Annotated in this window: 50 protein-coding genes and 2 tRNA genes (1 of these 52 running past the window's edge); 19 read left to right on the forward strand and 33 right to left on the reverse strand. The window is 59.0% G+C overall.

Going from position 1 to position 57,671, the window contains the following annotated elements:
• Positions 1–153: 153 nt before the first annotated feature.
• From msrQ to mrcB, 9 genes are all read right to left on the reverse strand, one after another.
• Positions 154–774: a protein-methionine-sulfoxide reductase heme-binding subunit MsrQ gene (gene msrQ, locus AC07OT_RS13410; protein ID WP_115487595.1), complete on the reverse strand. Its 621-nt coding sequence runs from the start codon at positions 772–774 to the stop codon at positions 154–156.
• Positions 774–1,787, reverse strand: a complete 1,014-nt coding sequence (gene msrP, locus AC07OT_RS13415) for a protein-methionine-sulfoxide reductase catalytic subunit MsrP (protein ID WP_141156013.1) — start codon at positions 1,785–1,787, stop codon at positions 774–776. The genes msrQ and msrP overlap by 1 nt, the downstream gene beginning before the upstream one ends.
• 63 nt (positions 1,788–1,850) lie before the next feature.
• Positions 1,851–2,708: a CDP-diacylglycerol--serine O-phosphatidyltransferase gene (gene pssA, locus AC07OT_RS13420; protein WP_053137711.1), complete on the reverse strand. Its 858-nt coding sequence runs from the start codon at positions 2,706–2,708 to the stop codon at positions 1,851–1,853.
• Positions 2,709–2,853: 145 nt separating this feature from the next.
• A complete protein-coding gene (gene ilvC / locus AC07OT_RS13425) occupies positions 2,854–3,870 on the reverse strand; it encodes a ketol-acid reductoisomerase (RefSeq protein ID WP_003176099.1) in 1,017 nt (338 codons plus the stop codon).
• A 47-nt stretch (positions 3,871–3,917) separates the two neighbouring features.
• Positions 3,918–4,409, reverse strand: a complete 492-nt coding sequence (gene ilvN / locus AC07OT_RS13430; protein WP_003176102.1) for an acetolactate synthase small subunit — start codon at positions 4,407–4,409, stop codon at positions 3,918–3,920.
• Positions 4,410–4,411: 2 nt separating this feature from the next.
• On the reverse strand, positions 4,412–6,136 hold the full coding sequence (locus AC07OT_RS13435; RefSeq protein WP_027605397.1) for an acetolactate synthase 3 large subunit: 1,725 nt from the start codon (positions 6,134–6,136) through the stop codon (positions 4,412–4,414).
• A gap of 431 nt (positions 6,137–6,567) precedes the next feature.
• A complete protein-coding gene (locus AC07OT_RS13440) occupies positions 6,568–6,897 on the reverse strand; it encodes a YqcC family protein (RefSeq protein ID WP_495108278.1) in 330 nt (109 codons plus the stop codon).
• Positions 6,897–7,631, reverse strand: coding sequence for a tetratricopeptide repeat protein (locus AC07OT_RS13445; protein WP_495102466.1), 735 nt, complete (start codon positions 7,629–7,631; stop codon positions 6,897–6,899). The genes AC07OT_RS13440 and AC07OT_RS13445 overlap by 1 nt, the downstream gene beginning before the upstream one ends.
• Positions 7,632–7,647: 16 nt before the next feature.
• Positions 7,648–9,972: a penicillin-binding protein 1B gene (gene mrcB / locus AC07OT_RS13450; RefSeq protein ID WP_495108279.1), complete on the reverse strand. Its 2,325-nt coding sequence runs from the start codon at positions 9,970–9,972 to the stop codon at positions 7,648–7,650.
• Positions 9,973–10,090: 118 nt separating this feature from the next.
• On the opposite strand from mrcB, the gene AC07OT_RS13455 reads away from it, so the two are divergent.
• The 3 genes from AC07OT_RS13455 to AC07OT_RS13465 all read left to right on the forward strand — a co-directional run bounded on the left by AC07OT_RS13455 (position 10,091) and on the right by AC07OT_RS13465 (position 12,558).
• Positions 10,091–11,647 carry a bifunctional aminoglycoside phosphotransferase/ATP-binding protein gene (locus tag AC07OT_RS13455; RefSeq protein ID WP_495108280.1) on the forward strand — a complete coding sequence of 519 codons (1,557 nt, stop codon included), beginning with the start codon at positions 10,091–10,093 and terminating at the stop codon, positions 11,645–11,647.
• 91 nt (positions 11,648–11,738) lie between these two features.
• Entirely contained in the window at positions 11,739–12,083 is a 345-nt protein-coding gene (locus AC07OT_RS13460; RefSeq protein WP_027605392.1) for a pentapeptide repeat-containing protein, read from the forward strand.
• A gap of 202 nt (positions 12,084–12,285) precedes the next feature.
• The gene (locus AC07OT_RS13465) at positions 12,286–12,558 is read left to right on the forward strand and encodes a TfoX/Sxy family protein (protein ID WP_027605391.1); all 273 of its coding nucleotides are present in this window, start codon (positions 12,286–12,288) and stop codon (positions 12,556–12,558) included.
• A gap of 244 nt (positions 12,559–12,802) precedes the next feature.
• Here AC07OT_RS13465 and AC07OT_RS13470 read toward each other — a convergent pair whose 3' ends face one another.
• The 3 genes from AC07OT_RS13470 to AC07OT_RS13480 are packed head-to-tail and all read right to left on the reverse strand — an operon-like array spanning position 12,803 to position 15,482.
• Positions 12,803–13,570, reverse strand: coding sequence for a heme ABC transporter ATP-binding protein (locus AC07OT_RS13470; RefSeq protein ID WP_495108281.1), 768 nt, complete (start codon positions 13,568–13,570; stop codon positions 12,803–12,805).
• Positions 13,570–14,553: a FecCD family ABC transporter permease gene (locus tag AC07OT_RS13475; protein ID WP_495108377.1), complete on the reverse strand. Its 984-nt coding sequence runs from the start codon at positions 14,551–14,553 to the stop codon at positions 13,570–13,572. The genes AC07OT_RS13470 and AC07OT_RS13475 overlap by 1 nt, the downstream gene beginning before the upstream one ends.
• Before the next feature lie 50 nt (positions 14,554–14,603).
• Positions 14,604–15,482 (reverse strand): heme/hemin ABC transporter substrate-binding protein, encoded by an 879-nt coding sequence (locus AC07OT_RS13480; protein WP_495108282.1) that lies wholly within the window; start codon positions 15,480–15,482, stop codon positions 14,604–14,606.
• 157 nt (positions 15,483–15,639) lie between these two features.
• Between AC07OT_RS13480 and AC07OT_RS13485 the strand changes: the two genes are divergently transcribed.
• Positions 15,640–15,957 (forward strand): Rieske (2Fe-2S) protein, encoded by a 318-nt coding sequence (locus tag AC07OT_RS13485; protein WP_065925298.1) that lies wholly within the window; start codon positions 15,640–15,642, stop codon positions 15,955–15,957.
• On the opposite strand, the gene sfsA is transcribed toward AC07OT_RS13485, so the two are convergent.
• Positions 15,954–16,664: a DNA/RNA nuclease SfsA gene (gene sfsA / locus AC07OT_RS13490; protein WP_495108283.1), complete on the reverse strand. Its 711-nt coding sequence runs from the start codon at positions 16,662–16,664 to the stop codon at positions 15,954–15,956. The two genes, AC07OT_RS13485 and sfsA, sit on opposite strands and share 4 nt — an antisense overlap.
• Positions 16,664–17,836: a pyridoxal phosphate-dependent aminotransferase gene (locus tag AC07OT_RS13495; RefSeq protein ID WP_495108284.1), complete on the reverse strand. Its 1,173-nt coding sequence runs from the start codon at positions 17,834–17,836 to the stop codon at positions 16,664–16,666. The genes sfsA and AC07OT_RS13495 overlap by 1 nt, the downstream gene beginning before the upstream one ends.
• Before the next feature lie 320 nt (positions 17,837–18,156).
• Here AC07OT_RS13495 and dksA point away from each other — a divergent pair, with 320 nt between their 5' ends.
• The 14 genes from dksA (at position 18,157) to AC07OT_RS13565 (ending at position 37,586) form a co-directional block, all read left to right on the forward strand.
• Positions 18,157–18,591, forward strand: coding sequence for an RNA polymerase-binding protein DksA (gene dksA / locus AC07OT_RS13500; protein ID WP_005791430.1), 435 nt, complete (start codon positions 18,157–18,159; stop codon positions 18,589–18,591).
• Between the two features lie 83 nt (positions 18,592–18,674).
• On the forward strand, positions 18,675–19,562 hold the full coding sequence (gene gluQRS, locus AC07OT_RS13505) for a tRNA glutamyl-Q(34) synthetase GluQRS (RefSeq protein WP_495108285.1): 888 nt from the start codon (positions 18,675–18,677) through the stop codon (positions 19,560–19,562).
• A gap of 62 nt (positions 19,563–19,624) precedes the next feature.
• Positions 19,625–19,801: a hypothetical protein gene (locus AC07OT_RS13510; protein WP_003176118.1), complete on the forward strand. Its 177-nt coding sequence runs from the start codon at positions 19,625–19,627 to the stop codon at positions 19,799–19,801.
• Complete coding sequence (locus AC07OT_RS13515; protein WP_027605383.1) at positions 19,785–22,739, forward strand: sensor histidine kinase; 2,955 nt, start codon at positions 19,785–19,787, stop codon at positions 22,737–22,739. The genes AC07OT_RS13510 and AC07OT_RS13515 overlap by 17 nt, the downstream gene beginning before the upstream one ends.
• Before the next feature lie 22 nt (positions 22,740–22,761).
• The gene (locus AC07OT_RS13520; RefSeq protein WP_495102460.1) at positions 22,762–24,201 is read left to right on the forward strand and encodes a sigma-54-dependent transcriptional regulator; all 1,440 of its coding nucleotides are present in this window, start codon (positions 22,762–22,764) and stop codon (positions 24,199–24,201) included.
• Between the two features lie 696 nt (positions 24,202–24,897).
• Positions 24,898–26,301: a polynucleotide adenylyltransferase PcnB gene (locus tag AC07OT_RS13525; RefSeq protein ID WP_027605381.1), complete on the forward strand. Its 1,404-nt coding sequence runs from the start codon at positions 24,898–24,900 to the stop codon at positions 26,299–26,301.
• Positions 26,302–26,303: 2 nt separating this feature from the next.
• The gene (folK, locus tag AC07OT_RS13530; protein WP_495108286.1) at positions 26,304–26,801 is read left to right on the forward strand and encodes a 2-amino-4-hydroxy-6-hydroxymethyldihydropteridine diphosphokinase; all 498 of its coding nucleotides are present in this window, start codon (positions 26,304–26,306) and stop codon (positions 26,799–26,801) included.
• A 214-nt stretch (positions 26,802–27,015) separates the two neighbouring features.
• The gene (gene panB, locus AC07OT_RS13535) at positions 27,016–27,816 is read left to right on the forward strand and encodes a 3-methyl-2-oxobutanoate hydroxymethyltransferase (protein WP_065925304.1); all 801 of its coding nucleotides are present in this window, start codon (positions 27,016–27,018) and stop codon (positions 27,814–27,816) included.
• Positions 27,813–28,664 carry a pantoate--beta-alanine ligase gene (gene panC / locus AC07OT_RS13540; protein WP_027605378.1) on the forward strand — a complete coding sequence of 284 codons (852 nt, stop codon included), beginning with the start codon at positions 27,813–27,815 and terminating at the stop codon, positions 28,662–28,664. The genes panB and panC overlap by 4 nt, the downstream gene beginning before the upstream one ends.
• A gap of 223 nt (positions 28,665–28,887) precedes the next feature.
• The gene (gene pgi / locus AC07OT_RS13545; protein ID WP_027605377.1) at positions 28,888–30,552 is read left to right on the forward strand and encodes a glucose-6-phosphate isomerase; all 1,665 of its coding nucleotides are present in this window, start codon (positions 28,888–28,890) and stop codon (positions 30,550–30,552) included.
• Between the two features lie 105 nt (positions 30,553–30,657).
• Complete coding sequence (gene acs, locus AC07OT_RS13550) at positions 30,658–32,595, forward strand: acetate--CoA ligase (protein ID WP_495108287.1); 1,938 nt, start codon at positions 30,658–30,660, stop codon at positions 32,593–32,595.
• Positions 32,596–32,610: 15 nt separating this feature from the next.
• Entirely contained in the window at positions 32,611–33,480 is an 870-nt protein-coding gene (locus tag AC07OT_RS13555) for an oxygenase MpaB family protein (protein ID WP_495102457.1), read from the forward strand.
• 67 nt (positions 33,481–33,547) lie between these two features.
• Positions 33,548–34,564, forward strand: coding sequence for a class I SAM-dependent rRNA methyltransferase (locus AC07OT_RS13560; RefSeq protein WP_141156028.1), 1,017 nt, complete (start codon positions 33,548–33,550; stop codon positions 34,562–34,564).
• An 88-nt stretch (positions 34,565–34,652) separates the two neighbouring features.
• Positions 34,653–37,586, forward strand: a complete 2,934-nt coding sequence (locus AC07OT_RS13565; protein WP_495108288.1) for a DUF748 domain-containing protein — start codon at positions 34,653–34,655, stop codon at positions 37,584–37,586.
• A 180-nt stretch (positions 37,587–37,766) separates the two neighbouring features.
• On the opposite strand, the gene AC07OT_RS13570 is transcribed toward AC07OT_RS13565, so the two are convergent.
• From AC07OT_RS13570 to rlmE, 16 genes are all read right to left on the reverse strand, one after another.
• Positions 37,767–38,387: a BON domain-containing protein gene (locus AC07OT_RS13570; RefSeq protein ID WP_027605372.1), complete on the reverse strand. Its 621-nt coding sequence runs from the start codon at positions 38,385–38,387 to the stop codon at positions 37,767–37,769.
• A 294-nt stretch (positions 38,388–38,681) separates the two neighbouring features.
• Complete coding sequence (pnp, locus tag AC07OT_RS13575; RefSeq protein ID WP_027605371.1) at positions 38,682–40,787, reverse strand: polyribonucleotide nucleotidyltransferase; 2,106 nt, start codon at positions 40,785–40,787, stop codon at positions 38,682–38,684.
• Positions 40,788–40,982: 195 nt separating this feature from the next.
• Positions 40,983–41,252, reverse strand: a complete 270-nt coding sequence (gene rpsO, locus AC07OT_RS13580) for a 30S ribosomal protein S15 (protein ID WP_003177875.1) — start codon at positions 41,250–41,252, stop codon at positions 40,983–40,985.
• A 115-nt stretch (positions 41,253–41,367) separates the two neighbouring features.
• A complete protein-coding gene (gene truB, locus AC07OT_RS13585) occupies positions 41,368–42,285 on the reverse strand; it encodes a tRNA pseudouridine(55) synthase TruB (protein WP_027605370.1) in 918 nt (305 codons plus the stop codon).
• Between the two features lie 3 nt (positions 42,286–42,288).
• Entirely contained in the window at positions 42,289–42,684 is a 396-nt protein-coding gene (gene rbfA, locus AC07OT_RS13590) for a 30S ribosome-binding factor RbfA (RefSeq protein ID WP_003176137.1), read from the reverse strand.
• Positions 42,685–42,843: 159 nt separating this feature from the next.
• The gene (gene infB / locus AC07OT_RS13595) at positions 42,844–45,369 is read right to left on the reverse strand and encodes a translation initiation factor IF-2 (RefSeq protein WP_027605369.1); all 2,526 of its coding nucleotides are present in this window, start codon (positions 45,367–45,369) and stop codon (positions 42,844–42,846) included.
• A 27-nt stretch (positions 45,370–45,396) separates the two neighbouring features.
• A complete protein-coding gene (nusA, locus tag AC07OT_RS13600) occupies positions 45,397–46,878 on the reverse strand; it encodes a transcription termination factor NusA (protein WP_003212187.1) in 1,482 nt (493 codons plus the stop codon).
• A gap of 47 nt (positions 46,879–46,925) precedes the next feature.
• Complete coding sequence (gene rimP, locus AC07OT_RS13605; RefSeq protein ID WP_003235029.1) at positions 46,926–47,384, reverse strand: ribosome maturation factor RimP; 459 nt, start codon at positions 47,382–47,384, stop codon at positions 46,926–46,928.
• A gap of 140 nt (positions 47,385–47,524) precedes the next feature.
• Positions 47,525–47,601, reverse strand: a tRNA-Met gene (locus AC07OT_RS13610).
• A gap of 96 nt (positions 47,602–47,697) precedes the next feature.
• A tRNA-Leu gene (locus AC07OT_RS13615) sits at positions 47,698–47,783 on the reverse strand.
• A 22-nt stretch (positions 47,784–47,805) separates the two neighbouring features.
• Positions 47,806–48,189 carry a preprotein translocase subunit SecG gene (gene secG, locus AC07OT_RS13620; protein ID WP_010206600.1) on the reverse strand — a complete coding sequence of 128 codons (384 nt, stop codon included), beginning with the start codon at positions 48,187–48,189 and terminating at the stop codon, positions 47,806–47,808.
• Positions 48,190–48,193: 4 nt separating this feature from the next.
• Positions 48,194–48,949 carry a triose-phosphate isomerase gene (gene tpiA, locus AC07OT_RS13625; protein WP_015885920.1) on the reverse strand — a complete coding sequence of 252 codons (756 nt, stop codon included), beginning with the start codon at positions 48,947–48,949 and terminating at the stop codon, positions 48,194–48,196.
• A gap of 66 nt (positions 48,950–49,015) precedes the next feature.
• Positions 49,016–50,353, reverse strand: coding sequence for a phosphoglucosamine mutase (gene glmM, locus AC07OT_RS13630; protein ID WP_115487578.1), 1,338 nt, complete (start codon positions 50,351–50,353; stop codon positions 49,016–49,018).
• Positions 50,354–50,369: 16 nt separating this feature from the next.
• Complete coding sequence (gene folP, locus AC07OT_RS13635; protein WP_495108289.1) at positions 50,370–51,221, reverse strand: dihydropteroate synthase; 852 nt, start codon at positions 51,219–51,221, stop codon at positions 50,370–50,372.
• A gap of 8 nt (positions 51,222–51,229) precedes the next feature.
• Positions 51,230–53,140, reverse strand: coding sequence for an ATP-dependent zinc metalloprotease FtsH (gene ftsH, locus AC07OT_RS13640; RefSeq protein ID WP_027605365.1), 1,911 nt, complete (start codon positions 53,138–53,140; stop codon positions 51,230–51,232).
• 200 nt (positions 53,141–53,340) lie between these two features.
• Entirely contained in the window at positions 53,341–53,991 is a 651-nt protein-coding gene (gene rlmE / locus AC07OT_RS13645) for a 23S rRNA (uridine(2552)-2'-O)-methyltransferase RlmE (RefSeq protein WP_015885924.1), read from the reverse strand.
• Positions 53,992–54,096: 105 nt separating this feature from the next.
• Here rlmE and AC07OT_RS13650 point away from each other — a divergent pair, with 105 nt between their 5' ends.
• Positions 54,097–54,405, forward strand: a complete 309-nt coding sequence (locus AC07OT_RS13650; RefSeq protein ID WP_017139256.1) for a YhbY family RNA-binding protein — start codon at positions 54,097–54,099, stop codon at positions 54,403–54,405.
• 9 nt (positions 54,406–54,414) lie between these two features.
• On the opposite strand, the gene AC07OT_RS13655 is transcribed toward AC07OT_RS13650, so the two are convergent.
• The 3 genes in view from AC07OT_RS13655 to carB are tightly spaced (at most 28 nt apart) and all read right to left on the reverse strand, a layout consistent with a single transcriptional unit that may run on beyond the window.
• A complete protein-coding gene (locus AC07OT_RS13655) occupies positions 54,415–54,819 on the reverse strand; it encodes an MFS transporter (RefSeq protein ID WP_065938281.1) in 405 nt (134 codons plus the stop codon).
• 28 nt (positions 54,820–54,847) lie between these two features.
• Complete coding sequence (gene greA / locus AC07OT_RS13660; protein ID WP_115487576.1) at positions 54,848–55,324, reverse strand: transcription elongation factor GreA; 477 nt, start codon at positions 55,322–55,324, stop codon at positions 54,848–54,850.
• Positions 55,321–57,671, reverse strand: partial view of a carbamoyl-phosphate synthase large subunit gene (gene carB, locus AC07OT_RS13665; protein WP_065938282.1) — the 3' portion only. Its footprint extends 871 nt past the window's final position; 2,351 of the gene's 3,222 nt are visible here — the last part of the coding sequence; the start codon falls outside the window, past its right edge; it ends in the stop codon at positions 55,321–55,323. The genes greA and carB overlap by 4 nt, the downstream gene beginning before the upstream one ends.

Raw genomic sequence — 57,671 nt, forward strand, 5'->3', positions numbered from 1 at the left:
CACGACTCTATCAACTCCTTCTGGGCTTCGATGAACTGAAGCAATCCGCTGCCTTATTCTGCATAACTCGTTGTTTAACAAGGAGTTTTACGTTTCGACTGCGCCGGAAGTGGGGCGAATTATATACAGATACAATCTGCGGTCAAGCGTTAATTACGCTTTTGTTGCAGTGGGTGCTTTTTTAGTAATAAGTCGGGGGATTCGGCGCGCCACGGGCGGTACACGCAGCACCAGAAGCAACGCACCTATAGAAGCATAGATAACCCATTCCTTCAGATCAGCCCGCACGATCCACAGCATGTGCAACAGGCCAAGCCCAAGAATCACATACACCAGCCGATGCAGCTTCTTCCAGCGACTACCGAGTCGGCGTTGGCTATAGCGATTAGACGTCACCGCCAACACCAACAAAGACAAGAACCCCAGCGCCCCCACAACAATGTAAGGTCGTTTGCGCAATTCCACACCCAATTGCGACCAATCCAGCCCCAGGACAAACACGCAGTACGCCGCCAAATGCAGCACTACATAGGCAAAGCACCACAATCCAAGCTGCCGGCGCACGGCAATCCACCCCGCCCAACCGCTCAGCTTCTGCAGCGGCGTCATTCCAAGGGTAATCAACAAGAGGATCAAGGTACCCAGGCCAAGCCGATCAACCAGCACCTTGCCCGGATCCGGCCCCAAGGCAAAACTCCATGCCTCATACAGCCACAATAACGGCCACACTGCCGCAGCTATAAAAACGCCAATGCGCCAGATGGGGTAACGCATCAGTAGTTCTTCCGCAGATCGAGGCCTGTATATAAAGAGGCGACCTCATCCGAGTAGCCATTGAACATCTGCGTCTCACGCACATTGGGACTGAACAGCCCACTTGGCAGACGACGCTCCCGCGCCTGGGTCCAGCGGGGATGATCCACCGTAGGGTTCACATTCGCATAGAAGCCATACTCATCCGCCGCAATACTCTGCCAGGTGGTTTTGGGCTGCTCGCTTACAAGACTGATACGCACGATGGATTTCACGCTCTTGAAACCGTACTTCCAAGGTACGACCAGACGTAACGGTGCACCGTTCTGATTGGGCAACTCGCGCCCATACATGCCAACGGCCAGAATCGCCAAAGGGTTCATCGCTTCATCCAGACGCAGCCCTTCTACATATGGCCAGTCAATCAAGCCAAAACTCGAGCGCTGCCCAGGCATGCTCTTGGCATCCTGGAGGGTTTCAAAGCGGATGTATTTGGCCTTGGAGGTCGGCTCAACCTGCTTGAGTAAGGCAGAGATCGGAAAACCCATCCACGGGATGACCATCGACCACGCCTCGACACAGCGTAAACGGTAGATCCGCTCTTCTAATTGATAGGGCTTCATGAAGTCTTCAAGGGCGTAACGCCCCGGTTTTGCAACCTCGCCATCGATCACCACACTCCAGGGCTCGGTCTTGAGTGAGCCTGCATTTTTCGCAGGATCACCCTTGTCTGTACCGAACTCATAGAAATTGTTGTAGTGGGTTGCGTCCTTGAACGGGGTGATGGACTCATCCTTGACCGTCACTGCCTGCCATTTCGTTGCCGGCAATTTTTCGGCAAACCAATTGGGCGCCTTGCCAGGCTCAACATCGGGATAACGCGCGGCCTCGTCAGCACTGGCCCAACGCGGCAGGCTGCTGGCAGCAATGCCGGCAAGCGCACCGCCGAGCAAGCTACGGCGAGAAAGGTAGAAGGATTCAGGCGTGACATCCGACTCTTGGCAATCGGACGCTTTGGGCAATTTGATTAACATGGCAACTCCGCAGCATTGGAGAACTGATGCACCAATAGACTGCGGAGTATGGGGGAAATTACATTAAGGCAACGTTTTGTCCCGGCGCATATGCAGCAAGTACTGAATCGGCCCCGAAGCGGCGTAGACCAGAAAGGCCAATAGCAGGATCCGAGGAGGATCACTGAAGACCACCGCAAACACCAGTACCACTGCCAGGATCGCCACGAACGGTACACGCCCCTTGAGGTCAAGCTCCTTGAAGCTGTTGTACTTGATATTACTGACCATCAGCATACCGGCCGCAGCAACCATCAACGCCACCAGGAACGACATTTTCGAACCCTGGATGCCGTAGTCGCTGAACGCCCAGACGATACCCGCCACCACGCCCGCCGCTGCCGGACTGGCCAGACCGATGAAGTAACGCTTGTCAGCAGTACCCACCTGGGTATTGAAGCGAGCCAGACGCAACGCCGCCCCCGCAACATAGATGAAGGCGACCATCCAGCCAACCTTACCCATATCCCCCAGCGCCCAGGCGAAGGCCAGCAGTGCAGGTGCGACACCAAAGGCAACCATGTCCGATAGCGAGTCATACTCGGCTCCGAAGGCGCTTTGGGTGTTGGTCATGCGCGCCACACGACCATCAAGGCCATCCAGCACCATGGCCACGAAAATCGCGATGGCAGCAAAGCCGAAATACTTGCTGGCGCTCGCCGCATCACCCGCCGCCAAGGCACTTTGGGCACTCATTGAGTTGATGATGGAATAGAACCCGGCAAACAGGTTTGCCGTAGTGAACAGATTGGGCAGCAAATAGATGCCACGATGCCGGACCTTGCGGCCTTCAGCGTCATGCCCTTCTTCGACATGTTCATCGATCGGCAGCAGGCTTTCGGCGTCAGAAGCCTGGTTTGGCTCTTCGGGACGTTCGCTCATGGACTTTACCTTGCAACGGTGTGAAAAAAATTCGACCAATACTTGCGGCGAGTGTTCGCCCGCAAACGATGCAGCTTTATACCAGAACCCGCCCCTCAAACGAAAAAACGCGGCCTAAGCCGCGTTTTCTGTTGATACGTACGACTTAGTTTTTGGCTTTGTCGACGATCTTGTTGGCACCGATCCACGGCATCATGGAGCGCAGTTGCTCGCCGATGACTTCGATACCGTGAGCAGCGTTGTTACGACGCTTTGCGGTCATCGAAGGGTAGCCGGTAGCACCTTCGCTGATGAACATTTTGGCGTACTCGCCGTCCTGAATACGTTTCAGGGCGTTGCGCATAGCCTGGCGGGACTCGGCGTTGATGACTTCCGGGCCAGTCACGTACTCGCCGTATTCGGCGTTGTTGGAGATCGAGTAGTTCATGTTGGCGATACCGCCTTCGTACATGAGGTCAACGATCAGCTTCAGTTCGTGCAGGCATTCGAAGTAGGCCATTTCCGGCGCGTAGCCAGCTTCAACCAGGGTTTCGAAACCGGCTTTAACCAGCTCAACGGTACCGCCGCACAGAACGGCTTGCTCGCCGAACAGGTCGGTTTCGGTCTCGTCCTTGAAGGTGGTTTCGATGATGCCGGTACGACCGCCACCCACGCCAGCAGCGTAAGACAGCGCAACGTTCTTGGCGTTGCCCGAAGCATCCTGGTAGATCGCGATCAGGTCAGGGATACCGCCGCCTTTGACGAACTCGGAACGTACGGTGTGGCCCGGTGCTTTCGGCGCGATCATGATCACGTCGAGGTCAGCGCGCGGTACAACCTGGTTGTAGTGGATCGCGAAGCCGTGGGAGAAGGCCAGGGTGGCGCCCTTCTTGATGTTCGGCTCGATCTCGTTCTTGTACAGCGCGGACTGGAACTCGTCCGGGGTCAGGATCATGACCAGGTCGGCGGCAGCAACAGCGGAAGCAACGTCAGTCACTTTCAGGCCGTGGGCTTCAGCTTTGGCAACGGTGGCCGAGCCTTTACGCAGGCCAACAGTCACGTCAACGCCGGAGTCTTTCAGGTTGCAAGCTTGCGCGTGACCCTGGGAGCCGTAGCCGATGATGGCGACTTTCTTGCCCTGGATGATCGACAGGTCACAATCTTTATCGTAATAAACTTTCATGAGGTTCCTCTATATATCCAGGCCGTAAGGCCATTCGCTAATTTGGGTTAGATGCTGAGTACTTTGTCGCCACGGGCAATCCCGGTGACACCACTGCGTACCGTTTCCAGAATCGAGGCCGTCCCGATCGACTGGATGAAGCTGTCCAGCTTGTCGCTCGTACCGGTCAGTTGAACGGTATAAACACTGGCGCTCACATCGACGATCTGCCCGCGATAAATATCGGTAGTGCGCTTGATCTCGGCACGCTGGGCCCCCGTTGCCTTGACCTTGACCAGCATCAGCTCGCGCTCGATGTGGGCACTCTCCGACAGGTCGACCAGCTTGACCACTTCGATCAGCTTGTTGAGGTTCTTGGTGATCTGCTCGATCACCTCATCGTGGCCCACGGTGGTCAACGTCAGGCGCGACAAAGTCGGGTCTTCGGTCGGCGCCACGGTCAGGCTTTCGATGTTGTAGTTGCGTTGCGAAAACAGGCCGACAACACGAGACAGAGCGCCGGGTTCGTTCTCCAGAAGCAGGGAGATAATGTGCCGCATGATTAAGTACGCTCCGTCTTGTTCAGCCACATGTCGCGCATAGAGCCGTCTTTGATCTGCATCGGGTAGACGTGCTCACTGGTATCCACCTGAATATCGATGAACACCAGACGGTCCTTCATGGCGAACGCTTCTTCCATCTTCGGCTTCAGATCTTTCAGATCGGTGATGCGAATGCCAACGTGGCCATAGGCTTCAACCAACTTGATGAAATCCGGCAACGATTCCATGTAGGAATGGGAATGACGGCTACCGTAGCTCATGTCCTGCCATTGACGAACCATACCCAGCACACCGTTGTTCAAGCAGACAATCTTCACAGGAAGACCGTACTGCAGGCATGTCGACAGCTCCTGGATGTTCATCTGAATGCTGCCTTCACCGGTGACGCAGGCAACGTCAGAGTCCGGGAAACTCAGTTTCACGCCCATGGCTGCCGGGAAACCAAAGCCCATCGTGCCCAGGCCACCGGAGTTGATCCAGCGGTTAGGCTTGTCGAACTTGTAGTACTGCGCGGCGAACATCTGGTGCTGGCCCACATCGGAGGTCACAAAGGCGTCGCCCTTGGTTACTTCGCAGAGGGTCTCGATCACGGTTTGTGGCTTGATGATGCTGCCGTCGCCCTTGTCGTAAGGGAACAGGCCACGGTCACCACGCCATTCGTCGATCTGCTTCCACCAGCTGGCAACGGATTCCTTGTTCGGCGTCTCGCCGATGTCCTTGAGCGCAGCGACCATTTCGGTCAATACACTTTCTACAGGACCTACGATCGGCACATCGGCCTTGATGGTCTTGGAGATGGACGCCGGGTCGATGTCGATGTGGATGATCTTGGCATTCGGGCAGAACTTGCTCGCGCCGTTGATCACGCGGTCATCAAAACGCGCGCCCACTGCCAGGATCACGTCGGCGTGGTGCATGGTCAGGTTGGCGGTGTAGCTGCCGTGCATGCCCAGCATGCCCACGAACTGACGGTCCGTACCTGGGAATGCGCCGAGGCCCATCAGGGTGTTGGTGACTGGCAGGTTGAGCAGTTTGGCCAACTCGGTCAGCGGTGCAGAACCACCGCCCAGGATCACGCCACCCCCCGAGTACAACACGGGGCGCTTGGCCGCCAGGAGCATTTCTGCCGCCTTGCGGATTTGCCCCGAGTGCCCACGAACGGCCGGGCTGTAGGAACGCAGCTTGGCTTTCTTCGGGAAAACGTATTCGAATTTTTCAGCCGGGTTGGTCATGTCTTTCGGGATATCGACCACGACAGGCCCCGGGCGACCGGACTGTGCGAGGTAGAAGGCCTTTTTCATGACGTCCGGGATTTCCGACGCATGCTTGATCATGAAGCTGTGTTTCACGATCGGCCTGGAGATACCGATCATGTCGGTTTCCTGGAACGCATCGGTCCCCACCATGGTGCTTGGCACCTGGCCGGAAATGATCACCATCGGAATGGAGTCCATATAAGCAGTCGCGATGCCGGTAATGGCATTGGTTGCGCCTGGGCCGGAGGTTACCAGTACCACACCGGCTTTACCGGTGGCACGGGCATAACCGTCAGCCATATGGGTCGCGGCCTGTTCGTGGCGAACCAGGATGTGGGTAACAGCCGGTTCCTTGAACAGTGCGTCGTAAACATGCAGCAGAGCACCACCTGGGTACCCGTAGATATAGTCGACGCCTTCGTCACGCAAAAAGCGGACGAGCATCTCACCGCCAGATAAAAGCTCCACGTTGTTCACCTCTAAAACGCCAGAATACCGTCCGTTGAAAACCGACGGGTCTTAATAGGTTTACTTCTCAACAGAGCATGAGCGACGGTGGTCGCCGACTACGTCAGCACTGACTGAGCAAGTATTGGGATCGTCCCAAGTGTTGCGGGCTTTTCCCACCCAGCGCGAGGTAACGCGTTGCGGGTGTAACAGGTCGGCGCGGATGTGCGCCTCATGATCTGCTGAGCGGGCCTGCTTCTGGCAGTCCCGATACAGCGGACTTTGGATTCTTCTGTTTCAGGCCTCTCAAGTCAAGCAATAATTGCGCTTTTTTCCAACTAAGCGCATGAGAACGTAGAAGAAAGGGCTTTGAGGAGGGATAAAACTCGCCTGAATGTCGTCAAGCGGTAGAAATGTGCGCAAGACTGCCGAAAAAACCGGCAGCCAGGCAATTAACGAGCGTCGACGATCAGTTGGTCGAACTTTTTCAGCGCATTGCGCAAACCAAGGCTCTCGAGCGGCCGGTCGGCATAGACCATCTCGGCCATCTCCATGATCCCGGAAGCATTGGGCAAGGGCAGATCCTGCTCGAGAATCTGCTTCATGCGCACAAGGAAGACCCACTGCAACCACTGGTGGAAGTCCAGAGTATCCACCGAAAAGGGCTCGACACTGCTGAGCGCTTCGGCACTGGGGCGCACCTCATCCCACCAGCCCTGCACGCGCAATTCGCGCTCGATCAGCAATAACTGTTCGGCAATCGCGGGAAACCGTCCATCCATCAGAGGTTGACCTTGGCTTTTTGCCGAGCCTGGGCAGCGCCGGCAGCGTCACCTTGTGCCGCACGCGCATCGCCGATCAACGCCCACAGGCTGGCTTGCAGGTCGGGACGACCGTTGGCCAGCGTGAGACCACGACGAGCGAATTGTTCGGCCTGGGGCGCATCGCCCTGGGCCATGCGTACCTGGGCAAGGCGATACAGCACTTGCGGCTCGCGCGGAGCAACACGTTGCGCACGCTCAAGGCTGGATGACGCACCATTCAAGTCACCACCCGCCTGCTGTTGCTGCGCGGTGGTCAGCAACGCCAGCACCGGGCCGTCCAATTGCTCGTCGGCTGACAAGCCGCCTGCGCTGGAGGCCGATGGAATGCCGCTCGGCGTCGACGGCATGGTGTAGGTGCCCTGGTTGATCGGCGCGGTCTGCATCGGCGCGGCATCAATCGGCCCGGAGGAGCTTGGCCCAGGCGTCCAAGGCTCGGCACTGATTGGCGCCGAGGTAGCTGCACCGCCGCCCGGCACCATCACGACCACACCCGAATCCTGCGGCACGGCCTGAGGCCTGGCCTGGGCCGGACGGTTGGTCACGGTTTGGCGGAAACCGCCATTGGCCGAGATACGGTCATTATTGGAGACAGCTGTACTCGAATCCACCACAGGAATAGAGCCGCGCTGCACGCTGGAGCAACCGCCGAGCAAAGCCAGAGCTGTAATAGCTGGAATCCACCACTTGTTCACTTGAAACCCTCTTTGCTTAATTCATCCAGCCCTTGACCCAATCCATCACCGATTCCGCATCTGCAGGGGCTCCGCCACCGCACGCAGCACCGGCTGGTGGTTCGCTGCCGCGAATATACGGCATCTGCACCGCGCCCGGACAGTTGGCATCGGAGCCCTGGCCGGTATGCGGATCAATCCAGGTCTGCACGATGTTATCCGGCTGCGGCATGTTCAACGGCAGCGGGTCGGCCTTGCGCATGAAACTGGTCCAGACCTGCAGTGCGCCGGTGGCACCTGTGAACGGCGTCTTGCCATTGTCGTCACGGCCCAGCCATACCACTGCGAGCACATCCTGGCCGAAACCGGCGAACCAGCTGTCGCGCGAGTCGTTACTGGTACCGGTCTTACCCGCCAGCGTCAGGTTGGAAGGCAACACCTTATAGACCGAGCTGCCGGTACCTTCACGCATCACACGTTGCATGGCGTTCTGGATCAGATAGATGGAGCCCGCGTCGAAGCGTTGCTGAATCTGGAACGGATAGCGCCTGAGTGGCTCACCCTCGGCCGTCAGTACACTGCGGATCCCGCGCATCGGGGTATTGAAGCCACCGTTGGCGAGGGTCTGGTACATGGTCGCCACTTCAATCGGCGTCATGGCGCCGGCGCCCAGCAGAATCGATGGGAAGGCCGGGAATTCGCGGGTGATGCCCAGGCGCGCGAGCGTCTTGAGGACATTCGGCACGCCAACCTCCAAGCCGAGCCGAGACGTGGAAATGTTGTAGGAATGGGCCAAGCCCTGATACAGGAACACCGTGCCGTGGGAGCGGCGATCAAAGTTCTGCGGCGTCCAGACCTGGCCGTCGCCCCCTTTGACCGACAGCGGGTCATCCGACAACCAACTGGTGAGGGTGTATTTACTCGGCTTTTCCAGCGCTGTCAGGTAGACCGCCGGCTTGACCAGCGAGCCGATCGGCCGCACGGCGTCCAGTGCGCGGTTGAAACCGGCAAAGCTGGCCTGGCGACTGCCGATCATGGCCTGGACTTCACCGGTTTCCGGGTTGGTCACCACCATGGCGGCTTCTACTTCGTCGGCGCCCTTACGGCCCGTCAGGCGCTTGAAGGTGTCGTTAACCGACGCTTCTGCCTTCATCTGCAGGATCGGGTCGAAGCTGGTGAAGATTCGCAGGCCTTCTTCGGTCAAGTCTTCGTCGCGATAGTCTTCACGCAACTGGCGCTTTACCAGATCGATAAAGCCTGGAAATGAACTGTCCGCCAACTTCCCGCGGGTTGTCACACCCAGTGGCATTTTTTTCGCCGCGGCCACTTGTTCCGCCGTGGCAACGCCTTGCTGTTCAAGCACATCGAGCACCAGGTTACGGCGCTCAAGCGCACGCTCCGGATTACGACGCGGGTTGTAGTAGGAAGGCCCCTTGACCATGCCCACCAACAAGGCAACCTGATGCAGCTTCAACTCCGACAGCGGTTGACCAAAGAAGAACTGGCTGGCCAGACCGAAGCCGTGCACCGCGCGCTGACCATCCTGGCCGACGAATACCTCGTTGAGGTACGCCTCAAGGATCTCCTGCTTGCTGTAGTGCAGCTCGAGCAGCATCGCCATCATGGCTTCGGTGAGCTTACGGGTCAGGCTGCGCTCGTTGGTCAGGTAGAAGTTCTTCACCAACTGCTGGGTCAGCGTACTGCCGCCCTGGGTCATCCTGCCGCCGGAAGTATTCACCCAGACGGCACGGGCAATCGACTTCGGCGAAACGCCCCAGTGACTATAAAAGTCGCGGTCCTCTACAGCCACCAACGTTTCCAGTAGATACGGCGGCACCTGATCAAGCTTGATCAGGATGCGATCTTCAAGGTTCTTCGGGTAAATCCCGCCGATCATCAGCGGTTCAAGGCGTACCACCGGCAACTTGGAGCCGTTCAGGGACGACAGTTCGGCGACGTAGTCGCCGGAGAAGCGCACGCGCACAGGCTGGGCCTTCTCCAGGCCTTCATAGAACTGGAAGCCGCGGGTATTGAGGTCGACGGTGTTGCCGCTGACCGCAGCCGCGCCCGGACCATTGCTCACGGGTTCGCGTCGATAGCCCAGGGCGTCGAGTTCGGTGAGGAAGTCATCCTTGCTCAGCTTCTGGCCGGTGAACAGTTCCAGCGGGCGTGCATACACCTTGGCCGGGATAGTCCAGCGCTTGCCGGAGAACTTCTCCTGGACCACAGCGTCGAGGTACACCGCAAAGCCAGCGAGCACCACAAGGCCTACCAGGCCGAGCTTGAGCGCCCAGCCAAGCCACGGGCGCAGGCCGCGGGAAGGAGGTTTTTTACGGGAACGGGGAGATCGGGTTCGAGTCATGGCGGCGGATTATACGCACTTTATTGATGATCAACATGAGCCGGACAGCGGTTTGCACGACCGCCCGTAGCAGCCATAATGCGCGCCATGATTTCCCACCGACTCTGAAGGATCGCCCGTGAGCCAGCCACTGATCGCAGCCCTGCAAAACCCGGCTTTGTACCCTCATCCGGTTGAAGCGTTCCAGGTCATCGAAACGCATATTTCATGGGTCATCTTGACCGGCCCCTACGCCTATAAATTGAAGAAACCGATGAACTTCGGGTTCCTGGACTTCACCGACCTGGAGAAACGCGGGCACTTCTGCAACGAAGAACTGCGCCTCAACCAACGCCTGACCACGGATCTGTATCTGGAAGTGTTGCCGATTACCGGCACAGCCGAAGCCCCGCAACTGGGTGGCGACGGCCCGGTGATCGAATATGCCCTGAAGATGCGTCAGTTCCCGCAGAGCCAATTGCTCAGCACCTTGCAGGCCAATGGCGAATTGACCGCCGCGCACATCGATGAAATGGCCAGGCAGATCGCACGCTTTCACCTCGCCGCACCAAAAGTGCCTCAGGACCACGCGGCCGGCACCCCCGATGAAGTGATGGCACCGGTACGGCAGAACTTCGACCAGATCCGCCCATTCCTCAGCGACAAGGCCGACCTGATTCAACTGGACGCCCTGCAAGCCTGGGCCGAAAGCAGCTTCGAACGCCTGAAACCGCTGCTGGCACAGCGCAAGCTCGACGGTTTCACCCGCGAGTGCCACGGTGACATCCACCTCGGCAACGCCACCTTGATTGACGACAAGGTGGTGATCTTCGACTGTATCGAGTTCAACGAGCCGTTTCGCTTCACCGATGTGTACGCCGACACCGCTTTCCTGGCCATGGACCTGGAAGACCGCGGCCTCAAGTCCCTGGCGCGGCGTTTTATCAGCCAGTACCTGGAACTGACCGGTGATTATCAGGGCCTTGAAGTGCTGAACTTCTACAAAGCCTACCGCGCCCTGGTGCGTGCCAAGGTGTCGCTGTTCAGCATGCCGAGCGAGGCAAGCCCGGTGCAGCGCGCCACCACCCTGCGCCAATACCGCAACTACGCCAACCTGGCGGAAAGCTACAGCACTATTCCATCGCGTTTCCTGGCAATTACCCACGGTGTCTCGGCAGTCGGCAAAAGCCACGTGGCCATGCGCCTGGTGGAAGCATTGGGCGCTGTACGCTTGCGCTCGGACGTGGAGCGCAAGCGCATGTTCGGCGAGCAGCAGGTGGAAAACACGCCCCAGGCCGGCATCTATGCGTCCGACGCCAGCGCCAGGACCTACGCTCGCTTGAATGACATCGCGGATACCGTGCTGCGCGCCGGCTTCCCGGTAGTACTGGATGCCACCTTCCTCAAACGCGAACAACGCGACGCCGCAGCCAAAGTGGCCGAAGCCACGGGGGCGCCGTTCCTGATCCTGGACTGCAACGCGCCACAGGCGGTTATCACCAGTTGGTTGGCGCAACGTCAGGCCGACAAAAACGATCCATCCGACGCGACCCTGAGCGTTATCGAAGAACAACAGGCCAACCGTGACCCACTGACCGCCGAAGAACTGTTGCTGAGTAAACGCGTCGAGACCAACCAAAGCGGAACCCTCGATGCGTTGGTCGCGCAAATTCGCCAGCGCCTGCCAGGCCTGTAAGAAAAATTTCTTGGTCGTGTCGTCTACTTGGGCGCACGCCAAGAGATAGTGGCACTATAATGGCGTCATAAATCCAACAGGAGTCGTTTTCATGAGTCAGCCCAAGCTTCTAGATACACCGCTCTACGCACTCCTGCATAAAGACGATATCCGTGGTTTCAACCAGGAACGCCCGGCAGGCGGCATTATCGACATGCGCGGTGGCGACTTCCGTGGACTGGACCTGCGCGACTTGAATGCCACCGGTGTGGATTTCACCGACGCGTATTTCCGCTCCGCCGACTTGCGCGGCCTGGATTTGCGCGACTGCTCGCTGGAAGGCGCCAGCCTGGCCCATGCGCAGATTTCGGGCACCTACTTCCCGCCTGAATTGACTGCCGATGAGATCCTCATGTCGGTCAATTTCGGCACGCGACTGCGCTACCGTACCAAGTAAGATTCGATCCAAGCCCGACTACGCGCAATGCGTAGCGGGTGCTTCACGCCTGCCCCGCGTCAAAATCCCCGCGCCATTCTTATAAGCTTTTTGGCCGTTTCAGACCAAAGAACTACGCTTTTCCTACTGAGCGCTACACTGCTGTTCAGGCCTGCCTGGTCACGATACCCACCGCACCATTCGGCCGTCGCAAGGAGGCTTGATGAACGATGAGCTGCAACACCTGAAAAACCTCGGCAAGACGTCAGCGCAGTGGCTGCATGCGGTGGGCATCCACAGTGCATCCGACTTGCGTCGCCTGGGAGCGGTCGATGCGTATCGAGCCGTCAGGACTCGCGGGTTTCGCGCATCAAAAGTGTTGCTCTATGCGATTGAAGGGGCCCTGATGGACGTGCACTGGAATGACATTCCGGTCGAGCGTAAGGAGGCATTGAATCGCCAGCTGGATGCCATTTCAGCGCGTCAGAAGAGCTAGATCGTCAGCAAGGCCCAATGTTTATACGCACTTCGAACGGACGTTTGAGGAAAACCGCAGATCCTTCAAAAACAACTGTTGACTCTCAAATGAGAATCGTTATGATTATCACAACTGGTCGCGAGATCAGCCGATAACTGAAAGACCATTGGTTCGGACTCTCAGATTATCTCCTCATCAGGCTAATCACGGTTATTTGACCCGGCTTTTGCCGGGTCTTTTTTTGCCTGTGAAAAAGCACGCCTCAGCGAGCAATGATTAACGGATGCCCACGCTCCGGGTGCGGCTGAACCAATACTTCCAAACCAAACACGGCCTTAAGCGGCTCGGGCCGCAGCACCTGCGCCGGTGTATCCAAGGCGTGGGGACGGCCCTGCTCCAGCAGCAAAATGCGATCACAGTAGCGCGCAGCCAGGTTCAGATCATGGAGGATCACCAGCACCGCCGCACCACGATCGGCAAAGCGGCGAATCGCTTGCAGGGTCGTGTGCTGATGCAGGGGGTCCAGCATCGATGTCGGCTCATCCAGCAGCAATGTCTGCCCCGACTCACCTGGCCATAATTGCGCCAGCACCCGCGCCAAGTGCACGCGTTGACGCTCGCCACCAGACAGCGCCAAGTAACTGCGACCTTTCAAGTGTGCGACGTCCGCCGCCAGCAAGGCCGCATGGATAATTTCATCATCGCGCACACGCCCCGCCTGGTGGGGCAAACGGCCCATGCCGACCACCTCTTCGACACGGAACGCGAAGTCCAGGGTCGAGGTTTGTGGCAACACCGCCAGCCGCTGCGCGCGCTGCGACCCGCTCCAGTCTTTCAACGCCTGCTGCCCCAACCACACCTCGCCCTGATCCGGATGCAACTCACCGCACAACGCCCCCAGCAACGTACTCTTGCCCGCGCCATTGGGACCCAGCACACCGAGCACTTCACCCGGCAGCAACTCCAGAGTGACATCCGCCAGCACGACCTTGTGGCCACGCCGGATCTGCAGGCCTTCAACACGCAGCATCAGGCACGCCCCCGTAACAACAGGTAAAGAAAAAACGGCGCACCAATAAACGCAGTCACGATACCAATCGGCAATTCAGCCGGCGCCAAGGCCAGCCGCGCAACCAAGTCGGCAAACAGCAACAAACTCGCGCCCGCCAATATCGACGCCGGCAGCAGCACGCGGTGATCAGGCCCGGCCAGCAACCTGACCAGATGTGGCACCACCAGCCCGACAAAACCAATCATGCCCGCCGCAGCCACCGCAGCACCTACACCTAATGCGGTACAGAACACCAACTCGCGCTTGAGCCCTTCAACATCAATTCCCAGATGACTGGCCTCGGATTCGCCGAGCAACAGCGCATTCAACGCCTTGGCCCGGCGCGGCAACCAGAGCGCCACACCGGCACTGACCAGCAATAAGGGCCATAACCGCGAATAGCTCGCGCCGTTGAGGCTGCCAAGGTTCCACAACGTCAGGGTACGCAGGGTGGCGTCGTCCGCCAGGTAGGTGAACAGGCCCACTGCCGAGCTTGCCAGTGCAGTGAGGGCAATGCCGGCAAGCAGCATCGTCGCCACATTGGTCTGACCGTTACGGCGCCCCAGCCGATAAACCAGCGCGGTAACGCCCAGCCCGCCTAGAAACGCGCACAGCGACAGCACATAAGGCCCGAATGCCTCCGGTAACCCACCAAAAAACGCACCGCCGACAATGGCGATTGCCGCCCCCAGTGCCGCCCCGCTGGAAACCCCGACCAACCCCGGATCGGCCAGCGGGTTACGAAACAACCCTTGCATGGCCACGCCGGACAATGCCAATACGCCGCCCACCGCCAAACCGAGCAACGTCCGCGGCAAACGAATCTGCCCCAGGATCAACTCAGCCTGCTCCAGGCCTTGCGCCTCTATCGGCACGCCCATCAAGCGCAATGCCGCCTTGAGCGTATCCAGCAACGGCAAGCTTACCGGGCCCAATGCCAACGAGAGCCAGGTCGCCAACAGGCATAACAGTGCCAGGCCGATGAACAGCGTTTTCGGCTTAACCAGAGTGGTCATGGAGCGGGTTTAGCCTGTGACGGGTAAAAGCTGGCCGAGAGTTTCACAAGACTCTGCGGCAGGCGCGGTCCAAGCCCACCCACCAGCAAGGTCGGGTCCAGCTCGAACACACGCCCACGCTTGGCCGCCGGCGTCGAAGCCAGGATCGGATTCTCCTTGAACAACGCCGCGCGCGCCGCGTCTCCGGTAAGGGCACGATCGGCAAACACCAGCACATCAGGGCTCAGCCCTGCCAACGACTCCACCGAAAATGGCTTGTAACCGCTGTGGGTAGCCAGGTTATGCCCGCCGGCCTGCTGCACCACCCAATCGCCCGCTGTGTCCTTACCGGCAATCAGCGGCTTGCCGCCAGCATGACCGATCAGCAGCAACACGCCCGGTGCCTTCTGCGCGGCCTGCGCCTTGGCGACCCAGCTTTTCTGCTGATCAAGGGCCCGTTCATATCCGGTAAACAATGCACTGGCCTTAGCCTCATCTCCCAGCAACTTGCCCAGGTGCTGAAGATTACCCTTCAAGGTCGGCAAATCCGGCTGCGCCGAGAACATCTCGACCTGGACACCTGCACTGCGAATCTGCGCCAGCACCGGCGGCGGCCCCATCTCTTCAGTCCCCACCAGCACCTGTGGGCGCAGGCTGAGAATGCCTTCGGCCGACAATTGCCGCTGATAGCCGATACTTGGCAACGCCTTGAGCGATTCAGGATGCTGGCTGGTGGTGTCCACGCCGACCAACTTCGGCTCACCGCCCAACGCCGTGACCCATTCCGACAGCGCCCCACCGGCACTCACCCAGCGTTGTGGCAGTTCGGAGGCTTGCGCCCCATGGTTGACCAGCAGTCCGACAACAAGCGCAATAGCGCTGGCACTCAGGCGCATAACAGGGTTTCCTTCCAAAGGGCAGGGCCTTTCGAGCACTCATCGATGTGACAGATAACCCCTGGCGGACATCGAACTGAGCACCCAGTCAGCTAACGGGCGAAGCCGGCATTTGATAATTGTTTGCATTTGAACGTCAAGGCACTTAAGGATTGAAATGAAGTTTCTCTGCCCCTCGGACATGCTCGCGCCCAACAGCAGCCTAGGTTTTACGATGGATGGCACGCCGCTGCTGGCGGTACGCCGGGACGGCATCGCTTACTTCTATATCAACCGCTGCCCTCATCGCGGCATTCCACTGGAGTGGCAACCCGACCGGTTCCTTGACGACAGCGCCAGCCTGATCCAATGCGCCACCCACGGCGCGCTGTTCCTGATCGAAAGCGGCGAGTGCATTGCCGGCCCATGCGCAGGTAAAAGCCTCAAGGCCCTGCGTGGTCGCGAAGACGCGCAGGGCCTGTGGGTGGATCTCTAGTCGAGCAGCACCTCTAACCGACGGTCCACGCAAATCTCCTCGGACGTCACGCGCACCCCATACGCCAACACTTCCACCCCGGCAGCTTTAGCCTCGCGCAAGGCCGCACCGTAGGCAGCATCGATTTCCAGCGCCGGGCGCACCGCGTCAATCCCCGAGAGGTTGACGCAATACAACTGCACCGCCCGCACACCTTCACGCGCCAGATGTGCCAGTTCCCGCAGATGCTTGGCGCCACGCTGGGTCACCGCATCGGGGAAAGCGGCAACCCTGTTGTCATCAAATCCCAGCGTGACACTTTTGACTTCCACATACGCCGCGCCGTCGGGATATTCGAGGCGAAAGTCGATGCGGCTTTTCTCCTGGCCGTAAGGCACTTCCCGCTTCAACGCGGTGAAACCGTTGAGTTCGGTGATCACGCCAGCACGCAACGCCTCCTCGACCAACGGATTGGCGCGTGCCGTGTTAACGCACGCCAAGCGGCCCTGGGGCGTTTCGGCAATTTCCCAGGTGCCGGGCAACTTGCGCTTGGGGTCATTGGAACGACTGAACCAGACCTGCCCGCCTTCCACCATGCAATTGAGCATCGAACCGGTATTTGGGCAGTGAATAGTCAACAACTCGCCGGTAACGGTTTCGATATCGGTGAGAAAGCGCTTATAGCGGCGAATCAGCCGACCTTCTTCGAGGGGAGGATGAAATCGCATCAGCCTTGCCAGCTCCGCAGGCCGCTCTGGATTCGTTCCACCGCCTCCTGTAGCCGATCAAGGTTTTGCGTGTAGGCAAAACGCACATGATGACCCGCTTGATAGCGACCAAAATCCAGACCGGGGGTAAAGGCGACATGCTCGGTTTCAAGGAAATGACGACAAAACGCGAAGGCATCTGCGCCGAACGCACTGATATCGGCATACAAATAGAACGCGCCTTCCGGTTCTACGGCAATCCCGAAGCCCAACTCGCGCAAGGCGGGCAGCAGGAAGTCGCGACGCCGGCCAAATTCGGCACGGCGCTCCTCCAGAATGCTCAGGGTCTGCGGGGTAAAACAGGCGAGCGCCGCATGTTGGGCCATGCTGGGCGCGCTGATATACAGATTTTGCGCCAGTTTTTCCAGGTCGCCGACCGCAGCCGGCGGCGCCACCAGCCAGCCCAGGCGCCAGCCGGTCATGCCGAAATACTTCGAAAAACTATTCAGGACGAAGGCCTCATCGTCGACCTCCAGCACGCTGGCGGCGTCAGTGCCGTAGGTCAGGCCGTGATAGATCTCATCCACCACCAGATGGCCGTTACGCGCCTTGATTGCGTCGGAAAGCCCGGCTAATTCATCGCGCGTGAGGATCGTGCCGGTGGGATTCGCCGGGGAGGCAACCAACGCGCCCACGCTGTCCTGATCCCAGTGTCTGGCCACCAGGTCAGCGGTCAGTTGATAACGCACTTCAGGGCCTACCGGCACCAGTTGCGCGGCACCTTCCACCAGGCGCAGGAAGTGCCGGTTACACGGGTAACCCGGGTCTGCCAGCAGCCAATGCTTGCCGGGGTCCACCAACAGGCTGCTGGCCAACAACAGTGCGCCGGAGCCCCCGGGAGTGATCAGGATACGCTCGGGATCGACGTTCAATCCGTAGCGCTGCTGGTAGAAACCGCTGATGGCTTCACGCAATTCCGGCAGGCCACGGGCCGCGGTATAGCGGGTCTTGCCATTGGCCAGCGCCGCCTGGCCGGCCTGGATGATCGGCTCGGCCGTGGTGAAATCCGGCTCGCCGATCTCCAGGTGGATCACATCATGGCCGGCCGCTTGCAGCTCATTGGCTCGCGCCAGTAACGCCATGACATGAAAAGGTTCGATGGCGCGACTGCGCGCACTGTAGGGCTGAGCCATTAGCCTTCCTTAACGGTGAGGACAAAATCAGGATTCTACCGAACCGTCGCGGTAAAACATGCTCTATTGCCTGCCTGGCCGTCCAAGATGAACCCGGCAAGCGCTTGCAAAACGACTAAAATCAACATTCGAGACGATGCATACCCAGCCACAGCGGGCTGCTGCAGTTGGCAACCCCTGCGTGACGGGCGTCGACAACCGGGAGTGGCGCACCCTGAATCTATCTGGTAAGTTCGCCCGCTTGCAGCCGCAGGGCCGGCAGGTGTCGGTGACGTTGCAATCCTGCGCAATGGATTAGAAGAGTGAGAGGCGGTCTATTCATGTCCACCCAAGCAAAGCAACAGAGCATCAGCGGCTTCCAACCCTACGTTGAATCGAAGGGTGAGGAATACATGGGCAAGCCCATGCGCGAGCACTTCTCCAAAATCCTGAAGCAGTGGAAGCAGGACTTGATGCAGGAAGTCGACCGCACGGTTGACCATATGAAGGATGAAGCGGCCAACTTCCCGGACCCGGCAGACCGTGCCAGCCAGGAAGAAGAGTTCGCCCTCGAACTGCGCGCCCGCGATCGCGAGCGCAAGCTGATCAAGAAAATCGACAAGACGTTGCAACTGATCGAAGACGAAGAATACGGCTGGTGCGAATCCTGCGGTGTCGAGATCGGTATCCGTCGCCTGGAAGCCCGCCCTACTGCGGACCTCTGCGTAGACTGCAAGACCTTGGCTGAAATCAAGGAAAAACAGGTCGGCAAGTGATCCAGCCGAGCTGAATAAATGGGGCGTGCAAACGCCCCATTTTTGTTTCTGGGATTTACCGATTTTCCAGTAATATCCGGCCCATGACTGCCTCTACCTATATCGGGCGTTTCGCCCCCACGCCCAGCGGCCATTTGCACTTCGGTTCCCTGGTCGCCGCCCTCGCCTCCTACCTCGACGCCCGCGCCAATCACGGCCGCTGGCTGATGCGCATGGAAGACCTCGACCCGCCCCGCGAAGAGCCCGGCGCCCAGGCGGCAATCCTGCATGCCCTGGAAAGCTACGGCTTTGAGTGGGATGGCGAACTGGTCCGACAAAGCGAGCGGCATGACGCCTACGTCAAGGTACTGAACGATATGTTCAACCACGGCCTGGCCTACGCCTGTACCTGTTCACGTAAACAATTGGAGCCCTACGACGGGATTTACCCAGGCCTGTGCCGAAATGCCGGTCACGACCAGCAGGACGCCGCCATCCGCCTGCGTGTTCCCGAGCTGGAGTACCACTTTACTGACCGCGTACAAGGAGAATTCCGACAACACCTGGGCCGTGATGTGGGCGACTTCGTCATCCGTCGCCGCGATGGCCTCTACGCCTACCAACTGGCCGTGGTGCTCGACGATGCCTGGCAAGGGGTTACCGATATCGTGCGCGGCGCCGACCTGCTCGACTCCACGCCACGCCAGCTGTACCTGCAGGAGTTGCTGGGCCTGCGTCAGCCGCGCTATCTGCACGTACCGTTGATCGTCCAACCGGACGGTAACAAGCTGGGCAAGTCCTATCGTTCCCCGCCGCTGCATCCCGACCAGGCCACGCCGCTGCTATTCAGAGCCCTGCGCGCCCTTGGCCAGCAGCCTGGCAACGAACTGCTTCACGCCAGCCCACGGGAGTTGCTGGATTGGGGCATTGTGCACTGGGATGCCAGCAGGATCCCGCGCACACTGACACTGGCCGAAGCGCAATTACGCTGAAGGCGCTTGCAGCCTGCCAGCCATCCGTTACCATCGCCGCAGTTTTTTAATCAGAGGCCAACATGTACATCTATCGATTGGTCCTGCTGCTGGTCGTCGGGATCTACCTGTTTTCCCCCGCCATCATGGATTGGTGGATCGACGCCACGGGCGCCTGGTATCGCCCCTATCTGCTGTGGCTGATCCTGATCGTCGTGACCTTCATCCTGCAGAGCCAAAAAGATGCCGATGAGCTTTAGCCTCACCCAGATGCTGCTGATCAGCGCCGCCTACCTGGCCGCGTTGTTTGGCGTCGCCTGGATCAGTGAGCGCGGAATGATTCCGCGGGCGATCATTCGCCATCCGTTGACCTACACCTTGTCCCTCGGCGTGTACGCCAGCGCCTGGGCGTTCTATGGCACCGTCGGCCTGGCCTATCAATACGGCTACGGCTTTCTCTCCAGCTACCTGGGGGTGTCCGGTGCATTCCTGCTGGCACCGGTGCTGCTGTACCCGATCCTGAAAATTACTCGCACCTATCAGTTGTCGTCACTGGCCGACCTGTTCGCCTTCCGCTTCCGCAGCACGTGGGCCGGGGCATTGACCACGGTGTTCATGCTGATCGGCGTGCTGCCCTTGCTGGCCCTGCAGATCCAGGCGGTAGCCGACTCCATCAGCATCCTGACCCGCGAGCCGGTGCAACACCGGGTCGCCCTGGCGTTCTGTGCGCTGATCAGCCTGTTCACGATTTTCTTCGGCTCACGTCACATCGCCACCCGCGAGAAGCATGAAGGGCTGGTATTTGCGATTGCGTTCGAATCGGTGATCAAGCTGATCGCCATCGGCGGCGTCGGCCTCTACGCGCTCTATGGCGTGTTCGACGGCCCGCAACAGCTGGAGCTGTGGCTGTTGCAAAACCAGACCGCTCTCGCCGCCCTGCACACGCCGTTGCAGGAAGGCCCATGGCGCACGCTGTTGCTGGTGTTCTTCGCCTCGGCGATCGTAATGCCGCACATGTACCACATGACCTTCACCGAGAACCTCAACCCGCGCTCGCTGGTCAGCGCCAGCTGGGGCTTGCCGCTGTTCCTGCTGTTGATGAGCCTTGCGGTGCCGCTGATCCTCTGGGCCGGCCTGAAACTGGGGGCCACCACCAACCCCGAGTATTTCACCCTGGGTATCGGTATCGCCGCCAATAGCCCGGCGTTGGCGCTGCTGGCGTATGTCGGCGGTTTGTCTGCTGCCAGCGGGCTGATTATCGTCACGACGCTGGCTCTATCGGGCATGGCCCTCAATCACCTGGTGCTGCCGCTGTACCAGCCGCCCGCCGAAGGCAATATCTACCGCTGGCTGAAATGGACGCGCCGCGCACTCATCGTCGCGATAATCATGGCCGGCTACGGGTTCTACCTGTTGCTCGGCGCCGGGCAGGACCTGGCCAACCTGGGCATTGTCGCGTTTGTCGCCACCTTGCAGTTCCTGCCGGGAGTGCTGTCGGTGCTGTACTGGCCGACCGCCAACCGCCGTGGGTTTATCGCCGGGCTGCTGGCCGGGATCCTGGTATGGATCGTCACCATGCTGCTGCCGTTGGTCGGCAACCTGCAGGGTTTCTACATTCCGCTGCTGAACATGATCTACGTGCTGGACGACACCAGCTGGCACATGGCGGCGATTGCCTCGCTGGCCGCCAACGTACTGATGTTCACCCTGATCTCGCTGTTCACCAATGCCAGCCCGGAAGAGACCAGCGCCGCCGAGGCGTGCGCGGTGGATAACGTGCGTCGCCCGCAACGCCGCGAACTGCACGCAGCCTCGCCCCAGGAATTCGCCACGCAACTGGCCAAGCCCCTCGGCGCCAAGGCGGCTCAGAAGGAAGTCGAGCAGGCGCTGCGCGATCTGTACCTGCCCTTTGACGAGCGCCGCCCGTATGCGCTGCGTCGCCTGCGCGACCGCATCGAAGCCAACCTGTCCGGCCTGATGGGCCCCAGCGTGTCCCAGGACATGGTGGAAACCTTCCTGCCCTACAAGGCCGGCGGCGAAAACTACGTCACCGAGGACATCCATTTCATCGAAAGCCGGCTGGAGGATTACCACTCACGCCTCACCGGCCTGGCGGCCGAACTCGACGCCCTGCGCCGCTACCACCGCCAGACCCTGCAGGAACTGCCGATGGGCGTATGTTCCCTGGCCAAGGATCAGGAGATCCTGATGTGGAACAAGGCCATGGAAGAACTCACCGGCATCGCCGCGCAACGGGTGGTGGGCTCGCGCCTGAATACCCTGGGCGATCCGTGGAAAGAACTGCTCCAGGGCTTTATCAACCTGCCCGACGAGCATTTGCACAAACAGCACCTGGCCCTCGACGGCCAGACCCGCTGGCTCAACCTGCACAAAGCCGCTATCGATGAACCGTTGGCCCCCGGTAACAGCGGCCTGGTGCTGCTGGTCGAAGACCTGACTGAAACCCAGATGCTCGAAGACAAGCTGGTGCACTCCGAGCGCCTGGCCAGCATTGGTCGCCTGGCGGCGGGTGTGGCCCACGAAATCGGCAACCCGATCACCGGTATCGCCTGCCTCGCGCAAAACCTGCGGGAAGAGCGTGAAGAAGACGGCGAAATCATCGAAATCAGCGGGCAGATCCTCGAACAGACCAAGCGCGTCTCGCGCATCGTGCAGTCGCTGATGAGCTTTGCCCATGCCGGCGGCCATCAGAATCTGGATGAGGCCGTATGCCTGGCCGAAGTGGCCCAGGATGCCATTGGGCTGCTCGCCTTGAACCGGCGCAATTTCGAAGTACAGTTCTTCAATTTGTGCGACCCCGACCATTGGGTCGACGGCGACTCACAACGCCTGGCCCAAGTGCTGATCAACCTGCTGTCCAACGCCCGTGACGCAACCCCGGCCGGTGGTGCGGTACGCGTCAAGACCGAGGCTTTCGAACATACCGTCGATTTGATCGTCGAAGATGAAGGCAGCGGCATTCCACAGAACATCATGGACCGATTGTTCGAACCCTTCTTCACCACCAAGGACCCGGGTGAAGGTACCGGTCTGGGCCTTGCACTGGTCTATTCCATCGTTGAAGAGCATTATGGACAAATCACCATCGACAGCCCGGCTGACACCGAAAGCCAACGCGGCACCCGTATTCGGGTGACCTTGCCGCGTCATGTCGAAGCGACGTCCGCTGTGAACTGAGACCGTCGAGAGAATTGAATCAATGCCGCACATTTTGATCGTCGAAGACGAAACCATTATCCGCTCTGCCTTGCGTCGCCTGCTTGAACGTAATCAGTACCAGGTCAGCGAAGCCGGCTCGGTGCAGGAAGCACAAGAGCGTTTCAGCATCCCCACGTTCGACCTGATTGTCAGCGACCTGCGTCTGCCCGGCGCGCCGGGCACCGAGCTGATCAAGCTTGGCCAGGGCACTCCGGTGCTGATCATGACCAGCTACGCCAGCCTGCGCTCGGCGGTTGATTCCATGAAAATGGGTGCGGTGGACTACATCGCCAAGCCGTTTGACCACGATGAAATGCTCCAGGCCGTGGCCCGCATCCTGCGCGACCGCCAGTCAGCCAGCAGCGCGCCTGCCGAACAGCGCCCCGCCGGCAAGGCCACCAACGGCGCCGATAAACCGGGCGTCGACAACAGCAACGGCGAGATCGGCATCATTGGCTCCTGCCCGCCGATGCAGGACCTGTACAGCAAGATCCGTAAGGTCGCGCCCACCGACTCCAATGTATTGATCCAGGGCGAGTCGGGCACCGGTAAAGAACTGGTGGCCCGCGCCCTGCACAACCTGTCCAAACGCGCCAAGGCGCCGATGATTTCGGTGAACTGTGCGGCGATCCCCGAATCCCTGATCGAGTCCGAACTGTTCGGCCACGAGAAAGGCGCGTTTACCGGCGCCAGCGCTGGGCGTGCGGGCCTGGTGGAAGCGGCTGACGGCGGTACGCTGTTCCTTGATGAAATCGGTGAGTTGCCGCTGGAGGCCCAGGCGCGACTGCTGCGTGTGCTGCAGGAAGGTGAGATTCGCCGTGTAGGCTCGGTGCAATCGCAGAAGGTTGACGTACGCCTGATCGCGGCCACCCACCGCGACCTCAAGAGCCTGGCCAAGATCGGTCAGTTCCGTGAAGACTTGTATTACCGCCTGCACGTGATCGCGCTCAAATTGCCGGCCCTGCGTGAGCGCGGCGCCGACGTGAATGAGATCGCCAACGCATTCCTGCTGCGCCAGAGTGCGCGCATCAACCGCACCGACCTGAAGTTCGCGCCCGACGCCGAGCAAGCCATTCGGCATTACTCATGGCCGGGTAACGTGCGGGAGCTGGAGAATGCGGTCGAGCGTGCGGTAATCCTGTCGGAAAGCCCGGAAATTTCCGCCGAGCTGCTGGGTATCGATATTGAACTCAGTGACTTGGAGGATGACGATTTCATCGGCCTGGTCCCGACACAGGGCGGCGGTAGCAACACCAGCCATGAGCCGACGGAAGATTTGTCACTGGAAGACTATTTCCAGCATTTCGTTCTGGAGCACCAGGACCACATGACCGAGACCGAGTTGGCCCGCAAGCTGGGCGTGAGCCGTAAGTGCCTGTGGGAACGTCGCCAGCGACTGGGTATTCCGCGGCGCAAGACCGGGGTGGCCAGCGAAAGCTGAGGGTGCGCCCCTTCAGGTAACACCCACTGATGTGAAAAAACTGTTACCGCTGACTTTTCACGTAACAAAAGCCGGGGCTTACGGTAACGAAGCCCCGGCTTTTTTTCGCCCGTCAAAAACCCAAAACCACCTCAACCCCCCGGTTTTGCTGGCCGGTGCAAAAGTTGGCACGCACCCTGCTATATGCTTAGTACAAAAACAATAACAAGCTTTGTACAAGACAATAAAAATAAGACGAATCGACTCACGCATAACAAAAACAACACGGCGGAGGCGCAGCTAACTGATTCTTTTGGAGAGGCGTTGCATTTGGGGCTTGCCCCGCAACCAGGCCGAGAACAACAAAAACTGCCCTAAGGCAGAGCCTGAACTGGTTGGATCGTAGATCAGCAACACAGCGACCAAAGCAATCCGTTTGCTCTTGACTCTCGATTGGGAGTGTCATGAAGGTGAAGCTTCATGGCGAGGGCGATCAACAAAAACAAGAAGCCCGAAATCAATAATAAAAATAGAGCACGCAACTACTTCTGGGGGAGCTTCGGCTCCCCTTGTAGTTTCCGGGATTTGACGATTTAAGGCTTATGGCGCAACGCCGAAGCTTGTTCCTACACCATCCCCTGACTAAATGCTAGAATCCCCGCCCATCATGCGGTCATTCTTCGTTATGGCCGAACATTCCTTCAAACAGTGCATCCCATGCTGAAGAAGTTGTTCCAGTCATTCCGTTCCCCCTTGCGTCGTACGCAACACAAACGCAGCACGCCTGAAGTGCTCAACAGCAGCCAGCATTCGTTGCAGCGCGCTCAATTCAGCCGTTATGCGGTGAATATCGTCGAACGGTTGCAGAACGCCGGTTACCAGGCCTATCTGGTAGGCGGTTGCGTACGCGACATGCTGCTCAATATCACGCCCAAGGATTTCGACGTCGCCACCAGTGCCACGCCTGAGCAAGTGCGTGCCGAGTTTCGCAATGCGCGAATCATCGGTCGCCGCTTCAAGCTGGTGCATATCCATTTTGGTCGCGAAATCATCGAGGTCGCGACCTTCCGTGCCGGCCACCCGCAAAACGATGAAGAGGAAGATACCAATCAGTCTTCCCGCAACGAGAGCGGGCGTATCCTGCGCGACAACGTCTACGGCACCCTGGAAGAAGACGCGCAGCGCCGCGACTTCACCATCAATGCCCTCTATTACGATCCGGTCAGCGAACGCATCCTCGATTACGCCAATGGCGTACACGACATTCGCAATAACCTGATCCGCCTTATCGGCGACCCGACGCAGCGCTATCAGGAAGACCCGGTGCGCATGCTGCGGGCCGTGCGCTTCGCCGCCAAGCTCAACTTCGGCATCGAAAAGCACACCGCCGCACCGATACGCGAGCTGGCACCAATGCTGCGGGAAATCCCGTCCGCGCGTCTGTTCGAAGAAGTGCTCAAGCTGTTCCTCTCCGGCTACGCCGCCGACACCTTCGAAATGCTGGTCGACCTGCAGTTGTTCGACCCACTGTTCCCGGCCAGCGCCGAAGCACTGGAGTACAACCCGACTTATACCCACACGCTGATCAGCGAAGCCTTGATCAATACCGACCTGCGCATCAAGCAGAACAAACCGGTCACGCCGGCGTTCCTGTTTGCCGCCCTGTTGTGGCCGGCCCTGCCCAAGCGCGTACTGCGTCTGCAGGAGCGTGGCATGCCGCCGATCCCGGCCATGCAGGAAGCCGCTCACGAGCTGATCGCCGAACAGTGCCAGCGCATCGCTATCCCGAAACGTTTCACGATGCCGATCCGCGAGATCTGGGACATGCAGGAACGCCTGCCGCGCCGCAGCGGCAAGCGCGCCGACCTGCTGCTGGACAACCCGCGCTTCCGTGCCGGCTACGACTTCCTGCTGCTGCGCGAAAGCGCCGGTGAGCAGACCGACGGCCTGGGCGAATGGTGGACCGACTATCAGGATGCCAATGACAGCCAACGCCGCGACATGATTCGCGACCTCGGCAGCAAAGGTGATGGCGAAGGCGCAGGGCCGAAGAAGCGTCGTCGCAGCGGCACCAAGCGCAAACGCAGTGCGGCCGATGCCTCGGGCGCTGCGGGCGAATAAACGTGGAACGCATCTACATCGGCATGGGCAGCAACCTGGCAGCCCCGGACCAGCAATTGCGCAGCGCTATCCAAGCGCTGGCGCAATTGCCAGACACTTGCGTCGCGGGTGTGTCCGCCTTTTACCAAAGTGACTCCCTGCTCCCGGGCCAACCGCGCTACACCAACGCGGTTGCCGCCCTGGACAGCCGCCTTGCGCCACTTGACCTGCTGGATGCGCTGCAAGCCATCGAAAACGACCAGGGCCGCGAGCGCCTGGAGCGTTGGGGCCCTCGCACCCTTGACCTGGACATTCTGCTGTTTGGCGATCGCCTGATCGACGAACCGCGCCTGAAGGTGCCCCATTACCAGATGCACCTGCGTGCGTTTGTGTTGTATCCATTGGCCGAACTGGCGCCTGCCGCCTTGCAATTGCCGGATGGCAAACGCCTCAGTGCCCTGCTTGACGCCTGCCCGTTTGTCGGCCTGGAACGGCTCCCCGTTGCTGAATCGCGTCAGTAACAGCGGTAACACCGCCATCGTAACAATGCGGTAACACATCCAATTGACTTCCCGTGTCCTCCTCACGACTATAGGCGTCCCGCTGCCGCCAACCCGGCAATGAAGGGCGCAATCCAGGCCTTATAAGCACTGCTCTCAAGACAGTGCGCCTGTATAAACGAAGACTCACGCGCGTTACTCGCTGTTTCCAAGCGCCTGAACGAGGACCCTTTTCATGCCAGACATTACCCTGACCACCTTGCAGAGCCTCAAGCTCAAAGGTGAAAAAATCACCATGCTGACCTGCTATGACGCCACCTTCGCCCACGCCAGTTGCCAGGCCGGGGTTGAAGTGTTGTTGGTAGGCGACTCCCTGGGCATGGTCCTTCAAGGGAATGACAGCACCCTGCCCGTCACCACCGATGAACTGGCCTACCACACCGCCAGCGTCAAACGCGGGAACGACGGCGCATTCATCATCGCCGACCTGCCGTTCATGGACTACGCCACCGTCGAACAGACCTTCCTGAACGCCGGCAAACTGATGCGTGCCGGTGCACACATGATCAAGGTGGAGGGCGCCGTGTGGCTCGCCGAGTCGATTCGCCTGCTGGCTGAGCGCGGCGTGCCGGTCTGTGCACATATGGGCCTGACGCCACAGTCCGTGAACATCCTCGGCGGCTACAAGGTCCAAGGCCGCAACGAAGCCCAGGCGCGCCAGATGCGTGCCGATGCCATCGCCCTGGAGCAGGCGGGCGTTGCGATGATCCTGCTCGAATGCGTGCCCAGCGAACTCGCAGCAGAAATCACCCAGGCCGTCAAAGTGCCGGTGATCGGTATTGGCGCGGGCTCGGCCACCGACGGCCAGGTGCTGGTGCTGCACGACATGCTCGGCCTGTCGATTACCGGCCGCGTGCCGAAGTTCGTGAAGAACTTCATGACCGGCCAGGACAGCATCCACGCGGCATTGAGTGCTTACGTCGCCGAAGTCAAAGGCGTGACCTTCCCAGGCGCCGAACACGGATTCTCTGCATGAACACCGTAAAAACCGTACGCGAACTCAGAGCCGCCGTCGCCCACGCCCGCAAGGCCGGCAAACGCATCGGCTTCGTGCCCACCATGGGTAACCTGCACAGCGGCCATGCCAGCCTGGTCAGCAAGGCTGTGCAGCAGGCGGACTTTGTCGTAGCGAGTATTTTCGTCAACCCGCTGCAATTTGGCGCCGGCGAAGACCTGGACAAGTACCCTCGCACCCTGGCCGCCGATCAGGAAAAGCTTCTGCAGGCCGGCTGCAACCTGCTGTTCGCGCCGACCGTCGAGGAGATGTACCCCGGCGGCATGACCGGCCAGACCCGCGTCAGCGTCCCGCAATTGTCCGAAGGCTTGTGCGGCGCCAGCCGTCCCGGGCATTTCGAAGGCGTGGCGACCGTGGTCAGCAAATTGTTCAACATGGTCCAGCCGGACATGGCTGTATTTGGCCAGAAGGACTACCAGCAACTGGCCGTGATTCGTGCCATGGTCCATGACCTGAACATGCCGATCCAGATTATCGGCGAGCCCACCGTACGCGCCGATGATGGCCTGGCGCTGTCCTCGCGCAACGGTTTTCTCAGCGAAGAACAACGTGCGATCGCGCCGGTGCTGTACCGCAGCCTCAGCCAGATTGCCGCAGCCATCAAAAGCGGTGATCACGACTTCGCCAGGCTGCGTGCCGAACAGGTGCAGCAGATCGAGGCTGCCGGGTTGCGCCTGGATTACCTCGAAGTGCGCCAGGGCGTGCACCTGCGGGCCGCTACGGCGGAGGATCGGGATATTGTGATTCTGGTGGCGGCCTTTCTAGGCACGACCCGCCTGATCGACAACCTGCATCTGACCCTCGACTGACCTCTCTGAACACCCCGCCGATTGCCCTGATCGCTGTGCCGGTATAAAAAAGTACCGGCCACAGCGCAGACAAAGCCAAGACATATCGACACGCTAGGTTTAATGTAATCGCCCTGCGCTATGGTTAGCGCTGTCTGGAACCCAATCCTTGAGATAAGACTGGATGTTCCGGGCTTTGAAGTGTCCTAAAGGCAGTCCCCGTAATAAAAGGAAACCCGCAGCGATGGCGTACTACCGCACCCCTCATGACGTTACCGCTCTGCCCGCCTGGCAAGCGCTCAATCAACATCGCCAAGCCATGCAGGATTTCAGCATGCGCGAAGCGTTCAATGCCGATCCCCAGCGCTTTTCCCAGTTCACCTTGAGCAGCTGCGGACTTTTCCTCGATTACTCGAAAAACCTGATCACCGGCGAAACCCGCGACCTGCTGGTGGGCCTTGCCAACGAAGTGGGCCTTAAAGACGCAATCAACTCGCTGTATGCGGGCGAGCCGGTCAACTCCTCCGAAGGCCGCCCTGCCCTGCACACCGCCCTGCGCCGCCCGGTGGGCGACAAGCTGTCGGTCAACGGCGTGAACATCATGCCGGACGTGCACAAGGTGCTGAACCAGATCACCGACCTGGTCGGCCGCATCCACGACGGCCTGTGGCGTGGCTACACCGAGAAGCCGATCACCGACGTGGTGAACATCGGCATCGGCGGCTCGTTCCTCGGCCCGGAGCTGGTCTCTGAAGCGCTGTTGTCCTACGCCCACAAAGGCGTGCGCTGCCACTACCTGGCGAACATCGACGGCAGCGAATTCCATGAGCTGACCATGAAGCTGCGCGCCGAGACCACGCTGTTTATCGTCTCGTCGAAATCCTTCAACACCCTGGAAACCCTGAAAAACGCCCAGGCCGCCCGCGCCTGGTACCTGGCCCAGGGCGGCTCGGAAGCCGAGCTGTACCGCCACTTTATCGCCGTGTCGAGCAACAACGCGGCTGCCGTGGCCTTCGGTATCCGCGAAGAAAACATCTTCCCGATGTGGGACTGGGTGGGCGGCCGTTATTCGTTGTGGTCGGCCATCGGCCTGCCAATCGCCCTGGCCATCGGCATGTCCAACTTCAAGGAACTGCTGTCCGGTGCCTACACCATGGACCAGCATTTCCAGAACGCTCCATTCGAACAAAACATGCCGGTGCTGCTGGGCCTGCTGGGCGTGTGGTACGGCAACTTCTGGGGTGCGCAGAGCCATGCGATCCTGCCGTACGACCACTACCTGCGTAACATCACTAAGCACTTGCAACAGCTGGACATGGAATCCAACGGCAAGAGCGTGCGCCAGGACGGCAAGCCGGTGTCCACCGACACCGGTCCAGTGATCTGGGGTGGCGTCGGCTGCAACGGCCAACATGCTTATCACCAATTGCTGCATCAGGGCACCCAACTGATCCCGGCCGACTTCATCGTGCCGATCGTCAGCTTCAACCCGGTGTCCGACCACCATCAATGGCTGTACGCCAACTGCCTGTCCCAAAGCCAGGCACTGATGCTCGGCAAGACCCGCAGCGAAGCCGAAGCCGAGCTGCGCGACAAGGGCATCCCGGAAGACGACGTGCAGAAGCTGGCACCGCACAAGGTGATCCCGGGCAACCGTCCGAGCAACACGCTCGTGGTTGAACGCATCAGCCCGCGTCGCCTGGGCGCCCTGGTTGCGATGTATGAACATAAAGTGTTCGTGCAAAGCGTGATCTGGGGCATCAACGCCTTCGACCAATGGGGCGTGGAGCTGGGCAAGGAGCTGGGCAAGGGCGTATACAATCGCCTCACCGGCGCCGAAGAAACCTTGGCCGAAGACGCTTCGACCCAGGGCCTGATCAACTACTTCCGCGGCCGTCACCGCGGCTGATGCAGGCACCGCAAGGCCAACGTCCGTTTAGACGTTGGCCTTGAACCCTCTCCATACAGGGTGCATCTTTATGACTTGTCGCAAAAACAAGAATAAGGATCGCTCATGTTCGATATCAGCACGTTTCCCATCGCCGATGCCGTCCGCCGGGCTGCGCAACTCAGTCAAGAGGACTACCAGCGCCTCTATCGCCAATCCATCGAACAGCCGGACACGTTCTGGGCCGAACAGGCCAAGGGCTTTCTCGACTGGATAACACCGTGGCACACCGTCCAGCAGTCAGACATCCAGACCGGTGCCGCCCAATGGTTTGCCGGTGGCCAGTTGAACGTCAGCTACAACTGCATCGACCGTCACCTGGCGCAACGCGCCGATCAGCCGGCCTTCATCTGGGAAGGTGACGATCCTGCAAAATCTTCCAAAATTACCTACCGCCAACTGCACCAAAACGTCTGTCGCCTGGCCAATGTGCTGAAAAGCCGTGGCGTGAAAAAAGGCGATCGGGTGTGTATCTACATGCCGATGATCCCGGAAGCGGCCTACGCCATGCTGGCTTGCACACGGATTGGCGCGGTGCACTCGGTGGTATTTGGCGGGTTCTCACCGGACGCCCTGCGTGACCGCATTCTGGACGCCGACTGCCGCACCGTGATCACAGCCGATGAAGGCGTGCGCGGTGGTAAGCCGGTGGCGTTGAAACAGAATGTCGACAAGGCCCTGGCCAGTTGCCCCAACGTCAGCACGGTGCTGGTGGTACAACGCACCGGCGCCCCGGTGAACTGGAGCGAAGGCCGCGACCTCAAGTATCAACAGGCCTTGGATGCAGCGAGCGACGATTGCCCTCCTGAACCGATGGACGCCGAAGACCCGCTGTTTATCCTCTACACCTCCGGCAGCACCGGCAAACCCAAGGGCGTGCTGCACACCACGGGCGGCTACCTGCTCCAGGCGGCAATGACCTTCAAGTACGTACTCGATTACCGCGACGGTGAGGTGTTCTGGTGCACTGCAGATGTAGGTTGGGTCACCGGCCATAGTTACATCGTGTACGGGCCGCTGGCCAATGGCGCGACCTCGCTGATGTTCGAAGGTGTGCCGAGCTACCCGGACAGTTCACGCTTCTGGCAGGTCATTGATAAACACCAGGTGAATATCTTCTACACCGCTCCCACCGCCTTGCGCGCGTTGATGCGCGAGGGTCACGCCCCGCTGGAGACGACCTCCCGCGCCAGCCTGCGCCTGCTTGGCAGCGTGGGCGAACCGATCAACCCGGAAGCCTGGGACTGGTACTTCAACGCAGTGGGCGAACAGCGTTGCCCCATTGTCGATACCTGGTGGCAGACCGAGACCGGCGGCATCATGCTCAGCCCGCTGGTCAGCGCCCAGCGGATCAAACCAGGTTGTGCCACCCAGCCGATGTTTGGCGTGCAGCCCGTGCTGCTGGATGAACAAGGCAAGGTCATCAGCGGAGCCGGCAGCGGCGTACTGGCGATCAAGGCCAGCTGGCCGGGGCAGATTCGCAGCGTCTACGGCGACCCGCAGCGCATGGTCGACACCTATTTCAAACCCTACCCCGGTTACTATTTCACCGGTGACGGCGCGCGCCGCGATGAGGACGGCGACTACTGGATCACCGGGCGTATCGACGATGTGATCAACGTGTCCGGCCACCGTATCGGCACCGCCGAGGTAGAAAGTGCGCTGGTGCTGCATGACCAGGTGGCCGAGGCTGCCGTGGTGGGCTACCCCCACGACGTCAAGGGCCAGGGCATCTACGCCTTCGTCACCCCCATGAATGGCGTCGAACCCAGCGAGGCGCTGAAAAAACACCTGCTGGAACTGGTCAGCAAGGAAATCGGCAGCTTTGCCAAGCCGGAACTGATCCAATGGGCACCGGCCTTGCCGAAAACCCGATCCGGCAAGATCATGCGCCGGATTTTGCGCAAGATCGCCTGCAACGAACTGGACAGCCTGGGTGATACCTCGACCCTGGCCGACCCCAGCGTCGTCGACGGCCTGATCGACAAACGCCTGAACCGCTAGGAAACCCGAGTCGCCATGGAATTTATCCGCAGCCGTATCGAAACCCAGTTGATGAGCCTCACCGGCTTGTCACTGGGCCAACTGGACCTGGAAAACCCCAAGGGCGATCCGGGCCTGTTCGGGCCGGACTCGGTCAGCTGGCAAGTCCATGGTGACTTCAGCAGCATGCTCATCGGCGGTATCAGCGCCTTGATGCTGCAAGCCTTGCACCCATTGGCCCTGGCCGGCGTGTGGGACCATTCGAACTTTCGCCAGGACATGCTCGGGCGCCTGCGCCGTACCTCGCAGTTTATTTCCGGTACCACGTTCGGCGCGCGCAAAGACGCCGACTGGCTGATCGAAAAAGTGCGCACCATTCACCTGCAGGTGGTGGGCCATGCCCCGGACGGGAGGCCTTACGCAGCCAGCGATCCAGCGTTGCTGACCTGGGTGCATGTGGCGGAGGTGAGCAACTTTCTTGCTGCCCACTTGCGCTATCGCAACCCGTACCTCTCCGGCCGTGATCAAGACCGTTACTACAGCGAGATCGCCGTCGTCGCAGAACGGCTCGGCGCGCAGGATGTGCCGCATTCACGCCAGGAAATTTCCGATTACCTTGAGTGCATCCGCCCGCAATTGCTGTGCGACGAGCGCAGCCGCGAAGTGCTGCGCCTGTTGCTGAACGCGCCCTCCCCCAGCCTGTTGGCCAAGCCTTTTGGTGCCTTGATGATGCAAGCCGGGATCGACCTGCTGCCGGACTGGGCCAGCACCCTGCTCGATCAGCACCAGAGCCCCCTGCAACGCCAGATGATCCGCGCCGGGGTCAAGCGCAGCGCGCCGTTGTTGCGCTGGGCGATGCGCAATGGTTCGGTGCAGCGTGCACACCGGCGGATGGGGTTGATGTAGGCAACGCGCCATAGCTGCTAAACTCCGCGCCCTCATTGCCCCCATTTACCTAAGCAAGGCGCGCTCCATGTCTCCCTTGAATCAGGCGCTGCGCGCCGCCCTCGATCATCGCCAGGATCTGATCAGCGAACTGCACGCCCAGGGCACCGACTGCTATCGGCTGTTCCATGGCAGCCAGGAAGGCGCCGGCGGCCTGACCATCGACCGCTATGGCCCGCAGTTACTGGTGCAAAGCTTCCATCAGTCGCTGGAAACCGCTGACCTGCTGGAGCTGCACCAACTGATCAACCAGTACATGGGCCTGGAGTTGCTGCTGGTCTACAACGACCGCTCCCGCGGCAACTCGCGGGTCGATCGCGAAGATTCGGTATACCGCGCCGAACCTGCCGCGCTGGAAGACCTGGTCGGCCACGAATGGGGCCTTAATTACCGTGTCCGTGGGCGCCATGCCGGCCAGGACCCACTACTGTTCCTCGACCTGCGCAATACCCGCGGTTGGGTCAAGGACCACAGCGCCGGCAAAAGCGTACTGAACCTGTTTGCCTACACCTGTGGGGTGGGCCTGAGCGCCGCTGCCGGTGGTGCGCGCGAAGTATGCAACCTGGACTTCGCCGAGGGCAACCTGGCGGTGGGGCGTGAAAACGGCCAGCTCAATCCACAGCTTCCCACCATGGAGTTCGTGCAATCGGACTACTTCCCGGCGATTCGCCAACTGGCCGGGCTGCCGATCACCCAGCGTCGCGGGCAGAAACTGCCGAGCTATCCGCGCCTGGAGCAGCGTCAATATGACCTGGTGTTGCTCGACCCGCCGGCCTGGGCCAAGAGTGCCTTCGGTACCGTTGATCTGTTACGTGACTACCAGAGCCTGCTCAAGCCGGCACTGCTCGCCACAGCAGACAATGGCGTGCTGATCTGCTGTAACAACCTGGCAAAAGTCAGCATGGAAGACTGGCGTGACCAGGTTTTGCGCTGCGCCGAGAAAGCCGGGCGTCCGGTACGCGACTGGCAAATCATGACGCCTGGCGCGGACTTCCCTTCACAGGATCAACAGCCACCGTTGAAGACCCTGATCCTGCAGTTGTAGTACTTTTCCCATGTTCCTCGGTGCTTCGGAACCGAAATCCCGTGCCATACTCCAAGGCACTCCTGTTTGACATAGATGGCGCCGCCCCATGCCCAAAGGATTGATTCGCGCCACTGGCGCCTTGTTGACTGCCCTCGCGTTGTACAGCTTGCTGGGCTTTCTGATTTTGCCTGGCATCGCCCTTCGTATTGCCAACCAACAGTTAGCCAATTACGCCACGGTGCCGGCACGCATCGAGCGGATCGAACTTAACCCGTTCAGCCTGGAAGTCACGGTTTGGGGCTTGAAAATCGGCGAACCGGGTAAGGAACAGGTAGGTTTCGAACGGCTTTACGCCAATCTGCAGGCCGATAGCCTGTGGACCCGCGCCCTGCACCTGGCGGATGTGCAACTGGACAAGCCCAGGACCGAGTTGTTGTTCGACAAGTCAGGCCAGCTGAATCTGGCGCAGTTGTTCAAGCTGCCACCGAGCGAGCCGACCCCGGCAGACCCTGACGCCAAGCCGTTCCCGCTGCGTGTCGACAGCATCAAGCTGGCTGGCGGTTATTTGCATTTCCAAGACCTGCGCCCCAGCGAACCCATCGAATTCCTCTACGACACCCTCGACTTCGAACTGAAGAATCTCAGCACCCTGCCGGAAGACAATGCGGACATGACCTTGGTCGCCGCCGGTCCTGAAGGCGGGCAGATCGACTGGAAAGGCAACTTCAGCCTGGTGCCGATAACGTCCGAAGGTACGCTCAAAGTCACCGGCGGCAAGATGAAAGCCTGGTGGCCTTATGTGCGTGACGCCTTACCTCTGGTACTTGAAGACGGCGTGCTCAACTTCAGTACCGAATACAGATTCAGCCTGGCCAAAGAGACCGAGCTGAACCTGACCAACACCGCCGCCAGCATCGCACCGTTCGCGATCAAGGCCCCGGATGGCCGGCCGTTGGTGCGCCTGGAGCGTTTGGACGTCAGTGAGACCACGGTGGACCTGGCCAAACAGCAGGTGGTGGTGGGCAAGATCCGCAGCAATAAACTCGAGACCTGGGCGGCTCGTGAAGCGGATGGGCAACTGGACTGGCAAAAACTGTTCGCCGGCCAGCCGAACAAACCGGCCAAGGCGCCGGAGCCTGCGACTGCACCCGCCACGGCCGACTCGCCAAAGCCTGCGCCCGTCGCCCCAAGCAAGCCCTGGCAAGTGCTGCTCAAGGATGTACAGCTGCGCAACTACCAAGTGCACTTGGCCGACCGTCAAGCCAAACCTGCGGTAGCGCTGGAGCTGGGCCCGTTGAACGTCGACGTGCAGAACTTCGACAGCCTCAACCAGAGCCCCTTTACCCTGAAGGTCGACACCGGCCTGGGCAAGCAGGGCAAGATCCAGGCAGCCGGCACGGTCAACCTCAACCCGGTCAGTGCCAAGTTGAAGGTCAATACCAAGGACATCGACCTGCGAGTCGCCCAGTCCTATATCAGCCCGTTTATCCGCCTGGAATTGCGCAGTGGCATGCTTGGCAGCGACCTCGACGTGAACCTGAAAAGCACCGATCCCCTGGCGCTGCAGATCACCGGCCGCGCGCAAGTCGACCAGTTGCATACCCTCGACACCCTCAAGACCCGCGACTTCCTCAAATGGCAGCGCCTGGTGCTCGAAGGCCTGAACTACCAACACGGCGACAGCCTGTCGATCGACAAGGTCAACCTGCTGCAGCCCTATGCGCGGTTCATGATCAACGATGATCGCACCACCAACGTCGACGACTTGCTGATCCCGCAGCCGGCCGACAGTGGCGCCAAATCGGCGGCCAAACCTGCCGCGAGCAAAGACAAGCCGCTGGGCATCCATATCGGGCAGATTGCGATCAACGACGGTTCGGCCAACTTCGCCGACTTCAGCCTCACCCCCAACTTCGCCACGGCGATCCAGCAGCTCAATGGGCAGATCGGCACCATCGACAGTCGCCAGGCCAAGCCGGCGAGTGTTGACATCAAGGGCAAGGTGGACCGTTATGCACCGGTCACCATCAAAGGCAGCGTGAACCCGTTTGACCCGATGGCGGCGCTGGACATCGCCACCAGCTTCAAACGTGTCGAGCTGACCACCCTGACGCCTTACTCGGGCAAGTTTGCCGGTTTCCGCATCCGCAAGGGCCGCCTCAACCTGGACCTGCACTACGTGATCACCAAGGGCCAGTTGAAGGCAGAGAACAAAGTGGTGGTCGAGCAATTGCAACTGGGCGAAAAAGTCGACAGCGCCGATGCCGTGGACCTGCCGATTCGTCTGGCAATCGCCTTGCTCAAGGACAGCGACGGCAAGATCTCCATCGAACTGCCGGTATCCGGTGACCTGAATAACCCGCAATTCAGTGTGATGCCCATTGTGTGGCAAACCCTGCGCAATCTGGTGGTGCGGGCAGCCACTGCGCCGTTCAAGTTTATTGGCGGGTTGGTCACCGGAGGTGGAGCGCAGGACCTGGGCAGCGTGTCGTTCGCGCCGGGCTCCAGCGAGTTGAACAAAGACGCCGAAGGCGCTCTCAACACCTTGGCCAAAGCCTTGAAAGAACGCCCTGCCCTACGCCTGGAAATCGAAGGCACAGCCGCAGCCAGCAGCGACGGCCCATTCCTGGCGGCCCAGCGGCTGGAGCGGGAATACCAATACAACTACTACAAAATGCTGCAGCGCCGTGGCGATAAAGTCCCGGCCCAGGCGTCCTTGCTGGAAGTCCCTGAGAGCGAAAAAGCCCCCTTGCTCGAAGGTATTTACCGCACCCGCTTGAAACAGCAGCCTCCGGCAGAATGGAAGGACCTGAGCAGCAGTGACCGCTCCGCCAAGTTGAAAGAGGGCGTGATCAAGTTCTGGAGTGGCAGTGACGTGCTGCTGCGCCAGTTGGGCCAGGACCGTGCGAGCACGATCAAGGACTACCTGGTGGATAAAGCCCAGCTGGAGGACGACCGGGTCTACTTCATTGACGCGCAACTGGGCCAGGCAGAGAAAGACGGTCGAGTGATAACGCCGATGCACCTGGATGCCGAGTAGGCGTCCACGGCAAGCCGCTACCGCATTACTTTCCCGCCCCAATAGAACAGGCCCCGACACAGAAGTGCCGGGGCCTGTAATGACCACATCCGTGTGGTCGGTCGCATGAAACTTAGAGGTGCATTGAGTGGATATCTAACTCACGCGCCGCCGCCGCTAGTTCAGACGAATTCTTGAGCGTTACTCTGCTTTCAGGCCATCGGCCGATACAGCTTTAACGCCTTTGATTTTCTTGGTGATGTTCACCGCGGTCGTTTTCTGTGCCTCGGTCACAGCGACCGAAGAGGACAGGGAAACTACACCCTTGTTGGTTTCGACTTTGATGTCGGTGCCAGGAATGCCTTTCTCGGTGACCAGGTCAGCTTTGACTTTGGTGGTGATCCAGGTGTCGGAGGTTGCGCCTTTGGCGTCAGCTGCTGCACCTTTGGTTTTGTCGATGTTGTCTGCCTTGGTAGCGCCGCCAGCCAACAGGCCGTCAGCCGAAACTGCGGTTACACCTTTGATTTTCTTGGTGATCGCTACGGCAGTTTCTTTCTGCGCGTCCGAAATGGCTACGGTCGAAGACAGGGAAACCACACCTTTGTTGGTCTCAACCTTGATGTCCGAACCAGGAATGCCTTTTTCGGTCAGCAGATCGGATTTAACTTTGGTGGTGATCCAAGTATCCGAAACGCTTTCTTTTGCCTTGGTGGCTTCACCGGCCGCCAGGGTCATTGGAGCTTGGGAAGTCTGGGCAAAGGCCACGTTAGCACCCATGGCCAGGGTCAGAGCGGTAGCAGTAGCGAGAGCGAACTTCTTCATACGAGTAACTCCTGTTTTATTAAAAGTCTGCAGTGTGTGAACCTTGATGCTGCAGCGTTAACAGGGTTATTGCAGGCAGTGTGCCAAGTCGTCATCGAAGATTAAATCGTTAAAAATCATATACTTATAAAAACACTCGAATTTCGGAATCGTGCAACTTGCATGAACGCCATCGTGCCTGCGTGCAAGTTGCGGCTTTTGCGATTTACTAAGCGTCTGATTTTTCGGCATTTTCCTTCAGGCGTAAAAAAAGGACTCCGAAGAGTCCTTTTTTTCAGCGTTAGCCTGGGGTAATTAAACGCCCGAAGCCTTGGCTGCTGCTACGTCCTTGATGGACAGCTTGATACGGCCGCGGTTGTCCACGTCCAGTACCAGCACTTCCACTTCCTGGCCTTCTTTCAGAATGTCGGTCACTTTCTCAACGCGAGCGTCGCTCAGCATGGAGATGTGAACCAGACCGTCTTTGCCTGGCAGGATGTTGACGAATGCGCCGAAGTCGACGATGCGCTCAACCTTACCGACGTAGATCTTGCCGATCTCGGCTTCAGCGGTGATGCCCAGGACGCGTTGACGCGCAGCTTCTGCAGCTTCCTTGGTTTCGCCGAAGATCTTGATCGAGCCGTCGTCTTCGATGTCGATCGAAGCCTTGGTCTCTTCACAGATCGCACGAATGGTCGCGCCGCCTTTACCGATAACATCACGGATTTTGTCGGTGTCGATTTTCATCGCGATCATGGTCGGAGCATTTTCCGACAGTTCGGTACGGGACTGACCAATGATCTGATTCATCTGACCGAGGATGTTCAGGCGCGCTTCCAGGGCTTGGCCCAGGGCGATCTCCATGATTTCTTCGGTGATGCCCTTGATCTTGATGTCCATCTGCAGCGCGGTAACACCTTTGGCGGTACCGGCTACTTTGAAGTCCATATCGCCCAAGTGGTCTTCGTCACCCAGGATGTCGGTCAGGATGGCGAACTTCTCGCCTTCTTTAACCAGGCCCATGGCGATACCGGCAACCGGCGCCTTCATCGGCACACCCGCATCCATCAGCGCCAGGGAAGCACCGCAGACCGAAGCCATGGAGCTGGAGCCGTTGGACTCGGTGATTTCCGACACCACACGGATGGTGTACGGGAACACGTCAGCAGCAGGCAGCATGGCCTGGACCGAACGACGGGCCAGACGGCCGTGACCGATTTCGCGACGACCAGCGCCACCCATGCGACCACACTCGCCCACCGAGAACGGCGGGAAGTTGTAGTGCAGCATGAACGGGTCTTTTTTCTCGCCTTCCAGGGTGTCCAGCAGCTGTGCGTCACGGGCAGTACCCAGGGTCGCAACGACCAGTGCCTGGGTTTCACCACGGGTGAACAGTGCCGAACCGTGAGTCTTCGGCAGAACGCCGACTTCGATGTTCAGCGGACGAACGGTGCGGGTGTCGCGGCCATCGATACGAGGCTTGCCGTTAACGATGTTTTCGCGAACGGTGCGGTATTCGATTTCACCGAAGGCTGCTTTGACTTCGCTGGAAGAAGGCTGGCCTTCTTCGCCGGACAGCTTGGCAACAACCTGGTCCTTCAGCTCACCCAGGCGAGCGTAACGGTCGGCCTTGACGGTGATGGTGTAGGCGTCGGAGATCGCAGTGCCGAACTCGGAGCGGATAGCGCCCAGCAGTTCGGTGGCTTCGGCTTGCGGAGCCCAGGCCCAGGTCGGCTTGGCAGCTTCGGCAGCCAGTTCTTTAACAGCGTTGATCACAACCTGGAACTCGTCGTGAGCAAACAGTACTGCACCCAGCATCTGGTCTTCGGTCAGCTCTTTGGCTTCCGATTCAACCATCAATACGGCTTCCGACGTACCGGCAACGACCATGTCCAGGCTCGATGCTTTCAGTTGCTCGTAAGTCGGGTTCAGCAGGTAACCGGTGCTTTCGTGGAAAGCAACGCGGGCTGCGCCGATCGGGCCATCGAAAGGAATACCGGAGATGGCCAGGGCTGCCGAAGTACCGATCATCGCAGCGACGTCAGGATCGGTTTTCTTGCTGGTGGAAACGACGGTGCAGACAACCTGCACTTCGTTCATGAAGCCTTCTGGGAACAGCGGACGGATCGGACGGTCGATCAGTCGGGAAGTCAGGGTTTCTTTCTCGGAAGGACGGCCTTCGCGCTTGAAGAAACCGCCAGGGATCTTACCGGCAGCGTAAGTCTTTTCCTGGTAGTGAACGGAAAGAGGGAAGAAGCCTTTGCTTGGGTCGGCGTGCTTGGCGCCAACAACGGTCACCAATACGGTAACGTCGTCGTCAACGGTAACCAGCACTGCGCCGGAGGCTTGACGGGCAATACGGCCTGTCTCGAGGGTAACGGTCGACTGACCGAACTGGAATTTTTTGATAACCGGGTTCACGGTGTCCTACCTTCTTTGTGGCTCTTGGGGAACTTGTCTTCTTGCGAAATTCTTGGGCAATGTCGGGAATCGGCCCAACCCTTGTCCAGGGGTAAAACGTGTATCCAGATAAAACTTGAGGCTGGGAGCCTACCATGGGCCAGCGGGAATCCCACTGACACACGGCAGACAACCAACCTCTAGCGCAATCGCTGATTAGCGACGCAGACCCAGGCGACCGATCAGAGTCTGATAACGACCCAGATCCTTGCCTTTCAGGTAGTCCAGCAGCTTACGGCGCTGGTTTACCATGCGGATCAGACCACGACGGGAGTGGTGATCTTTACCGTTGGCCTTGAAGTGACCTTGCAGCTTGTTGATGTTGTGGGTCAGCAGTGCAACTTGCACTTCTGGCGAACCAGTGTCACCAACAGCTTGCTGGTAGTCAGCTACGATTTGTGCTTTTTCTTGAACGTCGAGAGCCATGAGGCAATCCTTTTTTCAGGAAACCACCCAAAGGGCAGTTTCAACAGGCCAGGGACAAATCCCTGTATCTAAAAATGAGTGTTGACCGTGCCTGTTAACAGCCACACTCGTTCGGTCATTCTGACCGAATCAGTCGACGTGGCGCGATGCGCCCGTCTTCGCTCACTTCACCGATACCGATAAAGCGACCGTTATGATCCTGTACCCGCACCATGCCGAACTTCGGGGCATCCGGGGCGCGTACCGGCTGGCCGTTAAGCCAGTAGAACGCGCTGTGTTCCGAAAAGTGCAGTAATGGCCAATCCAGCAAGCCACTGTCCGACGGCATCAGGAAGCGATCAACCGCTTCATTGCCACCTTCGGCGTGTACCGCCTCCAACTCTTCCAGTGTGACCGTCTGGGCCAGGCTGAAAGGTCCGGCCTGGGTGCGTCGCAGTTCAGCTACATACGCGCCGCAACCGAGCTGTTCACCAATATCTTCCACCAGGGTACGAATATAAGTGCCTTTGCTACAGTCTACGGCCAAGCGTGCGGTGTCACCTTCACAGGCGAGCAATTCCAAGCGCGCAATAGTAACAGAACGCGGTTCGCGCTCCACTACTTCGCCCGCACGTGCCAGCTTGTAAAGGGGCTGCCCATCACGCTTGAGCGCCGAGTACATCGGCGGTATCTGACTGATTTGCCCACGAAAAGCAGGTAAAGCAGCTTCGATATCAGCACGACCAACGGTCACGTCGCGAACCTGCAAAACATCACCTTCGGCGTCTGCCGTGGTGGTGGTCTTGCCCAGTTGCATCAGGGTTTCGTAACCCTTGTCGGAATCGAGCAGGTATTGCGAGAACTTGGTGGCCTCGCCAAAGCACAACGGCAGTACACCGGTGGCCAGGGGATCGAGGCTGCCGGTGTGTCCGGCCTTCTCGGCATTGAGCAACCAGCGGACCTTCTGCAACGCGGCATTGGAGGTAAAGCCAATCGGCTTGTCGAGCAGAATGATGCCGCTGACGTTGCGACGGATACGTTTGACCTGAGCCACCGCTTACTCCTTGGCGTCTTCAGGTGTGGATGGGTGCTGGCTGTCTTCGGCCACGGCGCGCTCGATCAGTGCCGACAGGTGCGCGCCACGCACGACGCTTTCGTCGTAGTGGAAGTGCAGCTGGGGCACGCTGCGCAGCTTCATTTCACGGGCCAACTGCATGCGCAGGAAACCTGCCGCCGAGTTGAGCACCTTGATGCTTTGCGCGATTTCTTCGCTGTTGTCCTGCCCCATCACGGTGATGAAGATCTTCGCGTGACCCACGTCACGGCTCACTTCAACAGCGGTGATGGTGACCAGGCCAACGCGAGGGTCTTTGACTTCGCGACGGATCAGTTGGGCCAGCTCACGCTGCATCTGATCGCCGATACGCTGGGTACGGCTGTATTCTTTTGCCATGTCTTGTTACCTGTTACTGCCACACGGTGAAACCCATGGGGTCTGAAAGCGGCAAACGCCCGGCCTGACAAAAGCCAGACCGGGCGTTGCGTTTAGAGTCCGCACGCTGCGCGGGGCATTTGCATGCCCACACGCGGCGTGGCTCCTGAAGTGCGCGAGTTAGAGGCTGCGAGCAACCTGAACCTTCTCGTAGACTTCGATCTTGTCGCCAGCCTTGACGTCGTTGTAGCTCTTGACGCCGATACCGCATTCCATGCCGGCACGCACTTCGGAAGCGTCATCCTTGAAGCGGCGCAGGGATTCCAGCTCGCCTTCGAAGATAACGATGTCTTCACGCAGTACACGGATTGGACGGTTACGGTACACGGTACCTTCGATAACCATGCAACCGGCGATCGCACCGAATTTCGGCGAGCGGAACACGTCACGTACTTCGGCGACACCCAGGATGTTCTCCCGGACGTCACTGCCAAGCATGCCGGTGAGGGCTTTCTTGACGTCTTCGATGATGTCGTAGATGACGTTGTAGTAACGCATGTCCAGGCCTTCCTGCTCGACGATCTTGCGAGCGCCAGCATCGGCACGCACGTTGAAGCCGAACAGTACAGCGTTGGAAGCCAGTGCCAGGTTGGCATCGGACTCGGTGATACCACCGACACCGCCACCGACAACACGCACTTGCACTTCGTCGTTACCCAGACCATTCAAGGCGCCGTTCAACGCTTCGAGGGAACCACGAACGTCAGACTTGAGGACGATGTTAAGCGTCTTCTTCTCGGCCTGGCCCATGTTCTCGAAGATGTTTTCCAGCTTGCCGGCATGCGCGCGAGCCAGTTTGACTTCACGGAACTTGCCTTGACGGAACAGAGCCACTTCACGGGCTTTCTTCTCGTCAGACAGCACGCTCATCTCGTCGCCAGCGTCCGGAGTACCGTCCAGGCCGAGGATCTCGACAGGGATGGAAGGACCGGCTTCCTTGATTGGCTTGCCGTTCTCGTCGAGCATGGCACGTACACGGCCATAGTTCGAACCGACCAGTACCATGTCGCCTTGACGCAGGGTACCGTCTTGAACCAGTACGGTTGCAACCGGGCCACGACCTTTGTCGAGACGCGACTCAACCACAACACCACGACCTGGGGCAGATGGGGTTGCTTTCAGTTCAAGTACTTCAGCTTGCAGCAGGACAGCTTCGAGCAGTTCGTCAACGCCAGTACCGACTTTCGCCGAAACCGAAACGAACGGCGTATCACCGCCCCACTCTTCAGACGTCACGCCATGAACCGACAGTTCGCTACGGATGCGATCGAGATCGGCGCCCGGCTTGTCGATCTTGTTCACGGCAACAACCAGAGGAACACCAGCGGCTTTAGCGTGCTGGACAGCTTCAATGGTCTGCGGCATCACGCCGTCGTCCGCTGCAACGACCAGAATCACGATGTCAGTCGCCTTGGCACCACGGGCACGCATTGCGGTAAACGCGGCGTGACCTGGGGTGTCGAGGAAGGTGACCATGCCGCGCTCGGTTTCAACGTGGTACGCACCGATGTGCTGGGTGATACCACCGGCTTCGCCAGCAGCTACCTTGGCACGACGGATGTAGTCGAGCAGCGAAGTCTTACCATGGTCAACGTGGCCCATTACGGTCACGACTGGCGCACGGGAGAATGTCTCGCCTTCAAACTTCAGGGACTCAGCCAGGGAATCTTCCAGGGCGGTGTCGCTGACCAGGGTCACTTTGTGGCCCAGTTCTTCGGCTACCAGTTGAGCAGTTTCCTGATCAAGCACCTGGTTGATGGTCGCTGGAGTACCCAGTTTGAACATGAACTTGATGATTTCAGCAGCCTTGACCGACATCTGGTTGGCAAGATCGCCAACCGTGATGGTCTCGCCGATCTGCACATCACGCACGACAGGGCCGGTTGGGCTCTGGAAACCGTGGGCGTTGCGTTTCTTCAGCTTGGCCTTGCCGCGACCACCACGACGGAAGCCATCGCTTTCTTCGTCGGTAGTCCGTGGAGCAACGCGTGGAGCAGGCGCTTTCTCTTTGACCGAAGCACGATGCGGAGCGTTTTTGCGCTCGCCATCGCCACCACCACCGCGGCGATTGTTATCGTCGGCACGTGGTTTATCCGGACGACGAGGTTCTTCGCGCTTGCGGGCATCGGCAGCAGGTGCTGGTGCAGCGGCAACCGGAGCGGCCTCACGCACAGCGTCTGCAGGAGCGCCAGGCGCGGCTACCGCTTCAGTGGAAGCCGTTTGCGCAGCAGCAGGCTGACGACGCGCTTCTTCTTCGGCGCGACGCTTGGCTTCTTCTTCAGCCTTCTGACGTGCAGCATTTTCTACTGCGCGACGTTCTTCCAGTTCGCGTTTGCGCTCGGCTTCGATTTCTTCCGGGCTGCGCTGTACGAAGACTTTCTTCTTGCGTACTTCAACGCTGATGCTCTTGCTACCCGCAACCCGCAGGGTGCTGGTGGTTTTGCGCTGCAATGTAATCTTGCGCGGTTCTTCCACTTTCGCCTTGTGGCTGCTCTTCAAGTGAGTCAGCAAAGACTGCTTCTCACTATCGCTCACACCTTCATCGGCGGCGGTGTGCGGCAGACCTGCCTCACGCATCTGCTGCAACAGGCGCTCTACCGGTGTTTTGACCTCATCGGCCAGTTGTTTCACCGTGACTTGCGTCATGCACTTCTCTCCTCAGGCCGCGCCTAATTACTCGAACCAATGGGCTCGGGCGGCCATGATCAACTTGCCGGCACGATCATCGTCAATGCCGTCGATGTCGAGCAGATCGTCAATAGACTGCTCGGCCAGGTCTTCGCGGGTAATTACGCCGCGCACCGCCAGTTCCATCGCCAAATCCTTGTCCATACCCTCAAGCGAGAGCAGGTCTTCGGCCGGATGGGCGTCTGCCAGCTTTTCCTCAGTAGCGATGGCTTTAGTCAACAAACGATCCTTGGCCCGAGCGCGAAGCTCGTTGACGGTGTCTTCGTCAAAGCCGTCGATGTTGAGCATTTCTTCCAACGGTACGTAGGCAATCTCTTCCAGGCTGGTGAAGCCTTCATCTACCAGCACCTGCGCCAGGTCTTCGTCGACTTCCAACTCGTCGATGAAGTTGCGCAGGATGTCACCGGTTTCAGCTTGCTGCTTAGCCTGGATGTCCGATTCGGTCATTACGTTCAGGGTCCAGCCGGTCAACTGGCTGGCCAGACGCACGTTCTGACCACCACGACCAATGGCCTGGGCCAGATTGTCTGCGCCAACGGCGATGTCCATTGCATGGGCATCTTCGTCAACGATAATTGCCGCCACTTCAGCCGGCGACATGGCATTGATCACGAACTGCGCCGGGTTATCGTCCCAGAGGACGATGTCCACACGCTCACCACCCAATTCGCCCGACACTGCCTGGACGCGCGAACCGCGCATACCGATGCAAGCGCCTTGCGGGTCGATGCGTTTGTCCTTGGAGCGGACCGCGATCTTGGCACGCGAACCCGGGTCGCGGGACGCAGCCATGACTTCGATCAGGCCTTCGGCAATTTCCGGCACCTCGATACGGAACAGCTCAATCAGCATTTCCGGCGCAGTACGCGACAGGATCAACTGAGGGCCACGGTTCTCGGTGCGGATTTCCTTAAGCAGCGCACGCAAACGCACGCCAACACGGAAGGTTTCGCGGGAGATGATGTCTTCGCGGGCCAGCAACGCTTCAGCGTTGTTGCCCAGGTCGACGATCACATTGTCGCGGGTCACTTTTTTCACGGTGCCGGAGATGATTTCCCCCAGGCGCTCGCGATAGGCATCAACGACTTGAGCGCGCTCAGCTTCGCGAACCTTCTGCACGATGACCTGCTTGGCGGTCTGTGCAGCAATGCGGCCGAACTCGATGGACTCGATCTTTTCTTCAACGACATCACCGACCTGGGCGCCAGGGTGCGTTTCAGCAACCTTGCTTGGCCAGGTTTCGATGGCCGGATCATCAAGATCGGCCTCTTCGACGACCGTCCAGCGACGGAAAGTCTCATAGGCACCGGTGTGGCGGTTGATTTCCACACGCAGATCAACTTCGTCTTCAAAACGCTTTTTGGTAGCAGTGGCCAGGGCCAGCTCCAGCGCTTCAAAAATCACGTTTGCCGGTACGCCCTTTTCATTGGATACCGACTCAACAACCAGCAGTACTTCTTTGCTCATCGTACGCCTCGCCTTTCGCAAGCCATTGGATCCGCGGGATCCGCGTCTCAGTCAAAACTGGGAATAATGTTGGCCTTGTCGATCATATCGATCGGCAACAGGAACTCATGGTCTTCTACCTGCACCACGACATCCTGTTCTTCTACACCGCGCAGAAGGCCCTGAAAGTTGCGACGCCCTTCGAACGGGGATCGCAGCTTGATCTTCACTTGTTCACCGGCAAATTTTGCAAACTGATCAATAGTGAACAGTGGGCGTTCCATGCCTGGCGAGGAAACTTCGAGGGTGTACTCAACGGAGATAGGATCTTCAACATCCAGAACACCGCTGATCTGACGGCTGACAATGGCACAATCGTCCACCAGCACGCCGCCCTCTTTATCGATATAAACGCGCAACATTGAGTGGCGACCTTGAGCCGAAAACTCAATACCCCAGCATTCATAGCCTAGGGCCACGACCACCGGGGCCAACAAGGCCTGCAACTCTTCTAGCTTGCTCGACACCTGAACCCCCTCGTGCATGTATGTGCATGCTGTGCAAAATAAAAAAATGGGCGAAACGCCCATCCTTGAAACGCCGTCGAACAGCGGCGTTGAAAGTGTCCAGCTAACAAAAAGCCCCTTAAAAGGGGCTCCGCTAAAACTGGTTGCGGGGGCCGGATTTGAACCGACGACCTTCGGGTTATGAGCCCGACGAGCTACCAGACTGCTCCACCCCGCGACAAAGCTGGGGCGGAAGTATACGACCGATCCTTTACAGGGTCAATGTAACCTTCCACCTACAAGAAAGCCCGCAACAGCGGGCTCTCCTGATAATTGGTACCGAGAAGGGGACTCGAACCCCTACACCCTATGGGCACAACCACCTCAAGGTTGCGTGTCTACCAATTCCACCACCTCGGCAATACAGCGTTTACAACCCTTCTTACTTCTGCTCTTGAGCTGGAGGCACGTCAGTCGCTGGAGTAGCCGACTTTTGCTCTTGAAGCACCGGGACATCATCAGAAGCCGGTTTTGCTTTTGGAACTTCCAACACTGCTGGGTTTGGCAAACCTACTTGAGTCAGCACATGAGCTTTCTCTTTAGCAAAGTAACCTAACCCTAAGCTGGTTATGAAGAAACCGGCGGCAAGTATAGCAGTAAACTTACTAAGAAAGGTAGAGGAACCTTGGCTTCCGAACACAGTATTTGAAGCACCTGCACCGAAAGACGCACCAGCATCCGCACCTTTACCCTGTTGCAACAAAACCAGGGCAACTACGCCCAGGGCAGCCAACAGATGAAAAACGACTACGACTGTTTCCAGCATTTTTTCAGTTTCCCGCGGCGCGACAAATCGCACCGAACTCATCTGCATTCAGGGAAGCTCCACCAATGAGCCCCCCATCGATATCCGGCATGCCGAACAGTTCGACCGCATTGGCCGCCTTCACGCTGCCGCCGTATAGAAGCCGCACACCTTGTGCGACTTCAGAATTCTCTGCCGCTAACTGAGCACGGATGGCTGCGTGCACATCCTGCGCCTGTTGCGGTGTAGCAGTCAGCCCGGTGCCAATGGCCCAGACCGGCTCGTAAGCAATTACCGCCTTTGCGAACGCACCAACACCCAGCTCCTCGATGATGCTGCCAAGCTGACGCGAGACAACTTCAAGCGTCTTGCCCGATTCACGCTGCTCAAGGGTCTCCCCAATACACAACACTGGAATCAAGCCACAAGCCTGCGCTGCTGCGAACTTGCGATTGAGTGTCCCATCACGCTCGCCCATCATCTGACGGCGCTCGGAGTGCCCGACAAGCACATAGGAACAACCCGCATCAACCAGCTGACTCGGTGCAATCTCACCGGTCAACGCACCTTGCATGGCTTCCACCGCAGAGTTCTGCGCGCCGACCTGAATCGACTTACCTTTCAAGCCATCCACCACTTGGGTGATATGCAAGCAAGGCGGGAACACCGCGATATCAACACCGCTAGGCAAGGCCAAGTGACGAAGGCCATTGATCAGCTCAGCGACACTGGCGCGGGTACCGTGCATCTTCCAGTTACCAGCTACCATAGTGCGACGCATGCTGTACCTCGTCGGTCAAAGTGGGCGCAGATGTTACCCAACCACATCATCACTGGCAAGCCGAATTCAGGCGCAAACTTCAGTTACCAGTTTTGCCAGGTCTTCGGCATGGCCGCGAACCTGTATTTCGTCGTCACCTTCGACCATGACGCGCACCAAAGGCTCTGTGCCGGACTTGCGTAGCAATACCCGTCCACGACCAGCCATTGCCAGGGTCGCGCGCTCGCAAGCCTCTTTGACAGCAGGGTGCTCGATCGGATTTTCCCCACCTGCGAAACGCACGTTCAGCAATACTTGCGGGCATTTGCGCAAAGCCTGACGCGCCTGGGCCAGGCTCTCTTCGCGGCGACGCAAAGCCAATAGCACCTGCAACGCCGCAATAATCGCGTCACCGGTGGTGGTGTGCTGGAAGCACACCACGTGCCCGGAGTTCTCACCACCCACCTGCCAGTTACGCTCCAGCAGCTCGGCGATCACATACCGGTCACCGACGTTGGCGCGAACAAAAGGAATACCCAGGTCTGCCAACGCCAGCTCAAGCCCCAGGTTGCTCATCAGCGTACCGACGACACCGCCTTGCAGCTTGTTACGCTCATGCAGGTCGCGGGCAATGATGAACAACAGATCATCGCCGTCCACCACGGCACCGGTGTGGTCAACCATCAGCACGCGGTCGCCGTCACCGTCGAAGGCAATCCCGAGGTCGGCATGCTCGGCCAGGACAGCGGCTTGCAACTGCTCCATATGGGTGGAGCCGCAGTTTTCGTTGATATTCAATCCGTTGGGCTGAGCCGACAGAACCGTCACGTCTGCGCCCAGCTCCCTGAATACGCTTGGCGCGACCTTGTAGGTCGCACCATGGGCGCAGTCGACAACAATCTTCAGGCCGGCAAAATTGGTGCTGGTTGGCACACTGCTCTTGCAGAACTCGATATAACGACCGGACGCGTCATTGATACGCGACACCTTGCCCAGCTTACTGGACTCGACCACGGTCATCGGCGCATCCAACAATTCTTCGATCATCAACTCAATCTCATCCGGCAACTTGGTGCCCTGACCGGAGAAGAACTTGATGCCGTTGTCGTCATGTGGATTGTGCGAAGCACTGATCACAATACCGGCCTCAGCGTGAAAGGTACGCGTCAGGTATGCAATTGCGGGCGTCGGCATCGGCCCCAGCAACATCACGTCGGCGCCTGCGGCGGATAAGCCGGCCTCAAGCGCTGATTCAAACATGTATCCCGAAATTCGGGTGTCCTTGCCCACCAGGATGCGGCACGCCCCCATGCTGCGGAACGCCATGCCCGCCGCCCATCCAAGCTTGAGCATGAAATCAGGAGTAATCGGAAACTCGCCGACCCGACCACGGATACCGTCGGTGCCAAAGTATTTTTTAGTCATAAGTGCTCCATCATTCTTATTCGGCTGATTCCACAGCTGCAATCATGCGTACCACATCCACGGTCTCAGCAACGTCATGCACACGCAAGATGCGCGCACCCTTGGTCACCGCGAGCGCCGCCAGTGCAAGACCGCCGTACAACCGCTCACCCACCGGACGGCTCAATGCCAGCCCTATCATGCTCTTGCGCGAAACACCGACCAACAGGGGCCGACCAAGGGCATGCAAGAACTCCATGTGTTTGAACAAACTCAAATTGTGTTGCAGGGTCTTGGCGAAACCAAACCCCGGATCAAGGATGATCCTTTCCGGCGCAATACCTACCGCAGCGCATTGGGCAACGCGCTCAGAGAGAAAACCACTCACCTCACCCACCAGATCATCATAGTGCGGGCTGTCCTGCATATTGCCGGGCTCACCCAGCATATGCATCAAACACACAGGCAAACCGGTAGCTGCAGCCGCATCCAGGGCTCCGTCGCGCCGCAGGGACCGCACATCGTTGATCAAGCCGGCACCCAAGCGCGCAGTCTCACGCATCACGGCCGGGGTGGAGGTATCAACCGAAATGATCACATCCAACTCTCGAGCGATGCGCTCGACAATCGGCGCCACGCGCTCCAACTCCTCCAGAGGAGAAACTGCGCGAGCACCAGGCCGAGTCGATTCACCGCCCACATCAATCAAGGTCGCGCCAGCCGCCACCATGGCTTCTGCGTGGCGCAATGCAGCATCAAGCTGGCTGAAGCGGCCACCATCGGAAAAGGAGTCAGGGGTTACATTAAGAATGCCCATGACATGCGTATGGGCCAAATCAAGAACCCGGTTGCCGCAAGGCAACCGGGAGGAGGACGGAGCAAAAGTCATTTCAAACCTTAATGGTCAGCTGCCGGGCCGCCGATTGGGGTTTCAGGGCGTTCGTTCTGAACCACAGGCGGGGTGCCCGAAGTACCCGAGCCACCTTCCCAATCACGAGGCTCACGAGGCGCCCGACCGGCCATAATGTCGTCGATCTGGTCTGCGTCGATGGTCTCGTACTTCATCAATGCATCAGCCATTGCATCAAGCTTGTCCCGATTATCGGTCAGTATCTGTTTGGCCGTGCCATAGCACTGGTCAATGATACTGCGCACCTCAGAATCGATCAGCTTGGCTGTCTCACCGGAGAAACTGGCGTTTTGACCACCACCGCCACGACCCAGGAATACTTCACCTTCTTCCTCGGCGTACATCAAAGGACCGAGCTTTTCCGACAACCCCCACTTGGTGACCATGTTCCGCGCAATCTGGCTGGCGCGCATGATGTCGTTCGAAGCCCCCGTGGTCACACCGTCGAAGCCCAAGGTCATCTCTTCAGCGATTCGACCGCCGTACAGCGAGCAGATCTGACTGATCAGCGCACGCTTGGAGAGGCTATAACGATCCTCTTCCGGCAGGAACATAGTGACACCCAAGGCGCGACCACGAGGAATGATCGACACTTTGTAGACCGGGTCATGCTCAGGCACGACGCGCCCCACAATGGCGTGACCCGCTTCGTGGTAAGCAGTGTTCTGCTTCTCTTTTTCGGACATAACCATGGATTTGCGCTCAGCGCCCATCATGATCTTGTCTTTCGCCAGCTCAAACTCTTTCATTTCAACGATGCGCTTGCCGGTACGGGCTGCAAACAGCGAAGCCTCGTTCACCAGGTTGGCCAGGTCAGCACCCGAGAACCCTGGGGTACCACGGGCAATCACAGCCGGTGCAACGTCGTCGCCCATCGGCACTTTGCGCATGTGCACTTTCAGGATTTGTTCGCGCCCGCGGATGTCCGGCAGGCCAACCACTACCTGGCGGTCAAAGCGGCCTGGACGTAGCAGCGCAGGATCCAGCACGTCCGGACGGTTGGTTGCCGCGATGACGATGATGCCGTCATTCATCTCGAAACCATCCATCTCGACCAGCAACTGGTTGAGGGTCTGCTCACGCTCATCATGACCACCGCCCATGCCAGCACCACGATGGCGACCAACGGCGTCGATTTCATCGATGAAGATGATGCATGGCGCATGCTTCTTGGCCTGCTCGAACATGTCGCGAACGCGGCTCGCACCGACACCGACGAACATTTCAACGAAGTCAGAACCGGAAATGGTGAAGAACGGTACCTTGGCTTCGCCGGCAATCGCCTTGGCCAGCAAGGTTTTACCGGTACCTGGAGGGCCGACCATCAGCACGCCGCGAGGAATACGGCCACCCAGGCGCTGGAATTTGCCTGGATCGCGCAAGAACTCAACCAACTCGCCAACTTCTTCCTTGGCTTCATCGCAACCCGCTACGTCAGCCAGGGTGGTCTTCACCTGATCTTCAGAGAGCAGGCGCGCCTTGCTCTTGCCGAAGCTCATCGGCCCGCCCTTGCCTCCCGCACCGCCTTGCATCTGGCGCATGAAGAACATGAACACGGCAATGATCACCAGGATCGGGAAGCTTGCCACCAGAAGTTGAGTCCAGATGCTCTGCTGCTCAGGCTGCTTGCCTTCGACAACCACGTGGTTATCCACCAGGTCGCCGATCAGACCGTTGTCCTGAATTGCCGGACGAATGGTCTTGAAGCTGTCGCCATCGTTGCGTTTGCCGGTGATCACGTAGCCATCAACCGCTACGCGCTCGACCTTGCCATCCTTAACTTGCTGGATGAAGTCGGAATAGTTGAGGGTCTGCGGCTCGTTAGGGCTGGAGAAGTTGTTCATCACCGTCACGAGGACAGCCGCGATGATCAACCACAGGATCAGATTCTTTGCCATATCGTTCAATTAACTACCCTCTGAAGCAAGCTCCGCTACTGGCGCGCGCTTCGCATGATATTCACCGGCCTAACTTACTACATAACCTACAACTCTGGCAGGCGCCGTCTGTAACCCTTTGTGAAACTTTGACTACACAATATTCGTAAAGCTTCGTGACGAAAGCGATATAAAAAAACCTATCGCCCTCCTCGAATTCCTCAAAAACGCTCTTCACTCGCCGCGCCTTCGACACCACGGAAGCCGCGGCACAGCAGGTATTGCTCTCTGGACCTGTCCCGGGAAGAGTCCGGTTTACGCGTCTGCACCTTGTCGAACAACTTGCGGATGTTCTTGTGGTACTCGTCGAAACCCTCGCCCTGGAACACCTTCACCAGGAAATCGCCACCGGGACGCAACACCCGACCCGCCAAATCCAGCGCCAATTCACAAAGGAACATGGCCCGCGGCATATCAACGGCCGGTAATCCACTCATATTGGGGGCCATGTCGGAAATCACAAGGTCTACTTGCGAATTTCCCACAGCCTCGAGGATCTGGGCGAGCACTGTGTCCTGGGTAAAGTCTCCATGAACAAAGGTCACGTCCGGGATGCTGTCCATTTCCAGGATGTCGGAAGCAATCAGACGACCTTGACCACCAATCAGACGGCTGGTCACCTGGGACCAGCCACCGGGGGCCGCGCCAAGGTCGATAACGCTCATGCCTGGACGAATCAACTTGTCCTTGTCCTGGATCTCCAACAGCTTGTAGCTGGCCCGGGAACGATAGCCATCCTTTTGCGCCTTTTTGACGTAAGGATCGTTGAAATGCTCTTGCAGCCACTTAAGGCTAGTTTTGGAACGGGCCACGGGCCACCTCGAAAATAAAACGGGTCGTGATTAACTGGGCGGTCCCGGACTCGCTCGGGTAAACTGGCCGCCGCTTTTTACAAGATCAGACGCAGGGGTCAGATTATGCCGCTCACTCAAGAGCAGAAGAAACAGTACAAATCCATTGGCCACCATCTGAAACCAGTTCTGATTGTGGCAGACAACGGTTTGACTGAAGGTGTGTTAGCCGAACTTGAACGCGCACTGGGCGATCACGAACTGATCAAGATCAAGGTCAACATCCTTGACCGCGAAGCACGCCTGGCCGCCATTGCAGAACTGTGCAAGGTTGGCAAGGCGGACCTGGTTCAGGTCATCGGCAAGATGGCGCTGCTGTATCGCAAGAACTTCAGCGTCAACAAGCAACTGTCGAACGTACACCGCTTCAAGTAATACAAAGGGTCACGGGCGTGCTTCGCGCGCCCCGCCACTCCATCCCGGAGCAGGCTGTATAACCAGCACCAGGCCGGAGAACCCTAGCACAAGATAGCTGAATAGCTGCCAGCGCAACGCTTCCGGCAGCCAGACATGCACAATGCAATACATTGCACACGCATACAGCGCCATCAACAGCAGTTGGCCGCGAATATCCCGCCACAGACTCTCCAAGCCTTCAGCCTTGACCAGCACCAATGCCTGAAGTGCTACGCACGCCGCCGCGAAACCCACCAGCAGCGCACTCAATAATCCATCGATTTCATCAATCAGCAACGGAGCCAGGCCAATCAGGCCCAGCACCGGCAATACACCAAGATGTAACAACCACAGGCCGCCCACCCAAAGCATCTGGGCAAGCTGCCAGAGCATGGCACCCGCACGAAGCGGGCGCCGCCTTTCAGACGTGACGAACTTCAACAATCTCGTACTCGATCACACCGCCTGGCGTTTTGACAGACACCACATCACCCTCTTCCTTGGCGATCAAGGCACGGGCCAGTGGTGAGCCGACGGAGATCTTGCCGAGCTTGAAGTCAGCCTCGTCCTCTCCCACGATGTGGTAGACCACGCTCTCGTCAGTCTCAACGTTGGCGATCTCAACGGTGGTGCCGAAAATCACCTTGCCAGTGTGGGGAATAGTCGTGACGTCGATGATCACCGCATTCTGCAAACGGCCTTCGATGTCACGGATCCGCGCCTCGACCATACCCTGCTGCTCACGAGCAGCGTGGTATTCGGCGTTTTCCTTCAAGTCACCCAGCTCGCGGGCCGTACCGATGTCCTGGCTCAGCTTTGGACGTACGACCTTGGTCAGATGGGCGTGCTCCTCTTCCAGGGCCTTGGCGCCCTGGACGGTCATTGGGTATTTGATCATGCCTTCAATCCTGCGTGTAGATCCTGCAAGCGACGCACAGTCTTTTCCGGACCGAACTTGAGCGCTTCGCAGATAGCTTCGCCAGCAGCAATAGTGGTGGTGCAGTAGATCTTGTGCTGCAAGGCATTACGGCGAATGGAGTAGGAATCCGCGATCGACTGGCGACCTTCGGTGGTGTTGATGATCAGCGTGACTTCGTCATTCTTGATCATGTCGACCACATGCGGACGGCCTTCCGTCACCTTGTTCACGCGGCGCACTTTCAAGCCGGCCGCTTCGATCAGCTTGGCGGTCCCGGCAGTTGCCACGACTTCAAAGCCCAAGTTGATCAGATCACGGGCCACGCCTGCAACCAGCGGCTTGTCATCATCACGCACGCTGATAAACGCAGTACCGCCGGTCGGCAGCACTTCGCTGGCGCCCATCTGGGCCTTGGCGAATGCTTCACCGAAGGTATCGCCCACACCCATCACTTCACCGGTGGACTTCATCTCTGGACCGAGGATCGGGTCCACACCAGGGAATTTGGCAAATGGGAACACTGCCTCTTTCACACTGTAGAAGTTCGGAATGATTTCCTTGGTGAAGCCAATTTCCTTCAGGGTCTTACCCGCCATCACACGCGCAGCGATCATGGCCAGGGACACGCCGATGCACTTGGAAACGAACGGCACGGTACGTGAAGCACGCGGGTTGACTTCAATGACGTAGATGTCTTCGCCCTGCAGTGCCAACTGTACGTTCATCAGACCGACAACACCCAACTCCAAGGCCATTTTCTTGACCTGCTCGCGCATCTCGTCCTGGATATGTGCAGGCAACGAATACGGCGGCAGCGAGCACGCGGAGTCACCGGAGTGAACGCCCGCCTGCTCGATGTGCTGCATGATCGCGCCGATGACCACGTCGGTACCGTCGCAAACTGCATCCACGTCCATTTCGATGGCGCAGTTGAGGAAGTGGTCCAGCAGCACCGGACTGTCGTTGGACACTTTTACCGCATCACGCAGGTAACGCTTGAGCTCTTCTTCTTCGTAGACGATTTCCATCGCCCGGCCGCCCAGCACGTAGGATGGACGCACCACCAGCGGGTAGCCGATCTTGCTGGCCGCACGGATAGCCTCGTCTTCGCTGCGCACGGTAGCGTTTGGCGGCTGACGCAGGTTCAGGCGCTCAACCATTTGCTGGAAGCGCTCACGGTCTTCGGCACGGTCGATGGCGTCAGGGCTCGTGCCGATGATTGGCACGCCGGCAGCCTCAAGGGCACGCGCCAGTTTCAGCGGGGTTTGGCCGCCGTACTGGACGATCACGCCTTTGGGCTTCTCGACGCGACAGATTTCCAACACGTCTTCCAACGTTACCGGCTCGAAGTACAGGCGGTCGGAAGTGTCGTAGTCAGTGGAAACAGTTTCCGGGTTGCAGTTGACCATGATGGTCTCGTACCCGTCTTCGCGCAGCGCGAGGGCGGCGTGTACGCAGCAATAGTCGAATTCGATACCCTGGCCGATACGGTTCGGACCACCGCCCAGGATGATAATCTTGTCGCGGCCCGACGGCGCGGCCTCGCACTCTTCCTCGTAGGTGGAGTACAGGTACGCAGTGTCGGTGGCGAACTCGGCGGCACAGGTGTCAACGCGCTTGTAGACCGGGAAGATCTCCAGCTTGTGGCGATGCGTGCGCAGGTTCTTCTCGGTCACACCCAGCAGCTTGGCCAGGCGCTGGTCGGAGAAGCCTTTGCGCTTGAGGCGGAACATCATGTCGCGGTCGATGCTGGCCAGCCCCAGGGTCTTGACCTTCTCTTCTTCCTTGATCAGGTCTTCGATCTGCACCAGGAACCACGGATCGATCATGTTCATGCCGAAGATATCTTCGACAGTCATGCCGGCGCGGAAGGCATCAGCCACATACCAGATACGCTCGGCGCCCGGCACGGTCAGCTCGCGCTTGAGGATGCTCATGCTTTCCGGGTTGCTCAGGTCGAGCTTCTCGTCCAGGCCGCAAACGCCCACTTCCAGGCCACGCAGGGCTTTCTGCAGGGACTCCTGGAAGGTCCGGCCGATGGCCATGACTTCACCCACCGACTTCATCTGGGTGGTCAGGCGCGCGTCAGCCTTGGCGAACTTCTCGAAGGCAAAGCGTGGCAACTTGGTCACGACATAGTCGATGGACGGCTCGAAGGACGCCGGCGTAGCGCCGCCCGTGATTTCGTTTTGCAGTTCGTCCAGGGTGTAACCGATAGCCAGCTTGGCGGCGATACGCGCAATCGGGAAACCGGTCGCTTTCGATGCCAGCGCCGAAGAACGCGATACACGCGGGTTCATCTCGATCACGACCATGCGGCCGGTGT

It is taken from the genome of Pseudomonas sp. GW821-FHT09C10 (genome assembly GCF_059418085.1).

Coding starts and splice junctions, on each gene's coding strand:
- msrQ (WP_115487595.1), bottom strand. CDS start 774: ATGCGTTACCCCATCTGGCGCATTGGCGTTTTTATAGCTGCGGCAGTG.
- msrP (WP_141156013.1), bottom strand. CDS start 1,787: ATGTTAATCAAATTGCCCAAAGCGTCCGATTGCCAAGAGTCGGATGTC.
- pssA (WP_053137711.1), bottom strand. CDS start 2,708: ATGAGCGAACGTCCCGAAGAGCCAAACCAGGCTTCTGACGCCGAAAGC.
- ilvC (WP_003176099.1), bottom strand. CDS start 3,870: ATGAAAGTTTATTACGATAAAGATTGTGACCTGTCGATCATCCAGGGC.
- ilvN (WP_003176102.1), bottom strand. CDS start 4,409: ATGCGGCACATTATCTCCCTGCTTCTGGAGAACGAACCCGGCGCTCTG.
- AC07OT_RS13440 (WP_495108278.1), bottom strand. CDS start 6,897: ATGGATGGACGGTTTCCCGCGATTGCCGAACAGTTATTGCTGATCGAG.
- mrcB (WP_495108279.1), bottom strand. CDS start 9,972: ATGACTCGAACCCGATCTCCCCGTTCCCGTAAAAAACCTCCTTCCCGC.
- AC07OT_RS13460 (WP_027605392.1), top strand. CDS start 11,739: ATGAGTCAGCCCAAGCTTCTAGATACACCGCTCTACGCACTCCTGCAT.
- AC07OT_RS13465 (WP_027605391.1), top strand. CDS start 12,286: ATGAACGATGAGCTGCAACACCTGAAAAACCTCGGCAAGACGTCAGCG.
- AC07OT_RS13470 (WP_495108281.1), bottom strand. CDS start 13,570: ATGCTGCGTGTTGAAGGCCTGCAGATCCGGCGTGGCCACAAGGTCGTG.
- AC07OT_RS13480 (WP_495108282.1), bottom strand. CDS start 15,482: ATGCGCCTGAGTGCCAGCGCTATTGCGCTTGTTGTCGGACTGCTGGTC.
- AC07OT_RS13485 (WP_065925298.1), top strand. CDS start 15,640: ATGAAGTTTCTCTGCCCCTCGGACATGCTCGCGCCCAACAGCAGCCTA.
- sfsA (WP_495108283.1), bottom strand. CDS start 16,664: ATGCGATTTCATCCTCCCCTCGAAGAAGGTCGGCTGATTCGCCGCTAT.
- AC07OT_RS13495 (WP_495108284.1), bottom strand. CDS start 17,836: ATGGCTCAGCCCTACAGTGCGCGCAGTCGCGCCATCGAACCTTTTCAT.
- dksA (WP_005791430.1), top strand. CDS start 18,157: ATGTCCACCCAAGCAAAGCAACAGAGCATCAGCGGCTTCCAACCCTAC.
- gluQRS (WP_495108285.1), top strand. CDS start 18,675: ATGACTGCCTCTACCTATATCGGGCGTTTCGCCCCCACGCCCAGCGGC.
- AC07OT_RS13510 (WP_003176118.1), top strand. CDS start 19,625: ATGTACATCTATCGATTGGTCCTGCTGCTGGTCGTCGGGATCTACCTG.
- AC07OT_RS13515 (WP_027605383.1), top strand. CDS start 19,785: ATGCCGATGAGCTTTAGCCTCACCCAGATGCTGCTGATCAGCGCCGCC.
- AC07OT_RS13520 (WP_495102460.1), top strand. CDS start 22,762: ATGCCGCACATTTTGATCGTCGAAGACGAAACCATTATCCGCTCTGCC.
- AC07OT_RS13525 (WP_027605381.1), top strand. CDS start 24,898: ATGCTGAAGAAGTTGTTCCAGTCATTCCGTTCCCCCTTGCGTCGTACG.
- panB (WP_065925304.1), top strand. CDS start 27,016: ATGCCAGACATTACCCTGACCACCTTGCAGAGCCTCAAGCTCAAAGGT.
- panC (WP_027605378.1), top strand. CDS start 27,813: ATGAACACCGTAAAAACCGTACGCGAACTCAGAGCCGCCGTCGCCCAC.
- pgi (WP_027605377.1), top strand. CDS start 28,888: ATGGCGTACTACCGCACCCCTCATGACGTTACCGCTCTGCCCGCCTGG.
- acs (WP_495108287.1), top strand. CDS start 30,658: ATGTTCGATATCAGCACGTTTCCCATCGCCGATGCCGTCCGCCGGGCT.
- AC07OT_RS13555 (WP_495102457.1), top strand. CDS start 32,611: ATGGAATTTATCCGCAGCCGTATCGAAACCCAGTTGATGAGCCTCACC.
- AC07OT_RS13560 (WP_141156028.1), top strand. CDS start 33,548: ATGTCTCCCTTGAATCAGGCGCTGCGCGCCGCCCTCGATCATCGCCAG.
- AC07OT_RS13565 (WP_495108288.1), top strand. CDS start 34,653: ATGCCCAAAGGATTGATTCGCGCCACTGGCGCCTTGTTGACTGCCCTC.
- AC07OT_RS13570 (WP_027605372.1), bottom strand. CDS start 38,387: ATGAAGAAGTTCGCTCTCGCTACTGCTACCGCTCTGACCCTGGCCATG.
- rpsO (WP_003177875.1), bottom strand. CDS start 41,252: ATGGCTCTCGACGTTCAAGAAAAAGCACAAATCGTAGCTGACTACCAG.
- rbfA (WP_003176137.1), bottom strand. CDS start 42,684: ATGGCAAAAGAATACAGCCGTACCCAGCGTATCGGCGATCAGATGCAG.
- infB (WP_027605369.1), bottom strand. CDS start 45,369: ATGACGCAAGTCACGGTGAAACAACTGGCCGATGAGGTCAAAACACCG.
- nusA (WP_003212187.1), bottom strand. CDS start 46,878: ATGAGCAAAGAAGTACTGCTGGTTGTTGAGTCGGTATCCAATGAAAAG.
- secG (WP_010206600.1), bottom strand. CDS start 48,189: ATGCTGGAAACAGTCGTAGTCGTTTTTCATCTGTTGGCTGCCCTGGGC.
- tpiA (WP_015885920.1), bottom strand. CDS start 48,949: ATGCGTCGCACTATGGTAGCTGGTAACTGGAAGATGCACGGTACCCGC.
- glmM (WP_115487578.1), bottom strand. CDS start 50,353: ATGACTAAAAAATACTTTGGCACCGACGGTATCCGTGGTCGGGTCGGC.
- folP (WP_495108289.1), bottom strand. CDS start 51,221: ATGACTTTTGCTCCGTCCTCCTCCCGGTTGCCTTGCGGCAACCGGGTT.
- ftsH (WP_027605365.1), bottom strand. CDS start 53,140: ATGGCAAAGAATCTGATCCTGTGGTTGATCATCGCGGCTGTCCTCGTG.
- AC07OT_RS13650 (WP_017139256.1), top strand. CDS start 54,097: ATGCCGCTCACTCAAGAGCAGAAGAAACAGTACAAATCCATTGGCCAC.
- AC07OT_RS13655 (WP_065938281.1), bottom strand. CDS start 54,819: ATGCTCTGGCAGCTTGCCCAGATGCTTTGGGTGGGCGGCCTGTGGTTG.
- greA (WP_115487576.1), bottom strand. CDS start 55,324: ATGATCAAATACCCAATGACCGTCCAGGGCGCCAAGGCCCTGGAAGAG.